At 69.0% G+C, this 55,455-nt stretch carries 55 protein-coding genes and 2 pseudogenes (1 of these 57 only partly in view); 30 read left to right on the forward strand and 27 right to left on the reverse strand.

Features of this window, described 5'->3' with window-relative positions; translation table 11 throughout:
- The first annotated feature begins 1,038 nt into the window (after positions 1-1,038).
- Genes AB0J87_RS60415 through AB0J87_RS60425 form a run of 3 tightly spaced genes read left to right on the forward strand, consistent with a single transcriptional unit; the run spans position 1,039 to position 2,832 of the window.
- A complete protein-coding gene (locus tag AB0J87_RS60415; protein ID WP_363984513.1) occupies positions 1,039-2,241 on the forward strand; it encodes a hypothetical protein in 1,203 nt (400 codons plus the stop codon).
- Positions 2,242-2,270: 29 nt separating this feature from the next.
- Positions 2,271-2,600, forward strand: a complete 330-nt coding sequence (locus tag AB0J87_RS60420; protein WP_363984515.1) for a hypothetical protein — start codon at positions 2,271-2,273, stop codon at positions 2,598-2,600.
- Complete coding sequence (locus tag AB0J87_RS60425; RefSeq protein ID WP_363984649.1) at positions 2,509-2,832, forward strand: hypothetical protein; 324 nt, start codon at positions 2,509-2,511, stop codon at positions 2,830-2,832. Before AB0J87_RS60420 ends, AB0J87_RS60425 begins: the two co-directional genes overlap by 92 nt.
- A gap of 95 nt (positions 2,833-2,927) precedes the next feature.
- On the opposite strand, the gene AB0J87_RS60430 is transcribed toward AB0J87_RS60425, so the two are convergent.
- Together AB0J87_RS60430 and AB0J87_RS60435 are read right to left on the reverse strand one after the other, a co-directional pair.
- Entirely contained in the window at positions 2,928-3,110 is a 183-nt protein-coding gene (locus AB0J87_RS60430; RefSeq protein ID WP_363984517.1) for a hypothetical protein, read from the reverse strand.
- Positions 3,111-4,238: 1,128 nt separating this feature from the next.
- Positions 4,239-5,528: an FUSC family protein gene (locus AB0J87_RS60435; RefSeq protein WP_363984519.1), complete on the reverse strand. Its 1,290-nt coding sequence runs from the start codon at positions 5,526-5,528 to the stop codon at positions 4,239-4,241.
- Between the two features lie 127 nt (positions 5,529-5,655).
- Between AB0J87_RS60435 and AB0J87_RS60440 the strand changes: the two genes are divergently transcribed.
- Positions 5,656-6,264, forward strand: coding sequence for a transposase (locus AB0J87_RS60440; protein ID WP_363984651.1), 609 nt, complete (start codon positions 5,656-5,658; stop codon positions 6,262-6,264).
- On the opposite strand, the gene AB0J87_RS60445 is transcribed toward AB0J87_RS60440, so the two are convergent.
- The 3 genes from AB0J87_RS60445 to AB0J87_RS60455 all read right to left on the reverse strand — a co-directional run bounded on the left by AB0J87_RS60445 (position 6,182) and on the right by AB0J87_RS60455 (position 9,457).
- Positions 6,182-6,907, reverse strand: coding sequence for a hypothetical protein (locus AB0J87_RS60445; protein ID WP_363984521.1), 726 nt, complete (start codon positions 6,905-6,907; stop codon positions 6,182-6,184). The genes AB0J87_RS60440 and AB0J87_RS60445 overlap by 83 nt on opposite strands.
- 197 nt (positions 6,908-7,104) lie before the next feature.
- A complete protein-coding gene (locus AB0J87_RS60450) occupies positions 7,105-8,478 on the reverse strand; it encodes an erythromycin esterase family protein (protein ID WP_363984523.1) in 1,374 nt (457 codons plus the stop codon).
- 172 nt (positions 8,479-8,650) lie between these two features.
- On the reverse strand, positions 8,651-9,457 hold the full coding sequence (locus tag AB0J87_RS60455) for an SDR family oxidoreductase (protein WP_363984525.1): 807 nt from the start codon (positions 9,455-9,457) through the stop codon (positions 8,651-8,653).
- Positions 9,458-9,619: 162 nt separating this feature from the next.
- On the opposite strand from AB0J87_RS60455, the gene AB0J87_RS60460 reads away from it, so the two are divergent.
- From AB0J87_RS60460 to AB0J87_RS60475, 4 genes are all read left to right on the forward strand, one after another.
- Positions 9,620-10,171, forward strand: coding sequence for a substrate-binding domain-containing protein (locus AB0J87_RS60460; protein WP_363984526.1), 552 nt, complete (start codon positions 9,620-9,622; stop codon positions 10,169-10,171).
- Positions 10,172-10,289: 118 nt separating this feature from the next.
- Positions 10,290-10,439, forward strand: coding sequence for a hypothetical protein (locus tag AB0J87_RS60465; protein ID WP_363984528.1), 150 nt, complete (start codon positions 10,290-10,292; stop codon positions 10,437-10,439).
- On the forward strand, positions 10,433-10,738 hold the full coding sequence (locus AB0J87_RS60470) for a CBS domain-containing protein (protein WP_363984530.1): 306 nt from the start codon (positions 10,433-10,435) through the stop codon (positions 10,736-10,738). Before AB0J87_RS60465 ends, AB0J87_RS60470 begins: the two co-directional genes overlap by 7 nt.
- A 1,146-nt stretch (positions 10,739-11,884) precedes the next feature.
- Positions 11,885-12,364 carry an STAS domain-containing protein gene (locus tag AB0J87_RS60475; protein ID WP_363984532.1) on the forward strand — a complete coding sequence of 160 codons (480 nt, stop codon included), beginning with the start codon at positions 11,885-11,887 and terminating at the stop codon, positions 12,362-12,364.
- 137 nt (positions 12,365-12,501) lie between these two features.
- Here the strand turns inward: AB0J87_RS60475 and AB0J87_RS60480 are convergent, their stop codons facing one another.
- Positions 12,502-13,179, reverse strand: a complete 678-nt coding sequence (locus AB0J87_RS60480; RefSeq protein ID WP_363984534.1) for a hypothetical protein — start codon at positions 13,177-13,179, stop codon at positions 12,502-12,504.
- A 280-nt stretch (positions 13,180-13,459) separates the two neighbouring features.
- Between AB0J87_RS60480 and AB0J87_RS60485 the strand changes: the two genes are divergently transcribed.
- Both AB0J87_RS60485 and AB0J87_RS60490 read left to right on the forward strand, forming a co-directional pair.
- Positions 13,460-13,609 (forward strand): GPGG-motif small membrane protein, encoded by a 150-nt coding sequence (locus tag AB0J87_RS60485; RefSeq protein WP_181307280.1) that lies wholly within the window; start codon positions 13,460-13,462, stop codon positions 13,607-13,609.
- Between the two features lie 304 nt (positions 13,610-13,913).
- Positions 13,914-14,387, forward strand: coding sequence for a hemerythrin domain-containing protein (locus tag AB0J87_RS60490; RefSeq protein ID WP_363984536.1), 474 nt, complete (start codon positions 13,914-13,916; stop codon positions 14,385-14,387).
- 68 nt (positions 14,388-14,455) lie between these two features.
- Here the strand turns inward: AB0J87_RS60490 and AB0J87_RS60495 are convergent, their stop codons facing one another.
- The 4 genes and pseudogenes from AB0J87_RS60495 to AB0J87_RS60510 form a co-directional block, all read right to left on the reverse strand.
- The gene (locus tag AB0J87_RS60495) at positions 14,456-15,133 is read right to left on the reverse strand and encodes a response regulator transcription factor (protein ID WP_363984653.1); all 678 of its coding nucleotides are present in this window, start codon (positions 15,131-15,133) and stop codon (positions 14,456-14,458) included.
- Positions 15,130-15,507, reverse strand: a complete 378-nt coding sequence (locus tag AB0J87_RS60500) for an ATP-binding protein (protein WP_363984655.1) — start codon at positions 15,505-15,507, stop codon at positions 15,130-15,132. The genes AB0J87_RS60495 and AB0J87_RS60500 overlap by 4 nt, the downstream gene beginning before the upstream one ends.
- A gap of 19 nt (positions 15,508-15,526) precedes the next feature.
- Positions 15,527-15,703: pseudogene (locus AB0J87_RS60505) on the reverse strand (histidine kinase dimerization/phosphoacceptor domain-containing protein); the annotation flags it as partial.
- Positions 15,704-15,706: 3 nt separating this feature from the next.
- A complete protein-coding gene (locus AB0J87_RS60510; protein ID WP_363984538.1) occupies positions 15,707-16,144 on the reverse strand; it encodes a hypothetical protein in 438 nt (145 codons plus the stop codon).
- A gap of 150 nt (positions 16,145-16,294) precedes the next feature.
- Between AB0J87_RS60510 and AB0J87_RS60515 the strand changes: the two genes are divergently transcribed.
- Positions 16,295-17,413, forward strand: a complete 1,119-nt coding sequence (locus AB0J87_RS60515; protein ID WP_363984540.1) for a serine hydrolase domain-containing protein — start codon at positions 16,295-16,297, stop codon at positions 17,411-17,413.
- A 233-nt stretch (positions 17,414-17,646) separates the two neighbouring features.
- On the opposite strand, the gene AB0J87_RS60520 is transcribed toward AB0J87_RS60515, so the two are convergent.
- The 4 genes from AB0J87_RS60520 to AB0J87_RS60535 all read right to left on the reverse strand — a co-directional run bounded on the left by AB0J87_RS60520 (position 17,647) and on the right by AB0J87_RS60535 (position 23,651).
- Positions 17,647-20,457: an AAA family ATPase gene (locus tag AB0J87_RS60520; protein WP_363984542.1), complete on the reverse strand. Its 2,811-nt coding sequence runs from the start codon at positions 20,455-20,457 to the stop codon at positions 17,647-17,649.
- Between the two features lie 405 nt (positions 20,458-20,862).
- Entirely contained in the window at positions 20,863-22,317 is a 1,455-nt protein-coding gene (locus tag AB0J87_RS60525) for an FAD-dependent monooxygenase (protein ID WP_363984544.1), read from the reverse strand.
- Between the two features lie 4 nt (positions 22,318-22,321).
- Positions 22,322-22,687 (reverse strand): hypothetical protein, encoded by a 366-nt coding sequence (locus AB0J87_RS60530; protein WP_363984546.1) that lies wholly within the window; start codon positions 22,685-22,687, stop codon positions 22,322-22,324.
- A gap of 88 nt (positions 22,688-22,775) precedes the next feature.
- Complete coding sequence (locus AB0J87_RS60535) at positions 22,776-23,651, reverse strand: TIGR03621 family F420-dependent LLM class oxidoreductase (RefSeq protein WP_363984548.1); 876 nt, start codon at positions 23,649-23,651, stop codon at positions 22,776-22,778.
- 268 nt (positions 23,652-23,919) lie between these two features.
- Here AB0J87_RS60535 and AB0J87_RS60540 point away from each other — a divergent pair.
- The 5 genes and pseudogenes from AB0J87_RS60540 to AB0J87_RS60560 all read left to right on the forward strand — a co-directional run.
- A pseudogene (locus tag AB0J87_RS60540) lies at positions 23,920-24,186 on the forward strand (hypothetical protein); the annotation flags it as partial.
- Between the two features lie 160 nt (positions 24,187-24,346).
- The gene (locus tag AB0J87_RS60545; RefSeq protein ID WP_363984661.1) at positions 24,347-24,994 is read left to right on the forward strand and encodes a hypothetical protein; all 648 of its coding nucleotides are present in this window, start codon (positions 24,347-24,349) and stop codon (positions 24,992-24,994) included.
- 180 nt (positions 24,995-25,174) lie between these two features.
- Positions 25,175-26,143, forward strand: coding sequence for an endonuclease/exonuclease/phosphatase family protein (locus tag AB0J87_RS60550; protein ID WP_363984550.1), 969 nt, complete (start codon positions 25,175-25,177; stop codon positions 26,141-26,143).
- Between the two features lie 917 nt (positions 26,144-27,060).
- The gene (locus AB0J87_RS60555) at positions 27,061-27,573 is read left to right on the forward strand and encodes a MarR family winged helix-turn-helix transcriptional regulator (RefSeq protein WP_363984552.1); all 513 of its coding nucleotides are present in this window, start codon (positions 27,061-27,063) and stop codon (positions 27,571-27,573) included.
- Between the two features lie 53 nt (positions 27,574-27,626).
- Positions 27,627-28,787: an MFS transporter gene (locus AB0J87_RS60560; protein ID WP_363984554.1), complete on the forward strand. Its 1,161-nt coding sequence runs from the start codon at positions 27,627-27,629 to the stop codon at positions 28,785-28,787.
- Positions 28,788-28,903: 116 nt separating this feature from the next.
- Here the strand turns inward: AB0J87_RS60560 and AB0J87_RS60565 are convergent, their stop codons facing one another.
- From AB0J87_RS60565 to AB0J87_RS60580, 4 genes are all read right to left on the reverse strand, one after another.
- Complete coding sequence (locus AB0J87_RS60565) at positions 28,904-29,299, reverse strand: hypothetical protein (protein ID WP_363984556.1); 396 nt, start codon at positions 29,297-29,299, stop codon at positions 28,904-28,906.
- 91 nt (positions 29,300-29,390) lie between these two features.
- The gene (locus tag AB0J87_RS60570) at positions 29,391-30,053 is read right to left on the reverse strand and encodes a site-specific integrase (RefSeq protein WP_363984558.1); all 663 of its coding nucleotides are present in this window, start codon (positions 30,051-30,053) and stop codon (positions 29,391-29,393) included.
- Positions 29,972-30,193 (reverse strand): hypothetical protein, encoded by a 222-nt coding sequence (locus tag AB0J87_RS60575; protein WP_363984560.1) that lies wholly within the window; start codon positions 30,191-30,193, stop codon positions 29,972-29,974. The genes AB0J87_RS60570 and AB0J87_RS60575 overlap by 82 nt, the downstream gene beginning before the upstream one ends.
- A gap of 19 nt (positions 30,194-30,212) precedes the next feature.
- Complete coding sequence (locus tag AB0J87_RS60580) at positions 30,213-30,809, reverse strand: TetR/AcrR family transcriptional regulator C-terminal domain-containing protein (protein ID WP_363984562.1); 597 nt, start codon at positions 30,807-30,809, stop codon at positions 30,213-30,215.
- A gap of 128 nt (positions 30,810-30,937) precedes the next feature.
- Here AB0J87_RS60580 and AB0J87_RS60585 point away from each other — a divergent pair, with 128 nt between their 5' ends.
- The 4 genes from AB0J87_RS60585 (at position 30,938) to AB0J87_RS60600 (ending at position 34,509) form a co-directional block, all read left to right on the forward strand.
- Complete coding sequence (locus AB0J87_RS60585; protein WP_363984564.1) at positions 30,938-31,135, forward strand: ferredoxin; 198 nt, start codon at positions 30,938-30,940, stop codon at positions 31,133-31,135.
- Positions 31,132-32,334, forward strand: coding sequence for an FAD-dependent oxidoreductase (locus AB0J87_RS60590; RefSeq protein ID WP_363984566.1), 1,203 nt, complete (start codon positions 31,132-31,134; stop codon positions 32,332-32,334). The genes AB0J87_RS60585 and AB0J87_RS60590 overlap by 4 nt, the downstream gene beginning before the upstream one ends.
- Positions 32,335-32,549: 215 nt before the next feature.
- On the forward strand, positions 32,550-33,617 hold the full coding sequence (locus AB0J87_RS60595) for a cytochrome P450 (RefSeq protein ID WP_363984568.1): 1,068 nt from the start codon (positions 32,550-32,552) through the stop codon (positions 33,615-33,617).
- Positions 33,618-33,771: 154 nt separating this feature from the next.
- The gene (locus tag AB0J87_RS60600; RefSeq protein WP_363984569.1) at positions 33,772-34,509 is read left to right on the forward strand and encodes an SDR family oxidoreductase; all 738 of its coding nucleotides are present in this window, start codon (positions 33,772-33,774) and stop codon (positions 34,507-34,509) included.
- Between the two features lie 381 nt (positions 34,510-34,890).
- Here AB0J87_RS60600 and AB0J87_RS60605 read toward each other — a convergent pair whose 3' ends face one another.
- Positions 34,891-35,190: a DUF4193 domain-containing protein gene (locus AB0J87_RS60605; RefSeq protein ID WP_363984571.1), complete on the reverse strand. Its 300-nt coding sequence runs from the start codon at positions 35,188-35,190 to the stop codon at positions 34,891-34,893.
- 1,083 nt (positions 35,191-36,273) lie between these two features.
- On the opposite strand from AB0J87_RS60605, the gene AB0J87_RS60610 reads away from it, so the two are divergent.
- Positions 36,274-36,828, forward strand: coding sequence for a hypothetical protein (locus tag AB0J87_RS60610; RefSeq protein WP_363984573.1), 555 nt, complete (start codon positions 36,274-36,276; stop codon positions 36,826-36,828).
- Positions 36,829-37,332: 504 nt separating this feature from the next.
- Here AB0J87_RS60610 and AB0J87_RS60615 read toward each other — a convergent pair.
- Genes AB0J87_RS60615 through AB0J87_RS60625 form a run of 3 tightly spaced genes read right to left on the reverse strand, consistent with a single transcriptional unit; the run spans position 37,333 to position 39,138 of the window.
- Entirely contained in the window at positions 37,333-37,917 is a 585-nt protein-coding gene (locus AB0J87_RS60615) for a hypothetical protein (RefSeq protein ID WP_363984575.1), read from the reverse strand.
- Entirely contained in the window at positions 37,907-38,482 is a 576-nt protein-coding gene (locus AB0J87_RS60620) for an NAD(P)H-dependent oxidoreductase (protein ID WP_363984577.1), read from the reverse strand. Before AB0J87_RS60620 ends, AB0J87_RS60615 begins: the two co-directional genes overlap by 11 nt.
- The gene (locus AB0J87_RS60625; RefSeq protein ID WP_363984579.1) at positions 38,479-39,138 is read right to left on the reverse strand and encodes a dihydrofolate reductase family protein; all 660 of its coding nucleotides are present in this window, start codon (positions 39,136-39,138) and stop codon (positions 38,479-38,481) included. The genes AB0J87_RS60620 and AB0J87_RS60625 overlap by 4 nt, the downstream gene beginning before the upstream one ends.
- Before the next feature lie 116 nt (positions 39,139-39,254).
- Between AB0J87_RS60625 and AB0J87_RS60630 the strand changes: the two genes are divergently transcribed.
- Positions 39,255-40,124, forward strand: coding sequence for a LysR family transcriptional regulator (locus AB0J87_RS60630; RefSeq protein WP_363984581.1), 870 nt, complete (start codon positions 39,255-39,257; stop codon positions 40,122-40,124).
- 24 nt (positions 40,125-40,148) lie between these two features.
- Here AB0J87_RS60630 and AB0J87_RS60635 read toward each other — a convergent pair whose 3' ends face one another.
- Positions 40,149-40,304 (reverse strand): hypothetical protein, encoded by a 156-nt coding sequence (locus tag AB0J87_RS60635; protein ID WP_363984583.1) that lies wholly within the window; start codon positions 40,302-40,304, stop codon positions 40,149-40,151.
- Between the two features lie 446 nt (positions 40,305-40,750).
- Here AB0J87_RS60635 and AB0J87_RS60640 point away from each other — a divergent pair, with 446 nt between their 5' ends.
- The 4 genes from AB0J87_RS60640 to AB0J87_RS60655 all read left to right on the forward strand — a co-directional run bounded on the left by AB0J87_RS60640 (position 40,751) and on the right by AB0J87_RS60655 (position 48,497).
- A complete protein-coding gene (locus AB0J87_RS60640; RefSeq protein WP_363984585.1) occupies positions 40,751-41,041 on the forward strand; it encodes a hypothetical protein in 291 nt (96 codons plus the stop codon).
- Positions 41,042-41,188: 147 nt separating this feature from the next.
- A complete protein-coding gene (locus tag AB0J87_RS60645; protein WP_363984586.1) occupies positions 41,189-41,617 on the forward strand; it encodes a LamG domain-containing protein in 429 nt (142 codons plus the stop codon).
- Positions 41,618-41,812: 195 nt separating this feature from the next.
- A complete protein-coding gene (locus AB0J87_RS60650) occupies positions 41,813-47,932 on the forward strand; it encodes an RHS repeat-associated core domain-containing protein (RefSeq protein WP_363984588.1) in 6,120 nt (2,039 codons plus the stop codon).
- Positions 47,933-48,167: 235 nt separating this feature from the next.
- Complete coding sequence (locus AB0J87_RS60655; protein WP_363984590.1) at positions 48,168-48,497, forward strand: hypothetical protein; 330 nt, start codon at positions 48,168-48,170, stop codon at positions 48,495-48,497.
- Between the two features lie 584 nt (positions 48,498-49,081).
- Here the strand turns inward: AB0J87_RS60655 and AB0J87_RS60660 are convergent.
- The gene (locus AB0J87_RS60660) at positions 49,082-50,302 is read right to left on the reverse strand and encodes an ATP-dependent Clp protease proteolytic subunit (protein ID WP_363984592.1); all 1,221 of its coding nucleotides are present in this window, start codon (positions 50,300-50,302) and stop codon (positions 49,082-49,084) included.
- A 287-nt stretch (positions 50,303-50,589) separates the two neighbouring features.
- Here AB0J87_RS60660 and AB0J87_RS60665 point away from each other — a divergent pair, with 287 nt between their 5' ends.
- Positions 50,590-51,666, forward strand: a complete 1,077-nt coding sequence (locus AB0J87_RS60665; protein ID WP_363984594.1) for an RNA polymerase subunit sigma-70 — start codon at positions 50,590-50,592, stop codon at positions 51,664-51,666.
- A 256-nt stretch (positions 51,667-51,922) separates the two neighbouring features.
- On the opposite strand, the gene AB0J87_RS60670 is transcribed toward AB0J87_RS60665, so the two are convergent.
- Entirely contained in the window at positions 51,923-52,486 is a 564-nt protein-coding gene (locus AB0J87_RS60670) for a dihydrofolate reductase family protein (protein WP_363984596.1), read from the reverse strand.
- A 610-nt stretch (positions 52,487-53,096) separates the two neighbouring features.
- Complete coding sequence (locus tag AB0J87_RS60675; RefSeq protein WP_363984598.1) at positions 53,097-53,240, reverse strand: hypothetical protein; 144 nt, start codon at positions 53,238-53,240, stop codon at positions 53,097-53,099.
- A 654-nt stretch (positions 53,241-53,894) separates the two neighbouring features.
- Between AB0J87_RS60675 and AB0J87_RS60680 the strand changes: the two genes are divergently transcribed.
- The 3 genes from AB0J87_RS60680 to AB0J87_RS60690 are packed head-to-tail and all read left to right on the forward strand — an operon-like array spanning position 53,895 to position 55,124.
- Entirely contained in the window at positions 53,895-54,119 is a 225-nt protein-coding gene (locus tag AB0J87_RS60680) for a hypothetical protein (RefSeq protein ID WP_363984600.1), read from the forward strand.
- Between the two features lie 30 nt (positions 54,120-54,149).
- A complete protein-coding gene (locus AB0J87_RS60685) occupies positions 54,150-54,299 on the forward strand; it encodes a hypothetical protein (RefSeq protein ID WP_363984602.1) in 150 nt (49 codons plus the stop codon).
- Between the two features lie 48 nt (positions 54,300-54,347).
- On the forward strand, positions 54,348-55,124 hold the full coding sequence (locus AB0J87_RS60690) for a DUF2267 domain-containing protein (RefSeq protein WP_363984603.1): 777 nt from the start codon (positions 54,348-54,350) through the stop codon (positions 55,122-55,124).
- A gap of 147 nt (positions 55,125-55,271) precedes the next feature.
- Here AB0J87_RS60690 and AB0J87_RS60695 read toward each other — a convergent pair whose 3' ends face one another.
- Positions 55,272-55,455, reverse strand: partial view of an integrase core domain-containing protein gene (locus tag AB0J87_RS60695; RefSeq protein ID WP_363984605.1) — the final stretch only. Its footprint extends 320 nt past the window's final position; only the last 184 of its 504 coding nucleotides appear in the window; the start codon falls outside the window, past its right edge — the gene reads right to left on this strand; the stop codon is at positions 55,272-55,274.

The raw sequence follows: 55,455 nt of genomic DNA on the forward strand, positions 1-55,455 counted from the left end.
CAGCCCCAGCGCAATCGGCGACATCGCCCGCGCCGCCCTTGTCCTCACCCACTTCGAGCACAACTACCTACCAGCAATTCGCTGAGATCACTTCAGTGTCGCAGTGGAAGAAGTCACATGCCAAGATCCCCTCGGCCTGAGCACGCAGGAACTCACTCCAGGTTGGTCCCGCGCGCCGCGGCGCCGGGTCGATGCCTGCCTTCTTCAAGATCAGCCACCCCGTGGAGGCCCCCACCCGGCAGCCCAGAGAGGCGAGCCCCCCAGCGATCCGCCGGTAACCCCACCGCGGATTCTCCCGAGCCAAACGAAGTACCAAGGCCCGGACGGAGGCGCGGATGGGAGATCGACCCTGCCTACCGCGCTTGAAGGTCCAGCGCCGCCGCACCAGATCCGCATGCCGGCGCAACAGCGTGCCCGGCGTCACGAACAACCGCCGACGACCCGCTGAAGATAGCAGACGCGCCAGCGCACTGATCACCGCCCGATCGGCCCACGACGGCCGAGGTCTTGCCACCTGCCGACGCAACACCGCGAGCTGATGACGAAGGACCAGAATCTCCGCATCCTTCGACCTCTGCGAGCGACCCAGCAGCACCACCTACCCCGCGAGCCGAACCAACCAGCTGCAACGCCATGAACAGCGATCATGCCCGCCAGCGCGGAAACGCCAAACCCCAGATCAGCCCGCTGGCTGAGTTTCGGGCACCCACAGGTCCACGCCGCGCTCGTTCTCGTCCATTTCGAACACCGGCAGTTCAGCTGAAACTCAGCGATAAGACGTCATCGGCCAAGGCGCTGGTACACCGCGCCCCACGGGTCAGAATGAATGATCGTCTGGCCAATCTCGGGACGCTGGCGCTCGATGGGCGTCTTCCGTGACGAATTCTCCACGCATATGGTGACGGCCAGCCTACGCGTATACCTATCGTAATGGACGTGCCAGTGGGGCCCCCTAGGGCCCCCTATGATTCGTCCAGGGGCCCCTATGCATTCCCTAGGCCATGTGCGCGGCTGACCGGCGATGGTACGAAAGCGTTCGTGACCAAGCGAAAAATATTATCCCTGACATCCAGCGGAATTCTCGGCGCGGTCGCGCTCACCGCGGGCCTGGCGACCGCGGCCCCGGCGGGCGCGACACTTGCGCCGGTCTGGGACCACCTGTCCTTTCCCTACGGATACACCGAATCCGAGAAGCAACTCAAGGAACTCAACGATGTCGCCGCGCTGAGCGGCACCCAAGCTTGGGCTGTGGGGCAGGTGCGGATGGAGGGCCGGCCGTACCCGCCGCCGGGTGTGGTCTGCCCCGATCTGTTTCGCTGGAACGGTCAGAAATGGGTGAACGACCGGCCGGATATCACCTGCCGGGGCGCGCTGACCTCGGTGTCGGCCGCCGCGGAGAACGACGTGTGGGCCACCGGTTCGACCATTGCCTACCACTGGGACGGTACGGCCTGGACGCTCATTCCGTACCCGACCGAACAGAACAACCCTTTCTACCTTGATGATGTCGCCGCGGTGGGCGGCACTGCCTTCGCGGTCGGCAGGTCCGACCAGTCGAGCGGTGAGGTTTCCACGGCGGGCGTGATCCGCTGGGACGGCACCGCCTGGCAGAAGATGAGCCTCCCGCCGCTCGCGGGCAACACCGACCTGAGCGCGGTGCATGCTCTGGCGCCGGACGACGTCTGGGCGGTCGGCACCACCAACCGCTACGGACCGAGCGCCGATGCGCACACCCTGGTGCTGCACTGGGACGGCCACACCTGGTCCCGGCTGCCGGATCCGCCGAAGGAAGCGCTGGTCGAGACCACCCTGGACGCGGTGGCCGCGCGGCCCGGCGAGGTGTGGGCGGCCGGTCAGCGGACCACCTACGAGGCCAACGGCTTTTCGGTCAAGAAGCGCGAGGCGTTCGCCATGCGCTGGAACGGTAGCGAGTGGACGGTGACGCCGACCCCGGCGACCACCGGCTGGTACGGATCCTCCATCACCTCGCTGGCCTGGAACGGCACCGAGGTGTGGGCCGGAGGCAGCGGGCAGGACGACGCCACCGCGCGCAGCGTCGGTGTGCTGCTGCGCTGGAACGGCACTGCCTGGCAGCAGGCGCCGAAACCGCCCCTCCTTGACGACTACCGGATCAAGCAACTCGGAGCTGTGCCGGGCGGCGGCCTGTGGGCCACCGGCTACGGCACCAGGGAGACCGACGAGCACGCCAAGGGCCAGTTCCTGGCCCGGATCACCGGCTGAACCTTCCTCCCTGCGATGGCGTGGGTGATGTGCGCGAGCTGACCGCTGCTCGCACCGCCGCCGCGCTCGGGGCGCAGGTCGTTGTGCTGGCCAAATGCGAAGCCTCACGCGCCGACTACGAGCGGAGGGCCCCGGCCGGGGTTCGGGTGCTGGTCAACTGCCGTGACGTGCTGCTGGAGCAGTTGAAGGACGCCGACCTGCTGGTGGGCGCGGTCCTGGTCTCCATCTACGACACCTCGCCCATGATCACTGACGCGGATTGGGGTGATGCGGCCCGGCGCGGTCATCGTCGACGCCACCTGCGGCTACGGGCCCGGCTATCTGCCGGCTGCGGGGCCGGTCCAGCAGCCTGGCGATGAGCCCCGCTTGGTGGGAGGCATCCTCCACATCAAGGTCGACACGTGGCCGGCGCTGGTGCCGGCGACGGCCGCCTACACCAGCAACGCCGCCACATACCTGGTGAGGCTCGCCCGCGTTGTGCTCCTGGGAGAAGAGGACCCGGTCGTCCAGGCCGCGCAGATCTCCCGAGCCGGCCAGCTGACGCACCCGGTGCCCCTCCAGCACGCCCGCTTCTATATAGCGCAGCCATGACCGCCAGCACCGCCCCCGCCGTTACGGCCGGTCAGGCGCTGACCGAGAGGGGTTACGAGGAACGGGCCGCCACCTACGCAGCGGAGATTGCATCACTAGCGCCGCCGCCGGAAGGCCGGCGCCGCGCCGGACAGCGACTCCTCGGCCGACATTCCCCACGACGTGCCCGCCGCGTTCACCGCCGGAGCGCTCCTCGGCGTGGCCACCGACTGGCTCGAGCGCGGCTGCCCGCGCATCCCGGCCGAGATGGCCGCCCTGACCTGGCCCCTCCTTGTCACCGGCCCGTCCTTCTGAACGCATGCCCGGGAGGAGGGTGAGCAGGTACGCGGAGTGGACCCTGGCAGGAGCGGCGCAGGTGGCGAGGTCGACGACGGCCAGGCCCAGGCGGGTGCGGAAGATGGCGTGTCCAGGCTCTGTCTTACCGACGAGGTACCGTTCGATCATCAGGGCGGTCTCCCGGTCGGCGTGCGGGTTGTCCACGAGGTGGCGCAGCACCTCCAGGCACGCGGAAACTTGGGCTTCCCACGACTACGTGATCATGCTGCCGTCCAGCACGGTCTGGGCGGCGTCCGCGTCCCTGTCGAGGTAGGGGTTCACGATCTTTACCTGGCGGCCGTCCAGCAGGTGCGGGCCGATCCCCTTGTCCTGTTCGACGTGGGCGGAGCGCTTCCTGCCACCGGCCGAGGCGCACGAGGGCGCGGGTGCCTTCGGACAGGTAGACGCGATACGCCCAGATGCGCAGCTCCTGCTGCTCCTGCGGGCTGTCGATCAGGTCCTGGGTCGGCAGCGACCGGCCCTCGATGATGGCAAGAGTGTTGGTCTGCAGGGCGTGGTAGAGGGTGCTGAGTGAGGCCCACGCCGTCTCGGCGTCGCCTCCCCGGATGCGCAGCCGTGCCAGGTTCACGACGGGTTCGAGCATGCGCGTGGCTTGCCGGACGGTGAGCTGGCCAGCGTTGCGGTAGGGGGCGATCTGCCGCCGGCACAGTTCCCGCGCCAGTTCGGGCAGGCCGCAGTCGCTGGCAATCAGGGCGGCCCGATTGAGCGCTCGGGCAGCGCCGAGAAGCGGGTCGGCGGCGTCCTCGATGTCGCGAGCGAGAGTACGGACCTCGGCCACCCGCTCGGCGAGGGGCGGGTACGTGGGGCGCGGCCGGTCAACCAGCGGGCGAGCTGGGCCATATCGGCCGCCGTCATGGCCTCCCGGCGAAGAAGAGCGCTTCGGGATGATGCGCTCTCTGCGGGCCGGGACACCGAGTGGGCTGGCTGATCTGCGTGGTGAGCCACTCGGGCCATAACGGCTGTCTGGCGCGCCGGCCGGGATGAGCCGCGTTGCCGTCCGCCTGATGATCGACATATTCGTCGAGCGCGACCTGCCCCGCCGTGAACGGCGCAGCGCCCGCCGCGCAGTATCAGGTGCGTTCTGGAGGCCGCTGCGCGGGGGAGGTGGTTGACCTGTCGCCGTCTGAGCTGTCGTGGCACCGGTCTTGGTGAGATTCGCGGGGGGAGGGGGTGTGGCCGTCAGCGAGGATGGCCAGGATGCGGTCGGCGTCGGTGAGCAGGCTGCCGCTGAGGGCCCAGCCAGTGGGGTGGTTCACGTGGCCGTGCCGGATCTGGCTGGTCATCTGCTCGTGGATGCGGGCGGCCTGGGCGCGGGCGCGGCCCAGCAGAATGCGCGTGCGGACCGGGTCGCCGCCGCGTGCGCTCGTGCTGGTCAAGGTGTCGGCCAGCAGGTCGAGCAGGTCGGCGTAGTCGCGGGCGTAGTCGTGACTGACGTCCTGGATCGTGGTGACCGGCGCACGAGAGGTGCTGTGGTGGTCGAGGGGGAACAGGGCGTGCACGATGGCGCGGACATGCGTGGCGAGCCTGGCCAGCATTTGCAGGGTCTGCTGTGCAGTCTGGTCGTGGCCGGTATCCGGTCGGTCGGCGCGCGGTCGGCGACGCAGGCGGTGGCGCAGGTTGTAGCGGTGGCTTTCTGCGCTGTCGGCCACGGCGGAGGTGGCGGTGGCCAGGTACTCATCCAGCCGGTGGGCCTGGCGCTTCCAGTCTGGCAGCGCCGAGAGGTCCCAGCCGTCGCGCAGCCCGTTGGCTATCGCGGTGAGCAGACCGGACACCTCGCGGGCCAGGCGCCGCACGGCGACGTTGGGGCGGTCGCGATACAGCGGCGGCCACAGCACCGTGTTGACGATCGCCCCGCACAGCGCCCCGGCGGCGGTGGCCACCACGTAGGCGGCCAGGTAGCGGTCTTGGGAGGCGGCGCCGAAGGAAAGCATGAGCACCGCGGTGGTGGCCACATCGCTGCCGTAGCGGCCCATCCGGTGCCAGCGCGCGGCCACCAGCGCCGGCGGCACGACCAGAATCAGGCTGAGCACGCCCAGGCCGAGCAGGTGCCCGATGCTGCCGGCCAGGATCACCCCCGCGGCGACCGCAGCGACCCGGCGCAGCCCGTTGGTCAATGTCTGGTACACGGTGGCATGCACCATGATCACCGCGGTGGCCGGGGCGATCCAGGTAGCCTCGGTCGGCAGCAACCGGCTGGCCAGCAGCCAGGCCAACACCGCCGCCAAGGTCGCCTTGGCGATCTGCCGCACGTGCAGCCGCTGATGCGATCCTGGCCTGGCCAGCCCTTGAGCCTGAGCGCGGACATAGGACGTCTCCCGCCTGGCCGCGGCGGACAGACGGTGCACCCAGGCGCGGTTCATCGAATCTCCTTGATCCTGGAGACCCTGTCCTTCAGGGTGGGGAAGCGTGGTACCCCTGTGACAGGACCGAACACACGAACGATACCTAACCGACCTTCCCAGCAACTGGTGGGACGTGGCGCAGCTGATGAAGCGGGCCCACAAGTACCGCTTCAACCCGACCCCTGATCAGGACGAACAGCTCGTTCGGACATTTGGGTGCGCAGGTCTGGTCTACAGCAAGGCGTTGGAAGAGCGCACCCGCGCCTACGCCCTGGAGGGTCGCCGGGTCTTCTATGCGGAGTCGTCGGCGGCGCTGACGGCGTGGAAGCGCAGCGGCGCCTACGACTCCCTGCCGGAGGTGTCGTCCGTGCCGCGGCTGCAGGTGCTGCAGCACCTGCGGGCGGCGTTCGCCAGCTTCTTCGCCAAGCGGGCCGGATATCCGGCGTTCAGGAGCAGGAAAGAAAGCGCAGGCGTCGGCGGAGTACACCCGCCAGGTCACCCAGCCGCCCGCCCACCTGACGACGGCCGAGGCGGACCTGCGGCACAAGCTGCCACCTCCGCAGTGACGACCACGAGAGCCGCATCCGCCGCCGGGAGGCGCATCCTCTGGCTCGCCGCAGGCGCGGCCGCCGGCCTAGGATCGCTCGACACGGTTGCGATCGCAAGGGCGTCTACCCGTGGTGCGGCGGGTATGGCGGCTGCACGTAATGCACCTGCTGCACCGGCAGGTGCCGCGTCACCCGCCACCCGATGAATGTCACCGGAATCGCGACGAACAGCCACATCCCGAACGTGATCAATACAAGCCACCAGTGGATGAACACCCACAGGAGGATGTGGATGACCGCCGCAATCGGGTTGAACTCTTTCACCGTCGTGTACTGCATCGGCCCGTACTGAGGGCCCGGCATCGGCGCCGGCATGTACGGCTGTGGCTGGTAGGGCTGCTGATACTGCGGCCCAGACTGGCCGTACTGCCGTCCGTACGGGTCCTGCGGCTGCTGGGGGAAGCCCATGATGCTCCTGATCGTGGACGGCTCGTTTGGGACGTTCCAAGCATCTCGCTGGTGGATGTGGATCACGTGTCCACATCCGAACATCTCCTCGGCGGCGGTGACCGTTACGAGCAAAGGGAGCGTTGTTGACGACGATGGCCGCCTGTCCAAGATCGACGCCAAGGGGCGGTCGTCGACGAAAGTGTCCAGCCGGGCGGCGTGGTCGGGGATGAAGTCGCCGAGCCGGGCAGAGTCGCCGTCATCGGAGACGGACGGCGCGTCCAGGGACAGAGTGCTGTAGGCACTGGAGGCGTGCTCGCTCCCCTCGTCGATGGTGCTGCCGACCGATTGGCGAGCCCGTCGGTATGGAGCAGCAACATAGTGCCGAGCGCTGAGGCCCACGACGTCGCCAGCGGGTGGTAGGGCCGACCCTGGCGGGCAGGAGAGGGTCCTCCTGGAGGAGCAGCCATGGCGCATGACGACCGAGATCCTTCCACCCCGCCCGTCCCCGAGCCTGGCGCGGGCGTGGCCGGACGTGGAAACGGCAGGCGGAGTGTTTCCGCCTGCCGGATCTCAATGCCCCGTCAGAGGCGCCGATGTCAGGGCAGCAGCGCGGCGGCCTTGACCGTGTGCAGGTGGATCACGATGTCGAAGGACTCGCCGAGAGCGACCTTGGTGGCCTGTTCGGGTGACCAGAAGCCGCCGCCGATGAGACGGGTGGGGCGGCTTTCGGCCAGCCAGGTCCGTGCGAGCTGGGGCGCGGTGCGGGTGTCGAGGATGAAGTCGCGGTAGCGGACCTGGTCCAAGACGTACTCGTTGTAGTCGCTGCCGGCGGCGTCCACCGAGCCCTTGCACGTGAGGGGCCGCTCAGCCGGGCGTGAACCGGCCGGGCACTCGCCCTTGTCGATCAGGAAGTTGTAGCCGCCCTGGTCGAAGGAGGTGCCGGCGGTGACGAAGCGGCGGCCCAGACGCTCGCGCAGGACGCCGCCCATCGGGGCGGGGACGAACATCGTGTCGATCGGGGTGTAGCTGATGTGCGCGTTCAGCCCCGACATCTGGATCTTGTGGCCGGTCGTCTTGTTCCACCAGATGACGTTGTCGGCCATGGCCTTGTCCCGGTAGACCTGCGCCTGGCGGCGGCCCTCGGCGGTGGCCTGGTCGAAGGCGAAGTCGGTGAAGGTCTGCGACAGAGCCCGGGCGTGCTGCAGCGCCCACCGGTAGTCTTCGGCGCCCGCTCCGGGCGCCTGCTTGGCAAGCAGTTGCAGGGCCTTGGTGGCGCGCTGGGCGTGGTCCTGGCGGGTGGCCAGCGGCTGGGACAGGGCCAGGCCCATGTACTCACCGGCGTTGGGGGTGGTGGGCCGCAGTCCGTCGTACAGCTGGGTGAACTGCTCCAGCAGGTCGGGGTGGTGCTGCTTGACGTAGGCGAGGACCTTGTCGAACAGCACGTCGCCGGGGTAGAGCAGGTCGGCGCCCATGAACTGGACCTTCGCCTTGTGGGTGGCGTTGTAGGAGCGCATCCAGGTGATCAGGCCGAGGAACTCGCGGTTGTCGAACAGGTCGTAGGGGCCCTTGACCTCGTCGTGCATGATCGTGCGCGGGTCGCCCTTGCCGTACAGGACGAAGTCGTTCAGCCGCACGCCGGTGCTCCAGCTCAGCTCCCGGGCGAAGGTCGTGAAGCCCTTCTCGGTCACCAGGTAACGCAGCAGCCGCTGGTTGAGGGTGTAGAACTCGGCGGTGCTGTGGGTGGCCTCGCCCACGCCGACCACCTGCGCGCCCGCCACCATCGCGCCGAACGCCTTCAGGTCACGCTGGTCTGCCTGGGAGGTGGCGGAAGCCAGCGGCTTGGCCACCTCGTCGAGCGCGGCGACGACCTTCGCCTCACCGGTGTCGGCGGCGGCGGAGGTGGAGGTGGTGGCCACGGTGGCGGCGGCCAGGCCGACGGTCAGGGCCGTGGCCCAGGTCCTGCTGTTCATGATGGTATTTCCATTGTCTGAGAGGTTGTTGACGGATGTAACCCTCGGGGCGGGCGCCGACAGCCGCCTGACAGGACGCTGACGGTGCTCGGCGAGCCTGTCAGCGCAAGCCGGTCACGGCCGGACCCACGGGGCCTGGACGGCGGAGGTCGTCGCCGCCGTACGGCCGTGGTCAGACGCGCGGACCGAGGAAGCAGCCGCCTGAGGCGTCGATGACCTGTCCGGTCACCCAACCGCCCGCCTCGGAGGCCAGGAAGGCGACCACCTCGGCGATGTCGGCGGGCTGACCCACCGGGGGGATCGCGTTGCCGCTGCCCACCATCTGCTGGACCTGCGGGTTGTCGATCATCCACGGGTTCATGTCGGTCACGGTCGGGCCGGGCGCGACGGCGTTCACGGTGATGCCTCGCGCGCCGAGGGTCTGCGCGAGAGAACGGCTCAGCACCTCGACGGCGGCCTTGCTCATCGCGTACGGCTGCTCGGGCATCGCGATCCTGGTCGCGGCGGTGGTCAGGTTGATGATCCGCCCGCCGTCGTTCAGCAGGGGCAGGGTCCGCTGGATGATGAACAGCGGGGCTTTGGTGTTGATCGCGATCAGCCGGTCGAACGCCTCCGGGGTGATCGTCTCGATCGTCTCGGCGGTGATGGCGGCGTTGTTGACCAGGATGTCCAGCCGCACCTGACCGGTCCCGTCGCCAAGACCGGCCTCCAGGGCGGCGAACAGGGTGTCGACGTCGCCGGGCACCCCCAGCTCAGCCCGGACAACGAAGGCCTGGCCGCCGTCCTTCTCGATCAGCTGCGCGGTCTCGCGGGCGGCCGTCTCGTTGTTGCCGTAGTGCACGGCCACCAGCGCCCCATCGGCCGCCAGCCGCCGCGCGATGGCCCGTCCGATGCACGCGAGGCACCGGTGACCAGGGCTGTCCTGCCCATCAGGCTCGTCATTGTGTTGCTCCAGGAAGGTCTGGTTCTGACGGCTCAAGGATGGAGGCGGGTGATCAGCCGCATCAATGACGCAGAACGCGGTGCAGCGTCAACATGACGCTAAAGGTAAGGAGATCATGGAGCTTCGGGACATCGAGATCTTCCTGGTGCTGGCCGCAGAGCTGCACTTCGGACGTACGGCGGATCGGCCCTGCACCCGATGTACGACGGCATGCGTGACGGCCTCGAACGCGCCATGCGCGCCGCACAAGGAAAGACGCACGTCCTGCGGGTGGGCATGGTCAACGCCAACCACGAAGATCTGCGTCCGCTGTTCGACGCTTTCGAGGCCCGCCACCCGACGAGCGACGTGAAATTTCGTTACGTCAACTTCGGTGACCCCTTCGGCCCGCTGCGGGCGGGAGCGGTCGATGTGCAGATCGTCTGGCTCCCCGTCCGGGAGACGGACCTCACCGTGGGCCCGGTCGTCTACATCGAACCCGTCGTCCTCGCGATGGGGACCGGCCACCGGCTCGCGGGGCGGCGGTCGGTCTGTTACGAAGATCTGGCAGACGAGGTCGTCATGGGCGGCGCCAAGCCGGACTACTGGCGCGACGTGCTCGTTCCCCGGCACACCCCGAGTGGCCGGTCGATCCCGATCGGACCCACCGCCACGAGCTCAGCGGAGATGATCTCTCTGCTGAACAACGGTGAGGCGGTCTCTCCCGTACACGCGCACGCGGTGGGCGCTGATCTGGCGCACGGCCACTGAGACCGACGCCATCCGGTCCTTGGCGCGGGCCGCCTAGGAACTCGGCGCGCTCGATGCACCTCAACCCTCGATCCTGCCGCCGTAGGGGCGTTCCAGGCGGCGGGGCAGCGAAATCTGGATGAGCGAACTGGCAGAGCGCAGCCTGCCCTTGAGCGGGTACCGCTCGAATATTGAGTTGCGCGCACTGAAATCCTCGATCACCGTTTACGGTTCGGACGGCCCGACTTTGCAACACATCATGTCCGTGCTGACCGCGACATCGTGGTGAAGGTGCTCGCCGCCGGAAAGGACCCCAAGACCTGCCGAGCTGGCGAACTCGCCCAAGGCGAAGCGGTCACCGTCGGCGCCGACCACGGCGCCCGCGAGATCCTCCGCACCATGGCCAGCCACAAGGTACGCCGCCTGCCCGTCATCGACGGACACAAGCTCGTCGGCATCGTCGCCCTCGCCGAGGTGGCCAAAACCGTCCCGGACGCCACCGCAGGCGACCTGCTCGAATCCCTCACCTCCGACTGGCGGCGGTGTCGGCGCTACCCTTGCAGACCGTCCTGCGAGGGTATGAGCTGATCCTGCGGATCTCCCAGCCCGGCGCCGCTCACCTGGTCAGGCGGCTTGCGGAACAGTGCTGGATCACGAATGATCGAACGACTCTCCAAGGAGCAGCGTGAACACCTGGTGACGATCGCGGTAGCGCTGTTCGGCACCGAGGCGCGCCAGTTCCCGGCGACTCGCCGACACGCAGCCGCTCTGAGCGACTTGCGTACCGGTTCTCAATCCGTCGGGTCCTCTTGATCAACATCCGGTCCTGTTCAGAACCTACAAGCCGCAGGGTATCGTGCCTGTCCCCGCACAGGACCGTGCTCGGGGTGGTACATCATCGTCTTCCTGCGGAAACCCATGGGACGACTCGTTCGGCGGCGGCCTTCATGCCGTTTACTTCTCCGACCAGGGGTATGGGCCGTGAGCCGGACCGAGTGGATCAACGCCTGGAGGCCTTCAACATGCGAGCCGTTGTCGTCAACTGCATCTTGGAACCGGCTCCGGCGCCGACGAACACCGGCGCGCCGGCCGACCTGGTCGCTGACGAACTGCACGGCCGGGGAGTCACGGTCGAGACGTACCGAGCGGTCGACCAGAACATCCCGCCGGGAGTGCAAACCGATATGGGGGGAAGGTGACGGATGGCCGCGGATTCACCGGAGCCTGCCTCCGTGCCCAAATCCTCATCGTCGTTCCCCACCTGGGTGGGCACCCGTCTTCGCTGACCCAGCGGGTGATCGAGCGGATGGAGGCGATGTTGTCGGAAACAGGCGACGGCGGGCTTCCAGTCGCCCTACAACCGCGTGGCCGGAGTGGTGGTCACCGGCAATGAGGACGGCGCCCATCATGTGATCAGCGAGATCGCCGTGCGCTGCGGGACATCGGCTACACGGTGCCCGGCCAGGCGTGGACCTGCTGGCACCTCGGACCCGGGGCGGGACCTGACTATCCGGAGTGCGAGCAGGGGCGCGATTGGTCGCACAAGACCGGCCGCGCAATGCCCTCGAACCTGTACGCCGTCGCGCAGGCCCTTGCCGCCAAGCCCATACCGACCTCGCCGGAGTAGCGCACATGTACCGTAACGCTTCGCGGCACCGAGACCTCACAGGTGAGCTCGGGCTGAACCGGCCCGGTTACCTGAAAACTCAAATCCCCCTATGCATATTCGGCCAGATGGTGGCTGACCACCAGGCCTTGGCCTATCGGCGGGGCGCCATCGTCCGTATTTTCCGCGCTGAAAGGTCCAAACCATTGTTACGCATGCATCACCAGCACCACGCCGGTGTGACTGTGATCGTGCTGGCCGGAGAGATCGACCTGGCCACCGCTCCTCAATTGCACGACTTCATCAATGAAGTCCGTCAGACGCCTGCCGACCATCTGGTCTTCGATATGGCTGAGGTCACTTTCGTGGACAGCAGCGCCCTGCGTGTGTTGCTGGACGCCTTCTCCTTGGCTCAGCAGCACGGCGGTTCCGTCCACCTGACTGCACTGCGTGGCTCGCCCGCCCGGCTCATAGAGATCACCAAGGTCGGGGAACACTTGCGACTGCATACCAGTACCGAAATCGCTCTGGCGGCCATTTGTATTATGCCGGACCTGCCCGCGCCTACTCGCGACGCCTCCGGTGTCCCGGGACCTTGCTCTTCATGACGCGAGGCGGGTTCTATAGGAGACCGCAGCGCTCAGAATTCCGGCATTCAGGTTCGCTTTCACGTGCCTGGCCGCCATCGCCAGTGGCGGTGCCGTACAGGGGCGGCGTACGTGGCCGGGGTTATGCGCGGAAGGCATCACCCGGTATGCGAACAGATGATGTCCTCGCGGAGGTGCAGCCGGCCCAGTAGAACGCCCTCGCGCAATGCCCACGGGCAGATCCGTAGGTACGTCGGGCCAGGGCGGCAATTGTGGCGTCGGCGACGATCGCGCCGGCCATGATCTGGCTGGCGCGGGGCGCCGATCAGAAAGCCGGGCACGTTGCGCAGGTGTCTTGCCGGCCAGGAGTGTGATGACTGTGCGAAGGTCGTCCCGGCGCAGCGTACGCGAGGTGTGAGGTCCGCTCTTGCCCTTCGGCGCGCCGCACAGCCGGGCGAGTTGGTAGAAGGTCCCGGACGTGGCCACAACGGCACCCGGGTGGGCGCGGTGGCGAGAGAGACCTCGGTCCGGCCAGCGCTGACTCGACATGCTCGCGCAGCCGCTGGAAATGCTTCCTCTTGACGTGACAGGCATTGGCGCCTCAGGCGTCCGGCTCCGAGAGGCAGGGACAGTGCCACGTCGGGATCCTCACGAGTCCCGTACGCGATCTCCATGGATCCGCCACCGATGTCAGCCAGCGACCACGCCGGGAAACACCTGCCCCTCGGCCTCCACCAGCGCCACCGGCACGCCCATGATGCCGGCCGCCGGCCGGCCGACCACGGGGCGCCGACGACAACCCGCCCCGGCGCCCCGTGGTCGGCCGGCCTGACCACGGCGGAGTCTCGATCGGCTCGCTCACCGGCCGCGCCTGCCCGGCCTCAGACCGCCGTAGCTGTGCGGGAGTTCGTGGTGGCCACGTCCTTCCATGTCGTGGCGGTGGCGAAGTCGACCATCGTGAGCATGCGAAGAGGCCGAACGACCCGGAGAGAGCCAGGTCCGTGACGCTCACCCGGCCACCCGGACCGCGCCGCCCGACGCAGCACGCCCAGAGTGTCATGGACGTGGCGGATGTCTGCTCGTTTCCGGCCCGAGGCTCAGGGCAGGGGCCCCGTCATGGCTACCCTCCTGTGGATCATCGCCGTCATCCTCGTCATCGCCGGCATCTACGTGCTCCTGGCCCGCCGCGACATCCTGTGGGGCATCGTCCTGATCGTCGTCGGGCTACTGGTCGGCCCCGGCGGTGTGAGCATCTTCAACGTCTGACCTTCGGCCACAGGTCCTGGCCGCCACCGGCTCCGGGTGTGCTCGAGGAATCGGTGCCGGCTGCTCGAGAAGGCTCCTGCAGGCCCTGAGCCTTCCGGGAGCCGTGCTGTGCCGAGTGCCGACCCGGGGCTCTAGTCCTCTCCCGCGGCCCCATCACACGTTGTGAGGGCCGCCGGGGTGGGGGGTGACCAGCGTGCAGGTGCTGTTCGCTGATGGGCCTGCGCCACGGGAGGGTACCGGCGCCCCGCCGACGCTCACCCCGCCCGAACCATCCCGTCTGAACCATTCCCCAAGGAGGCCGTCCATGGACGCCATCGTGATGCTCAAAGACGACCACAAAACCGTGGAGAAGCTGTTCAAGCAGTTCGAGAAGACCGACTCTGAGGCCCATCAGGACAAGCAGCGAATCGTGGCCGAGGTCATCGAGGAACTGACCGTCCACACCTACATCGAGGAGACGATCTTCTACCCGGCCGCCCGCTCAGGCGCCCCCGACACCACCGATCACGTCCTGGAGAGCGTCGAGGAGCACCACGTCGTCGTCTGGATGCTGTCAGAGCTCAAGGACCTCGACCCCGCCGACGAGCGCTACGACGCCAAGATGACCGTCTTGATGGAGAACGTCCGCCACCACATCAAGGAAGAAGAGCAGGACTGGTTCCCCGAGGTCCGCCAGGCCATGGGCCGCACCCGGCTGCGGGAGTTGGGCGAGCAGATGGCCAAGGCCAAGAGCGACGCTCCCCGTGATCCCCTCGCCATCCCCAGCGCCTCGCAGTAACGACGCGTTCGATCATCGCCCAGGCCGGCTCCGGTTCGCCTCGACCAGGTCCACGTCATCCGCCTGGCCTAGGGATCGGCCGGGTTCTGGCCTGTAGGCCGTACCAGGCAGGTCTCGTACGCCAGGATCACGAGCTGGGTGCGGTTCCGCAGCCCGAGCTTGTTGATCATGTGGGTGATATGGGTCTTGACGGTGTGCGGGCTGATGAAGAGCCGCCGCGCGATCTGGCTGTTGGACTGCCCTGCGGCGACCAGCCTGATGACTTCGTGCTCGCGTGGGGTCAGCGACGCCAGCCGGGTGCGGAGGTCTTGACCGGGCCGTGGCCGGTGGGCGAACTGCTCGATCACCCGGCGGGTGACGCCCGGAGAGAGCAACGCCCCGCCGGCCGCGACCGACCGGACGGCGCTGCGCAGCTCATCGCCGCCGATCTCTTTGGTGAGGAAACCACTGGCGCCGAGGCGTAGTGCCTCGAAGACGTGTCCGTCGGTGTCGAACGTGGTCACGACGATCACGCGGCAGTTCGGTACGTGTGCCAGGAGGCGTTCGGTGGCGGCCAGGCCGTCGAGGCCGGGCATACGGATGTCCATCAGCGCCACGTCGGGCCGATGCGTACGAGCTTGGTGTACGGCTTCGTCGCCGGTGGCGGCCTCCGCGGTCACCGTGATGTCGCGTGCTCGGCCGAGCAGGGTGCGGAACCCGGCCCGTACGAGGGCCTGGTCGTCGGCGATCAGGCCGGTGATGGTCATGCGGCCGGTCCAGGAGGTGTGGGGATGACGGCCCGCACGGCGAATCCGCGCTCGGCGGGACCGGCGGTCAGAGCTCCGCCCAGGGTCGCGACGCGTTCCCGCATGCCGTCGATGCCGTGTCCGGTGTCCGTCGCGCCCTCGCGTGTGACGGTACGGCCGTCGTCGGAGACGATGACCTGGACCTCGCCCGGCGTGTGCCGGATGACGACCTCGGCGTGGCGGGCGTCCGCGTGCTTTACGGTATTCGTCAGCGCTTCCTGGACCACGCCATCCAGGCGAGCGGCGCCGGCACAGGCGCGCCCTCCTGCCGGACGGCCACCTCCAGCCCGCAGGGCGTAGCCGTTCCACCAGGGCGGACAACTCGCCGCCTGCACCCTCGCCGTCGTCGCGAAGCGCGCCGATCAGCGCGCGCAACTTCGTCATGGCCTGCCCGCGCACCCGCTGCGCGGTCAGTACCGCCTCCCTGACCATGTCCGGGTCGTCGAAGGCGTCCTCGGCCACCGTGAACTGCACCCCGAGTACGGCCAGCGTGTGCGCGACGACATCGTGCACATCACGCGCCAGCGCCATCCGCTAGGCGGCCCGCAGCCGGGCTTGCGTCTCCTCCTTCAACCGCCGCTCGGACCGGTAGGCGGCGGACGCGGCCAGGACCAGGCCCAGCCAAAGGGCCTCGCCGCCGAGCGCCCGACCTGCCACGGCCGACCCCGCCACCAGATACAGCGTCCCGAGACCGACGGCCCACGCGAGGTGCCCGCGCTGCGCCGCGCGTCCGTACGCCAGGCTGGCGGGCCATACCCACGCACCGGCGGTCAGGCCCGCCGCGGCCAGCCCGAACATCAGGGTCGCGGAGGCGGCCAGCGCGCCCACCGGCCACCGTTGCCCGGCCGCCGGCAAGAGGGGCAGGCACACCGCCAGGCAGATGATCCCCGCGCTCGATGCCCGGTCCCCGAGCAACAGGCTGCCCGCGACGACGCCGAGCCCGGTCGCCACGGCCGACTTGTCGACGTTCACGCGCATGACGGTAGCCATCGCCGGGTACGCCGGCCCAGCCGCGGGGGCGGAAATACGCGAAAGGATGACACCGTACGCCGGAGGACCACGAACGCATCACGACTGTGCTCCGATGCGAACCCCGCCGCGGGCCACCTGGTTTCGACGGCCATGAGAAGCATCATCGCACTGGTCCTGGCGGCGACGCTCAACGCCGCTCCCGCCCAGGAGATCCGCGACGCCGTACAAGCCGTGGTGGACGCCGGCGCGCCCGCCGCCGTACTGGCGATCCGTACGGAAAAGGGGGTTGAGGACGTCGCCGCCGGGGTCGCCGACACGCGCACCGGCCGGCCCGCGAAGGCGGGCGACCGCTACCGCATCGCCAGCATCACCAAGACCTTCACCGCCCGGCCTGTGGTCGTGCTCCAGCTCGTCGCCGAACACAAGATCGGCCTCGACGAGCCCATCGGCCGCTATCTGGAGGGCGTCCCCAGCGGCTCCCGCGTCACTGTCAGGGACCTGCTCCGCCACACCAGCGGCCTGCCCGACTTCTACGACGCGCTCGGCCTGAAGACGTCCGCCGACTGGCAGCGGCGCCGCCTCGAACGCCTCACCGACGACCGCAGGCTGTCCCTCGCTTTCCGTCTCCCGGCCACCGAGCCCGGCAGCCGGGAGGCGACATACTCGAACATCAACTACGTCCTGCTGGGCAAGCTCGTCGAGCGCGTCACCGGCGACACCTACGCCGGGCAGGTCGCCCGCCGCGTCGTCAGGCCGCTCCGACTGCGTGACACGTACTACGCCGACGGCCAGGCCGCCATCCGGGACCGTCACCTGCACGGGTACCTGCCCGCCGACCTGCCGGGCAAGCCGGACGCCGACTTCGCCCACCTGGTGGACTTCACCACCCAGACCATCAACCAGAGCGGCCCGGCCGGATCGATGATCTCCACGGTGGACGAGCTGACCCAGGTCTACCGCGCGCTGTTCAACGGGAAGCTGCTGCCGCCCGCGCTCATGAAAGAGATGACCGCCACGGTGCCCGTCCGTGACAACCCCATGCCGTGGGTGCAGGGCTTCGGGCTCGGTGTGCACCGGTACGACCTCGGCTGCGGCCCGGTCTACGGCCACATCGGCGGCGTGCGCGGCTACACCGGCATCGTCGTCAGCACTCTCGACGGCCGCCGCCAGGCCGCCGCCAGGCCGCCGTCGCCGTCACCCTCAACCCGAATCCGGCCGCGGTGCTCTCTGCTGCCATGGGGGGGCTATGCCTGGCCCACTTGCAGGTGAGCTTCCACACGTAGTCGGGCAGGTCCACGACGAACCCGTCACATCGCCGTCGTCCGACTCCCCCGCCCCACCAAGCGCAACATCGGCACAGCCTGTACCTGACTTTCGTCCACAACGCGGCCAGCCACACCAGAAGCCCCATCCCGAAGACGACGCCAGCTGACCTCGCCTTCACCATCGAGACGGAGAGCAGACCGAACGACACCCTCCAACTTGGCGTACGACAGGCGCGCTCAATCGAGAAGCCGTCCGTTCTCTCCGAGATCGAGCGTGGCCAGCTCGGCCCGGGACGCCACCCCGAGCTTCGGATACGCCTTGTACAGGTGATAGCCGATGGTCCGCGGGCTGAGGAAGAGTTGTGCGGCGATGTCCCTGTTGCTCATGCCCCTGGCCGCCATCCGGATGATCTGCAGTTCCTGGGGCGTGAGCCGATCCAGCGCTCCGGCGGGAACATGTCCCTCCATGATCTGGCGTTCCCCCGCGGCGCGCAGCTCCGCACGAGCGCGGTCGGCCCACGGACGCGAGCCGAGCCGTTCGAAGATCTCCATGGCGGACCGCAACTGACGGCAGGCGTCCGCGCGCCGGCGCAGCCGTCGTAGCCACTCGCCGTACAGCAGTTCCGTACGGGCCCGCTCGAACAACCGGCCGCCCCGCAGGTGCAGCCGAAGCGCCTGTTCGAAATACCGCTCGGCCTCCTCGTCCGGGGCCAGCAGCGCCCGGCAGCGCAGTGCCACCGCGCCGGCCCAGGGCATGGGGGTCTGGGCGGCCCATATCTGCACCCGTTCGGAGGCCGCCGCCGCGAAGTCGTTCCGGCCGGCCCGCACCGCCGCCTCGACCAGGTCCGGCATACGGTGCATGACCATCACGGTACGGGCTGCGGGCCCGAAGGCGCCGAACTCCTCGGCCCGGTGCAGAGCCGCCTCCGGCCGTCCCAAGGCGAGGTCAAGCAGGTTGAGCGAGACGCATCGCATGCCTCCCGTGGCGGCGTCGCGAACGCCGGCGATCTCCTCCGCCAGCGCCTGGCAGCGCTCTTCGTCGCCTTCGATCGCGGCCAGGTAGGTCATGACTCCGATCAGCAGAGCCGCGTAGTGCCCCTGGTCGGTGTCACGCGCGATGCGCAGTCCTTCCTTGGCGCTGGCCAGGGCGTCACGGTGCAGCCCGAGGAACATCTGGGAGCGGGCCACGAGGACGAGCGCCAGCGGCAGGAGCCCGATCGCGCCCTGGGCGCGACATTCGCGCTCGATGGCCGCGGCCCTTTCGTAGGCGACCATGTCGTCGCCGATCACCAGGTCCCAGATGGCGAGCCGGGCGCGTTCCTGGAGCTCCATGGGCTCGGAGCGGTCGCGCAAGCCTTCGATCAGGTCGCGTAGCCACGCCAGGCCCGTCGGTGGCTCCTCGGCGGCCAGGCCACCCATTCCTGCGAGCGCTCGCGTCAACGGCCACAGCCGGCCCGCGGTGGGGACGCGCAATTGGGATACGCGTGCCGCCGTCTGAGTGAGAGCGGTGTAGTCGCTGCCGATCCAGGCCGGGGTGAGTGCTTCGAAGTACAGCATGATGGCCACGTCCTCGGCCTGCTCGATGACGGTCTCAGCCGCCTGGGCGAGGAGCGTGTGGGCGATCTGCGCGTGACCGTGCGCCATCGCGACCATCGCGCGAGTCCGGGCGAGGAACGCCAGCGCCATCGGGTCGGTCACCTCTGATGCCGCCCTGTCGGCGAGGTCCGCCGCACGTGCGTACAGCCCGGCCTCCGCGGCCGCCGCCGCGGCGGCGGTGAGACGACGGCCTCGGTCGCGCGGGTCGGGGCTGAGCTGGGCCGCGCGCTCGCAGGCCGCCGCCACCGCCGCGTGCCCTCCTCTGGTACGGGCGTGCTCCGCGCTGCGTTCCAGGGCCGCGGCGGTCTCCTCGTCGGGCCCGGTCGCCGCGGTGGACAGGTGCCAGGCCCAGCGGTCCACGTCGCCAGGACGTCCGGCCAAGGTCTGCGCCAGGGCACGGTGGACCGCCAGCCGCCGCATCAGGGAAGCGACGTGGTAGGCGGCGGCACGTACGAGCGGATGCCGGAAGCGGATGCGGCCGTCGCCGAGGTGGATCAGGCCCGCGGCCTCGGCGGCGTCGATGTCCGCCAGGTCGGCGCCGAGTTTGCGTGCCGCTCCCAGTACGACGTCGAGGTCACCGGTGTCGTCCGCGGCGGCCACCAGCAGCACGGTCTGAACTCCTTTCGGCAGCCGCGTGATGTGGTCACGGAAGGCCCGATGAACGCGGCCGGGCGCGGGACCGGATCCGATGCCGATGGCCCGGATGGGTGACTCGCCGGCGCATTGCGCCCGGGTGAGGAGCGTCGGCAGCTCCAGCAGGGCCAGCGGGTTGCCCTGCGCCTCTTCGAGCAAACGCGCACATGCCTGCGGGGCCAGGTCGCCGGCGTGCTTGGTCAGCAGTTCGGCGGCGCACTCGGTGTCGAGTCCCGACAGGTGCAAGTCCGGCACGCCGACTGCGGGAAAGGCGTGCTCGTCCTCGCGGGCGGCGAAGATGATCACGACGCCTTCCGCCTCCAGGCGACGGGCGGCGAACAGCAACGCCTCCGCCGACGCGTGATCGAGCCACTGCGCGTCATCCACCAGGCACAGCAGCGGACGCTGCTCCGCGAGATCGGCCAGCAGGGTGAGCACCGCCAGCCCGGCCAGGAACCGATCCCCGCCCGACGCGCGCCCCATGCCGAGCGCGCCCCGCAGCGCTCCCGCCTGCCCGTCGGGCAGCCGGCCGATGCCGTCGAGCGCGCCATGCAGGAGGAGGTGCAAGCCGGCGAAGGGCAGCTCCATCTCCGGCTCGAAACCCGCTCCGCGCAGCACGCGGATCTCGTCATCGGCCGCCTCGGCGGCGTAGTCGAGCAGCGCCGACTTGCCGATCCCGGCCTCGCCGCGCACCACCAGCGCCCCGCTCCTGCCGGAGCGGGCGTCCATGAGCAGCCGATCGATGGCCGCCTGCTCCTCGACCCGCCCTATGAGCATGACCGATCCCATCCGCTCGACGCTGCCCTGGAGAGTTCTCACGCTATAGATCCAAGTCTGGTCGCGAATCTGTCAAACGACCGGCCGGAAGCGAGACGGGTCGGCCGACGGATTCGCCGCGGCGTCCCCTGGAGAGGCTGGGCTCTCACCGATGCGACGGCGACCGACGGCACCGGCGCATGGGCTGCGGCACACCGTGGGCACGATCGAGGCAGGCAAGGCCGCCGACCTCGTGGTTTCGGGACCGCCGGGCCACAGCTCGACCAGGTCGGCGGAGATCGCGGCCCTCACCGCCCGCAGTGCGGGGTTGGCCGGGGCGTGGTCGAAGGCCACGTGTCCCGGCGACGCCCCGACGCGGGTGCTGACCTGCCACCTGCGCGACAAGCAGGCCCTGCCAGGCCGGCCGGCTCCGCCGGTACGCGCGAGCGTCCGCCCCACCGGCGCCTTCTATGTGCCGACACCGGCCGGACCGCACCACTCGGTCAGGGTACGGGCCAGGTCGCCGGTGCTGGGCTTGTCACTCGCCCAGGCGAGGTAGCCGTCGGGCCGGACGAGCATGCTCCTCGCGCCGGCCCCGCCTGGGACGACGTGATCGGCTCGGTCGCTCCAGCCGACCGGCGGGTTGAGCGGGGTGCTGAGCACGAACCTGCCGCCGCGCAGGGCCTCGTACAGCCTGCCGGGTGTTTCGCCCTCGATCGCGAAGTCGGGGACGCGCTTACCCGCTCCTGCGAAGGCGGCGCCCGGCGCCGGGTAGCCGATGGCGATGCCGGACAGCATGTTGCGGGCCACGGACCGGCGGATCGGCCCGACCCGCATGAGCGCCCCGCTGACCTGGTTGCGCACCGCGCGCAGGACCAGCGAGCGCAGGAGCGCCAGCCGGGTCAGCAGTCCACTGGTACGCAGCACGGTCCTGCCCACTGGATGCCGCTCACGCTCGTAGCTGTCCAGCAGGCCCGGCCGCGCCCAGCCGCGTACCGCCGCCACCAGCTTCCAGCTCAGGTTGGCGGCGTCCTGCAGGCCGGTGTTCATGCCCTGGCCGCCGGCGGGCGCGTGCACGTGCGCGGCGTCGCCGACGAGGAACACCCGGCCGGCCCGGTAGTGGACGGCCTGCCGCTCCTCGCTGTGGAAACGCGACATCCAGCGCGGGTCGTGCATGCCGAAGTCGGTGCCGTACGCCTTGCGGGTCAGCCACTTCAACTCCTCGAAGTCCACCGGCACCTCGTCGGACAGGTCGCCGTTCGTGTGGTTTCGGCCGATGACGCGATACCAGCCGTCCCCGAACGGGGCGATGAACACGAACCCCTGCCGCACGCCGTTGACCGACAGCAACTCGGTGGGCCTCTCGGCCAGCTTGACATCGGCGAGCATCATCGACTGCGCGACGGCGTGGCCGGGAAAGGAAATCCCGGCGGCCTCGCGCACGACGCTGTACCTGCCGTCGGCTCCCACCACATAGGAGGCTCGCAAGATCCGCGCGTCCCCGTCCAGGGTCCGCACCCGCACGTCCACCCCGCCGCCGTCCTGCTCCAGGCCCGCGACCTCATGCCCGGACAGCAGTTCGGCGCCGTTGTCCAGGGCTCGCTTCGCCAGGAGCCGCTCGATCTCGTACTGCGGCGTGATGAGCATGTATGGGTGGCGGCCCGGCAGTTCGGTCATCCCGATCTTGACGTGGTCCCAGATCAGCAGGCCCGGGACCGTGGTGCCGGTGGCCAGAGCCTGGTCGGCCAGACCGCGCATGTCGAGCATCTCCAGGGTTCGCGCGTGCACGGCGAAGGCCCGCGACAACGGCGACTGCTCCGTACGCCGCTCGACCAGCATCACGCGGATCCCGGCACCGGCCAGGTCGCCGGCGAGCAACAACCCAGTCGGCCCGGCACCAGCGACGATCACGTCCGCGTTCATGGTGTCAGCACTCCGAAGGGGATGTTATCGACCGGAGCACCGCTCCAGTGGTGTAGACCTTCTTCTTTCCCTTGGTCTTCGGATTGACGGTGAAGCACACGTCGGTGGCCTGCTTGAAGTCGAGCTTGATATGGCGTTTCTGCTTGCAGTGATTGTTGAAGTAGACGGTGACGGAGACGATTCCCGGATCCCAGGAGAGGTTGAGCTTCTTGCCCTTGGGCGAGGCGCATTTGAACGACTTACGTTTCACGGCCTCGCCGCCGGCGGCCGCCGTGACGCCGGACGGTTGAGCGGTGGCCGTCGTCACATCGGCTGCCATGATGACGAGGGCGGCCGCCGCCGGAACCAGAATGAACTTTGCCACAGACACGTTCTCTCCTCACTTTTCTGGTCGCGAATTACGCTAATGGGGCAGCCGTGCAGCTATATCAGTAATTTGACCGGTCGGCTTACACCGGTTATCGGAGCAGTTCCATGACCTGCCCCATCGCGTCCATGCCGCCCTCCAGGACGGTGATGTAGCCGAACCCGAGCCGCTCGCGGTTCTTGCGCAGCTTGTCGGCGATCTGCTGGGTCGTGCCGACCAGCAGGCTCGGCGCTTCGGCCCGTTCCTCGATGCTGAGGTGGGGCGCGAAGGGGGCCGCCTTCTCCAGCGCCGGCCTGCTGTCGTTCGTGATGACGACGGTGGGAACGGTGCTGTTGAACTCCACCTCTCCGGCCCGGTCGCCCAGCGCGGCCCGGACGAAGTCCACCCGTTCGGCCATGGAATCGGCGGAGGCGAACGCCGGCAGGCCGCCGTCCTCGTGCCTGGAGGTGTCGGCCCCGCTGAAGCCGATGATGTCGGCTTCGCGCGCCGCGTACCGCAGCAGCCGGTCTCCTCGCCCGGCGATCATGAGGGGCGGTCCCGGTCGTTGGGCCGGGCGCGGCAGCACCTCGGGGTCGGCGAACAGTCTGCGTAGCTCTGACACCATGCGCCGGAGGCCGTCCACGCGCTCGCCGCCGCTTCCGTACGGGAGCCCGGCCGCCTCGAATTCGTGCCTGGCGTGGCCGGCGCCCAGCCCCAACTCCAATCGCCCATCGATGAACAGGTCGGTGCTGGCGATATCGCGGGCAGCCAGGGCGGGCCGGTAGAAGTTGGCGTTGAGCATGTGCGTGCCGAGGCGTACCCGCTCGGTGGCCTCGGCGGCCAGCACGATGGCGGGGAACGGGGCGGGCATCCCCAGATGGTCGGCGACCGCGATGGTGTCGTAGCCCAGCGATTCGGCCTTCCTGCACTTTTCCGCCCATTCGCGGCGGGTCGAGGGGACGTGCAGGGCGACTCCGAAACGGAACATCACCGCACCTCCTTGGAGATCGTCGCCGGGCCGGTGGGCGGCCGCCCGGCCCGGCTCATCAGGGCTGCGTACATGGGTATGCCTTTCGCTAAAAGTCCCCACTTGCCGACTTACATATCCTCGGGTGAGGATATATCTTGTGCGGCGAGGAGGAAAGACGCAACGGACAGGTCGCCGGCCGGGGGCCACGACCACCAGGGACGACATCGTGGCGCCCGCGACCGTGCCCTTCAGCGGTGTCGGTTACGACGGGACGAGCGTGCGCCAGGTGGCCACGCCGAGGGAGCGACTGGTCCGCTTCGTACTCGACCTGCTCGGCGACCTGGAGCAGCCGGGTCCGCTGCTGGGACTGATCCGTTCCGCCGCGACCGACGAGCACGCCGCCAGGCGGATCCGGGAGTTCCTGGCCCGCGACATGCTCGGCAGGCTCACGCGGGAGCTCGGCGTGGATCATCCCGAGCTGCGGGCGGCGCTCACGGCCGGCCAGTTGGTCGGGCTGGCGATCGCCCGCCACGCCGTCCAGGGGGACGCGCTGGCCTCCGCCACGCCGGACGAACTGGCCCGGTGGGTCGCGCCGGTGCTGCAGCGCTGTCTCACCGGCCGGGCTCCTCAACCTTTGAGGGGGGTCACATGTACGCGATCCACACCACGGCGGCGCCGGAATCGTTCGATTCGCAAACTAGGAGGGAAATTCCATGGTCGATCTTCCGAGTGGTCCGCTGGCCGAGGTGGACCTCGAATTCCAGAAGATGGCGCTGGAGACGGGCGGGCTCACGTTCGGCCTGCCGGGGACCACTGTGCGGGAGAAACTGCTGCAGGTCACCGCACACGACGTCTGCCGCGGCCATCTCGGGCTGGGCTTCACGATGCACATCACGGCCCTGAACATGCACGGCGTCCCCTACGCCGACATGCTCGCCCTGGTCAGGTTCGTCGCCCCCTACGCCGGGTATCCGGCGGCGGCCGACGCTCTGGGCCGGGTCGCGCAGGTCGCCGCCGAACTGGGCCTGGACACCACCCCCGAGCCGAGCCGGGTGGCCGAAGGTTCACCCGGCGTCGCCTGGCCGGTGAGTGATCCGTGGATGGCCGAGTTCCTGGCCTCGCGTACCGGGCGGGCCTGGTCGGAGGAGCGGCTGAGCGCGCGCGAGCGCGCGTTCGTCGCGCTCACCGCACACATCGCCAGGAGTTCCTTCGGTGAGTCGTTCCACCGGCACGTCGCGCTGGCGCGGCGGGTCGCCGGCCCCGCCGACGTTCGCGACGCCGTACGGTTCACCGCCGAAATGAGCGTCACCGACGCGGCCGCCGCGCTGGAGGCGCTGGAGCAGGTACCGGCGGCGGCGTGACAGCCGATCAAATCAGCATTTCCAGCTTCAGACATGGCTGGTCACTTGACTGATTCGGCGAGAAGACATGTGCCTGTACGTTGATTTCACGTGGCGGCGGCAATTGTCGCCCGCACCGGTGCGCTTTGCGAAAGGCGCCCTTTTCAATGGCAGATACCAGCCAGATCGGAGTAACGTCATATGCGAATGCTCGCCCGGTTATTCGTTGCCGTGGTGGCCTTCAGTGCGATGCTGCTGCCTGGAGGTGCGGCACGCGCCGCTGATCCGGTGGTCGAGACCTTCAACGTATGGCAGTGGAATGTCGCCGGCTGGACGATGAATCAGGGGTCCGCGACCAACGGCATGGTGGCGGCCGCGGCCGCGTCCATCGTGAACCAGAACGCGGATTTCGCGGCCCTCAACGAAATCTGTTGGGATCAATACAAAGCGCTACAGGCAAGGCTGGACCAGGCCGGTTGGCCCGAAGGCACCAGCTACTCCCGTTTCGCAACCATCCGGAACGCGGAACCCGACACGAGTGCGGCCTGCGATGGCGAGCGGTTCGGCATCGCTCTCTTCAGCCGGCGACAGCTGGGCATCGCCAGCCAGTACGCCCTGCCGGTCGATGACGAAGGCGGGGTTCACAAGCTCCTCTGTGCGCCGTTGGCCGCCCGGCCGCATCTGCGGTTCTGCAGCACGCACATCACCAGTTCCAACAAGGAGATCGGCGGGAGCAGGATAAATGTGCAGCAGTTGGCGGCGGTGCTGGGTCATCTCCAGGACTTTTACGCCGATGGGGACACCGTCCTCATCGGCGGCGACTTCAATGCCCGGCCGCATTACGGCCGGCTCGACAACTGGTACTCCCCCAGCCTCGACGTGCCGAACAACAGCGGCAACACCGGCGAGCACAGGGAGCTTGACGACATGGAACCGAGCTGCCCGGGCGTTGGCGAGACCACCGTCGGTGTGATCAACGCCAAGGGCGAGGCGATCGATCCCGAACCTCCATGCGGCCAGCGCCCCAAGATAGATCTGCTCTTCGTCCGGGAGAGCGCGATCGTCGGCCCGTACACCGGTGATTCGCTGGAGATCAGCACCGCTTGTGGCGGACCGTGCTCCGACCATCGCATAACAACCGGCACGGTCTCGGTCCGGATCCAGGTCTGACCGCGACGCTGAACATTGTCGCAAAGCAGTAAGTCAATGTCCGGTGCCAGGTGCACCGGTAGGCGTTGAGGAGGGGCAGCACCTGAGATGCGCGAGCTGGCACGCCCGATCACGGCCGGTTGTGCCTTCCTGGCGTCTCGGTGCTGCCCCTGATCGCCACGGTGGTCACCTTCGCGGTGACGGTGAGCATGGGCTGCGCTACCTTGACGCTGGTGACCGTACTCGCCGACGAGGGAATCGCCGCGGTACGCCGTCGATCGCGACCGCAACGCCCTCATCGCCTGCTGGAGCCCCCGGGCGGGGGACACTGCGGTCAACTCCCCGAAGCGTGCCGGCAGTGCTATACCCATCTGGTCAACGCCGCCGACAGCCACGAGCCCGACTCTGAACGCTGGCGCCGGCAAGGCCCGGGCGCTTGGACCGGTAGGTCCGCCGGCGCGTCACCAGGGCACGGTGCCGGCGCAGCAACGTCGCGGGAGTGACGAAGACATCCCACGACGGGCGAGGAAGCAACCGCGACAAGGCCGCGAGCACGACCCGATCCCCCGGATGAAGATCGGGCCGGTTCACTTGACGGCGCAATACGGCAACCTGGTGGCGAAGCACCACGATCTCCGCGACCCAGCAGGACCAGGAGCTGAAAGACACGCCCGAGGATGAGGTAGAGGGAGGACCACAACACCGTCAGCAGGATGCCCGAGGCCTCATCACGCTCGAGCCACGAACCCCCACGTCAACCTCGGGCTGAGTTTCCGCACCCCCACACCGTAGCGGGGAGGCGGGTCTGCTGTTCGGGGTGTGGCTGCACACCGCGGCCCGCGCCGAGCATCGCGGCGCCGGCGGCGACGCAGAGGGCGCTTGTCCTGGGTCGACTGTTGCGAGACGTTTGGATTTGTCCGTCAGGTAATGAATGACTCATGCATGCCGACAATGTATTGAGCGCCTGGATCATGGAGTCCCATGACGACCTGCGGGCCGCCGCAGACCGGACGGGGGTCGGCTTCCGGGAGCTGAGCGCGCTCAGTCTGCTGGCCGGGCATGAGAACTGCTCCCTCGAATGGCTACGGCCACGAGTCGGGCTGACCCAGTCGGGAACCGTGCGGCTGATGGACCGGCTGGAGGTCCTCGGCCTGGCCGTACGCGGTCCCGCCACCGCCAGGACCTCTCGGCTGTCCATCACTCCCCGCGGGTTGGAGGTCCTGCGCGCCTGGTACCAGGAACGCGCCGCCGCCTTCGCACACGCCACCAGCGGCCTGCGCGAGGACCAGCGGGAGCAACTCGCCGCCCTGCTGGACACCGCCCTGCGCAACCGCCATCGCACTCGCCCGCAGGCCGACACCGCCTGCCGTACCTGCGACTGGCCCGCCTGCGGCACAAACTGCCCCGTGGACCACTCCGCAGGAGCGGGCGCAGAGGCGAGAGAGCAGTGAGCGCCGCATCGGTCACCGCTCAAAAGTCCGCGGCAGCCCGGGTCCCAGCTCGAATGCGAGCGGTGGCCGGGGCCTGGGTCGCCGCCTCCACAGCCGACAGCTTGCTGATCTATGTCGTGCTGTGGGCTGCGGGACCACAGGGATGGAGCGGCGTGCAGACCGCCTTCGCCGTGCTCGCCCTGCGGCTGCCTGCCCTGCTGGGCGGGGTCGTCGGAGGCCGGGCCATCGACCGATACGGTCCACGGCTGCCGTTCCTGGCCGATCTGGTGACCAGGGCTGCGCTGCTGGGAATTCTGGCGGCCTACGGCTGGTCAGGCGACCTTCCGCTCCTCCCCTTGCTGGTACTGGGTGCGGCGTGCGGCGCCCTGTCCCCGATCAGCTACTCCTGCGTGCGGGTCTGTGTGCCGTTGCTGGTCCCCCAAGGCGCGCGCACCCGGGCGAACGCCTTGATGGCGGTCGGCGACCAGCTTCCTCTGGTGCTCGGCGCACTGCTGACCGCGTCCCTGCTGGGGTTCCTCGGTCTGGGCCCCAGCCTGGCGGGCGCCGCGGCCCTCCTTCTTGCCGCAGCCGCCTTCGCCCCCGTCCTTCCGATGCGGCAGGCGCGGGCGACCGTACCGGAGGCGGACCTGCAGAAGGCGGACCTACGGGAGGCGTCGCCGTGGCGGTCGAGCCGAATCCGCACCCTCGTCGCCCTGTCCGTGGTGTACTACGCGGCCTACGGGCCATTCGAGTCGGTATTGCCGGAATTTGTCCGTGACCGGCTGGACGGCAACCCCGTGACCTACAGCATGCTGTGGGTGTTGTTCGGGACCGGCGCTCTGGCGGCCCTGCCGCTGGCACCACGGCTCGCGCGGCGGCGGCCCGGATTGGTCAACGGGCTCGGCGCCACCCTGTGGGGGGCGGTTACCCTGCCGCTCGCCCTGCTGCATGACATTCCAGCCGCCGCCGCACTGTTCGCTGTGTCCGGCCTGGTGTGGGGCCCGTATACGGCGGTTGAGGCGACCGCGCTCCAGCGCTGGGCTCATCCCAACTGGCACGGTCGGCTCTTCGGCACCCAGCGAGCCCTGTTGATGGCCGCTTCCCCGCTGGGCGCGGCCGCTGGCGCCATCCTGCTCGACCATTCGCCTCCGGCGGCGATCCTGGCCGGCAGCGCTGCCGCTTGCGCCGTCGCCGGCCTCGTGGCCCTTGCCCACCCGGCCATGCGCCGCGCATAGCGGCCGAGCCAGTTGGGCCAGCCGTCGTGGCGTTGAGGAACGGTGTAGCCAGGCGCGGCATCCGCTGGGGATGAGGCGGCGGACTGGTGGTCGGCATTGTCCATGGCGTGTCGTTGTCAGATGTCGTGTTCGATCACTGCGCGCGGTGGTGGGATGTGTTCGGCGGCGAGGCCTCTGCGATCGAGACCGGTGTGAGGGCATGAGGGGCCGTGCGCGGTGAAGGCCGCTCCCGTTTCCGCGCTCATGATCGGGAAGAACTTCCTGGCCTCTGGGGATTGCCCCGAGGTGGCCCAGGCGTACGCCGGTCCGTCGCGCAGCGCGCGGAGGATCAGGCGGCGGCCGCGCCCGCGGCGCTGCCACTCCGGGTCGATGGAGATCTTGTTGATGCTGCCGCAGCGGCACTCGTCGCAGACCTGCCAGACCAGGCGGGCGATGTCGTGGTCGTCGGGATCGTAGACGTAGATTTCGCGCAGCCCGGCTGGACGTGTGGGCGGGTGGTAGACGAAGCGCAACGGGGCGTGCGGCGTAGTGATACGGGCTCACCACCAGCGAAGACGGGACACCCGCTGGACTCGAATCGGGCTTCGGTCACGAGGCATGCGATCATCCTGCGGACGGTATGAGGTCGGGGTCAGTGTCGCCGGCGAGCGCGACGGCGACGGCTTCGGTGCTGGGCTGGACGTGGATGCCCAGGGTGCGCAGGTTCCGGTGGCCGGACAACGTCATGAGCATGGAGGAGGACCAGCCGTCCTCGCCCAGGTGGGTCAGCCGGGAGTGGCGCAGCTGGTGCAGGGTGTAGCCGGCCGCGGTCGGGTCGATGTGCTTGGTGGCCTGTTTGAACAGGTACTCGGCGCGTTCGTAGGACAGCCGGGCGCGGCCGGTGACCGGGCACAGATCGGCTCCGGCGGGTGTACGGGCCGGACCGGGCCGCCGGTCGGTCAGGAAGACCGGGCCGCGGGCACGAGCGGCGAGCAGGCGGGGCAGCAGCCGGGCGGTGCCGGACTGCCACAGGATCCAGTCGATGCTGCCGCCCTTGCGGCGTACGCGGCCGCGCTTGGCCTCCAGCACGAGGTCGCCGACGTCGAGGCCGAGGACCTCGGCAGAGCGGGCCGCGCTCTCGTACAGCAGCCGGAAGAGGGTCTTGTCCCGGAGCGGCAGGTCGCGGCGCTGCCACAGGGCCTCGATCAGGTGCCGGTGATGGCCTTGGTGGTGTCGGCGTTCTCCCGGCGTCGTTCGATCAGCACGGCCAGATCGTTCATGCTCCACCGCGCGGCGGCCCAGGTGGTGAAGGAGCGCAGGGCGGAGCGGTGGCGGTTCCAGGTGCGGGCGGCCGTGTCCTGCCACGCCGCGGTGAAGACCGCTGCCGTCTGCTCGGCCGCCAGATCGCTCAGCAGGGCGTTGCTCATCCTCCTCCCGAGCATGCGTTCAGAAGGACGGGCCGGTGACAAGGAGGGGCCAGGTCAGGGCGGCCATCTCGGCCGGGGTGCGCGGGCAACCGCGCTCGAGCCAGTCGGTGGCCACGCCGAGGAGCGCGCCGGCGATGAACGCGGCGGGCACGTCGTGCGGGATGTCGGCCGAGGAGACGCTGTCCGGCGCGGCGCCGGCTTTCCGGCGTACGGCGACGTGGACGGTGGTGGTGATGCGGCTGCGGACGTGGCCGATGACGCGGGGGCTGCCCTGGTTGCCCAGCAGGCTGCGGAAGAGGCCGGCGTGCTCGCCGAGGATCTCGAAGAAGGCAACGAGGGAGCAGGCGGGGTCGGCCTCGGCGGGGTCGAAGGTGGGGAGTGACTCGATGAGGTTGTCAATCGTCGAGGTGCAGGCCGCCTCGGCCAGTTCGTGCACGTTCCGGTAGTGGTCGTAGAAGGTTGTGCGGTTCACCCCGGCCTGTTCGGTCACGTCCGCGACGCTGATCTGCTCCAGATCCCGTTCCTCGGTGAGTCGGATCAGCGCGTTGTGCAGGGCCGCGTGAGTGCGGCGAACGCGGCGGTCGACGGCCGGGGTGCCGTGGTGCGTCGTGGCCATGGCCGCCACTCTACATTAGCCGACACAAGTTGTTTTACCGACAGGTGTCGGCTAACTTGTGCCCGGGGTTTCCCCTTCGATTCACAGACAGAACCTGACATGAGGCTCGGTCCACAGAGAGAACCCACATGAAGATCACCATCGACGAACCCAAGTGCCTGGCCTCCGGGCAGTGCCTCCTGATCGCACCCGAGGTCTTCGACCAGCGCGACGAGGACGGCATGGTCGCCCTGCTCACCGAGACACCTGAGCCCGGCCTGCACCAGGCCGTCCGCGAGTCGGCCCTGGCCTGTCCGGCCGCCGCCATCCACCTGGCGGAGTCGTGAACCGGATCGCGCTGGTCGGTGCGTCGGCCGGAGGGCTGACCACAGCGGAAGCGCTGCGCAGGGGCGGCTTTCAAGGGGTGATCACGCTCGTGGGAGACGAGCGGCACCTGCCCTACGACCGGCCGCCGTTGTCGAAGCAGATCCTCACGGGGGCGTGGGAGCCGGACCGGCTCGCCCTGCGCGGGCAGGCCGACATCGACGCCCTGGACCTGGACCTGCGGCTGGGAGTCCGCGCGGCCGGGCTGGACAGCGCAGCCCAGGCGCTGCTGCTGGCCGACGGCACCCAGCTGCCGTACGACTCGCTGGTCGTGGCGACCGGCGTGCGGGCCCGCCGGCTGTCCGGCACCGAAGGCGTGGCCGGGGTGCACACACTGCGCACCCTGGCCGATGCGCTGGCGCTGAAGGCGCGACTGCGCGCAGGGCGGCGGCTGGTGGTCGTCGGCGCCGGGTTCCTCGGTGCCGAAGTGGCCGCCGTCGCGCGGGGGCTCGGGGTGGAGGTGACGCTGCTGGAGGCCGATCCGGTTCCGCTGGCGCAGGCCGTCGGCGAGCCGGCCGGGCGGTTCCTGTCGCGGCTTCATCGTGACCAGGGCGTGCGGGTGCGCACGGGCATCAGGGTGGCCGGCGTGCTCCAGTCCGGTGGTGAGGTCGCCGGTGTCGCCCTGGCCGACGGGAGCGTACTGCCGGCCGACGACGTGCTGGTGGCCGTCGGGTCGGTGCCCAACACCGAATGGCTGGCCGACAGCGCTCTCACCGTCGGCGACGGGCTGGTGTGCGACCGCTACGGCGCGGCCGCGCCCGGCGTGTACGGCGTCGGGGACGTGGCGTGCTGGCACAACCCGCTGTTCGGCACGACGATGCGCGTCGAGCACCGCACCAACGCCGCTGAGCAGGCCCTCGCCGTCGCCCACAACCTGCTCACCCCGCAGGCCCAGCGGCCATGCGCGCCCGTGCCGTACTTCTGGTCCGACCAGTACGGCACCAGGGTCCAGGCCCACGGATACCTGCGCGGCCACGACGAAGCGCTCGTCCTGGACAGCGGTGTGACGCAGCGCCGGCTCCTGGTGCTCTACCGCCGCGCGGACCGGCTCACCGGCGTGCTCGCCGTGGGCAAGCCGCCCAAGGTGCTGCGCGCCTGGCGGGCGCTGATCGCCTCCGGCGTCGCCTGGGACACGGCCGTCTCCGGCACGGCCGCCGCGTGACACCCCCTCCCCCGCTTTCCCCTCTTCTTCTCGTGCAAGGAGCGATCCATGACCACGGCGTCCGACGCGACCGACCCCATCGACCGCACCGACCGCACCGCTCTGCCGCCCTACCCCGGCGTGCGATCCGGGCGCTGTCCCTTCGACCACCGGCCGCCTACGCCGACTGGCGCGACGGCGAGGGCCTGCGGCGGGCGCTGTGGCGCGGCCGGCCGATGTGGATCGCAACCCGGTTCGACGACATCCGGGCCGCTCTGAGCGACCCGCGGCTCAGCGCGGACGACCGCACGCCCGGCTTTCCCATCCCGAACGCCTCCGGCCCGGACGTGGCCCAGGCCTTCATCCGGATGGACGACCCGGAACACATCCGCCTGCGCCGGATGCTCACCGGCGAGTTCACCGTCAAGCAGATGGAGCGGCTGCGCTCGCCGATCCAGGAGCAGGTCGACCATTTCCTGGAGCAGATGATCAGCCAGGGACCGCCGGCGGATCTGGTGAGCGCTTACGCCTTCCCGATCCCGTCCATGGTGATCTCCCTGCTACTCGGCGTGCCATACGAGGACCACGCCTTCTTCCAGGAGCACAGCGCCACCATCGTCACGGCCGACATCACGCAAGAGCAACAGCAGGCCGCCGCCGCGGCGCTGGCCGGCTACCTGCACGAGCTGCTGGCACGCAAGGAACGCGAGCCCGCCGACGACCTGATCAGCCGGCAGCTCCAGCGGGTCACCGCGGGCGAGCTCAGCCGCGAGAGCGTGGTGTCCAACGGCATCACGCTGCTGGTCGCCGGGCACGAGACCACGGCCAACATGATCGCCCTCGGCACCCTGGCCCTGCTGGAGAACCCGGAGCAGCTCGACCGCCTCCGCGCCGCCGACGACCCGGCCGTGGTGGCGAACACGGCCGAGGAACTGCTGCGCTATCTGACCATCGTCCAGGACGGGGTGCTGCGCGTCGCCACCGAGAACGTCACCATCGGCGGGCAGCTGGTCCAGGCCGGTGAATCCGTGCTCATGAGCCTGCCCGCCGGCAACCGCGACCCGGCCTTCTCCGCCGACCCCGACACCTTCGACCCCGACCGCAACACCCGCGGCCACCTCGCCTTCGGCTACGGCACCCACCAGTGCCTCGGCCAGCCCCTGTCCCGCGTGGAACTGCAGATCGCCCTGCCCGCCCTGCTGCGCCGGCTGCCCGGCCTGCGGCTGGCGGTGCCGCTGGAGCAGATCACCTTCCGCAACAACACCATCACCTTCGGCCCTCACCGGCTGCCGGTCGCCTGGTGACCAGCACGGCAGCCGGCAGGCAAGCGGCCTGAAGAGGCGAGGCCGGGGACGACGCCGGGTGCACACCGCCGGCGAGCAGCCGGCCCCACGGCAACAGAGCGCAACAAACCCACCACCGTAGCGATCGCTACATGAAAAGTGAGGAGTGTCCCTCATGGGCAAGCTGAACGGCAAGACCGCGGTCATCACCGGAGGAAGCAGCGGGATCGGCCTGGCGACCGCCAAGACGTTCGTCGCCGAAGGCGCGTATGTGTACATCACCGGCCGCCGTGCGGAGGAGCTCGACAAGGCCCAGGCCGAGATCGGCCGCAACGTCACGAGCGTGCAGGGCGACATCTCCCGCCTGGAGGACCTCGACCGCCTGTGGCAGCAGGTCAAGGACGAAAGGGGCTCCGTCGACGTCATCGTCGCCAACGCCGCCCATGGCGAGCAGGCCACCCTGGCCCAAGCCACCCCCGAGCACTTCGACAGGGTCTTCGCCGTCACCGCCCGGGGCACGTTCTTCACCGTGCAGAAGGCGCTCGGGCTGCTCAATGACCACGGCTCGGTCATCCTGATCTCTTCGGGCGGGCACATGGACAGCACGCCCGACTACACCGCCTACTACGCCGCCAAGGCCGCCGTGCGCTCCTTCTCCCGCACCTGGGCGAGCGAGCTCAAAGACCGCGGTATCCGGGTCAACACGATCAGCCCCGGAGCCATCGACACCCCCGCGTTCGACGCAGCCGACGACCCCCAAGCCCTGCGCACTGCCCTGACCGCCACGGTCCCCATGGGCCGCATGGGCCGGCCCGAGGAGATCGCCGCCGCCGCGCTGTTCCTCGCCGCCGACGACAACCGCTTCACCACCGGAGCCGACCTCGTCGTCGACGGCGGCCAGACTCAGCTCTGACACCCGGCCGCAGCATCATGTGAGCCGCCTCCCAGGGACAGGACAGTGGACACCTCGCCGCTGGCGATCGAGCCGATGCAGACGACGGTCCAGAGCTCGCGGAGCAATCACGTGGCCATGTACGCAGAGCGGCAACGCTTGTATGCGAGTTTCGACACCGTCTGACCGCTGCACCGGCCGCGAGCGTTGGTGAGCTTGACGCAACACACCACAGGGCTACCGGCACAGGCGCGCCTGCGGCGCGCCACCCATGCGATCCATCGCCGAGCTCGCCCGCCTGCTGGGCCCCGCTCCGCGCTGGATGTGGAATCGTTCTTCACCGCCACCGAGTCAAGAACAGCGGCTGCGGGCGACGCGCACGTGGGTTCATCGTCGTCTCGGTCAGGCGGCGCACTCCAGGCAGATCTGCTGACCGTTCTTCCCGGCGGCGCGCTGGCTACGGTGGCGCACCAGGAAGCAGCGCGAGCAGGTGAACTCGTCGGCCTGAGGCGGGATCACCCGCACAGACAGCTCTTCGTCCGACAGATCCGCGCCAGGCAGTTCGATCGACTCGGCCAGTTCGGTCTCATCGACATCGATGCTGCCGGAGGAGGCGTTGGCGCGGTGGGTCTGGAGTTCTTGGAGGCTGTCCTCCCCGGAGTCGTCGTCCGTCTTGCGTGGGCTGTCGTAGTCGGTCGCCATGGTGCTCATCTGCCTCATCTCAAGGTCTTCGCGGGGCCGCCGCTCTTGTGCCCGATCCGCCGGGAGATTCCCATCCACGTCCCGCACGAATCCACAACGAACCTTCCGGTTCCGGACGGTTGGGAAGCTCGTGGCGGAGGAACTCCGCTGCGGGAAAACCACCGCGACATCATGGCGTCGATCGTGACCCGTCAGACGGTGCCGGGTGCTGACAAGCTGCTAGGGGCGCGGTGCGGCCGGTGGCGGCCAGGTGCGTCAGCGCCGAGTGACGCAACCGGTGCAGCGTTCAGCCGTCGCCGTGCGGGTCGAGCTCGGCGGAGGCGGTCTTGAACAGATGCTCGGCGCGGGTTGGACAGGCGGCCGCGGCCGGTGATGGGCCAGATGTCAGTGGCCGCGGGCGCGCGGCCCCCGGAGGCAGGAGCGCGCCGGTGGGCCAGGAACACCGGCCCGCGTGTGCGGCCTTGGGGAAGGCGGGGCTGCAGGCGGGCGGTGGCGGTGGCCCCGTGCACGTACACGATGGTGCCGCCCTTGCCGGGACCCGGGCGCGGCGGAACTTGGGGTCGAGGTCTCCTCCGGATCCTGCCTTCAGCCCTGGCCGGAGCACCACCATTCGACAATTCGCCCGCAAGGACGACACCGCGCTGAACCTCTATCTCGGCGGCCGCCTGTGCGCCCGTATCAGGGAGTTGACCTGTTACTTCGCTGTGTGCCGGATCCGCCGCGAGGCCCTCAAGCCGGGCTCCTTCCTCTGGATGAAGGGCGCCCCACGTTCCCGGAGAGCCAACCTTCACTGCGCCCGCGACCACCTCGCTATGACGTGCGCACGCCTGCGGCGCCAACCCCGGCCGTCGTGCGTGGTGTCGGTCGCCGGGTTCCGCGATCGCGGTGGGGCAGGGCGCGCGCCAAGTCGTATCCAAGTTGTCCCCATGTTCTGGGAGAGCAGCTTCAGGTGCTTTCCAAGTCCGTTTCCTTACTGTCAAGCAGGCACTGAGGACACCGCTTCCGCAAGAGACCGGACCTTGGAACGGTTTCTCAACAGGGCCGGACATGTCGTAAGGACACTCGTGAGGAAAGGACGATCAGATGAACTTCAATACGGCAGCGCGTGCCGGCGCGGCCGCAGCGGTGATGACCGCGGCATTGTTCTGCGTACCGACCGCGGCCGTGGCCGACGAGCCGTCGACCACGGTCGAGTCGATCACGGTCGAGCTGACGGCCACTGGCTCCGTGCCCTACTACGAATCCTGTACCGACACGGACATCTATGGAGTGGCGGCCGGTGAGGGCAGCATTTACCGGAACGCCGGCAACTACCAGGTGTGCACATACGTCAGCAGCGGTGTGTCGCTCAACCCGTGGGCGAAGGGCCTTGGCACCGCGTACAACGCCACCGCGGCAACGCACATCCGTTCGCAGTCCTATGGGGAGGGGACTCCCCGAGTCCTGAAGTCGAAATGCACGTACTGGATGCCCGCCGGTCCGAACCGTTCGGCGCTGATCTCCATGATCGTGCAGACGTACCAGGTCAAGCTGGTCTACAAGTACGCCGACGGACACATCGAGGTCGCCGACACCACTCAGGGGACGTATTCCGGCAACAAGAGCGTCTCATGGAACCCCGGCTGCTGGACGAGATGACGCCGGAGTCAGCAGGTGGAACCCTCGATGTAAGGCCGGCGAACGGGGCCGGCGCAGTGAGGTCATGTCTGTCAGAAGGGGACGGTTGATGGCTACAGCCGCATCAGAGGGTGGCCTCGCCCCGCTGACGGGCTTCAGCGACGCGCAACGCCGGGCGGCGATCGAGCGCCGGCGGCTGCTTCGGCCCCACCTCGAAGAAGGTGTCCCCCTTTCCCAGCTCGCCGCCTCCTTGTGGCGGTGGCCGTGGTGGTGATGCCGGACACGGAGCAGTACGGGTCCGGGTGGAGGCTTCGATGGGGAGCCAGTCGGCCAGGCCAACCGGGCACTGTTGCGTTCGCGGGACATCGACCAGATCGCCAAGAGCGGCGCGCGCAGGAGAAGGCCCTGGGCGAGCGGTTGCCGGCAACCAAGCGGGTGCCGGTCTGCCCGCACTGCAGCCTCGTCCTACGGCTTCACAGCCGACCACGGAGCACGGGAGAAGGCTCATCCCGGCCGTGGTCCTGGTTACTGCGCGTCCCGGGGCACGTCCTCGGGGTTGTCCCAGCCGGAGACGAACCACTGGGTTTCGCCGGTGGCGAGGTCGTACGACCGGCGTTTGATCGTGCCGATGTTGCCACCGTAGACGTGGATCCCGACAGTGGGTTCGCTGCCGACGGCAGCGACGGCATGGACATCGTCGTCGGTGGTGCAACAGACGGTCACCTGCCCCGGCGCCCACCGCGTTTCGCCGGCCGGCGTCAGCGGCGTGCCCGCGGTGGACGCCGTCGGCTTGAGGTAGCGGAACTCGTGTTCGACTCCCGCGTAGATGCCGGCGACCCCCCACGTCTCGTGCGAATGTACGCCGGTCCGCTGGCCCACGTCCCAGACCACCGACGCCATCAACCAGCTGTCGTCGGGAGCGATGTAGAGCGGATACGTCACGTGACGCGCGGACGATGCTCGCGTGGCCTCTACCGGCAGCCGGTAACCGCCGGCCAGGAGAGCCGACAGCAGCTCGGCGACCCGCGCCGTGATCTCGTGCTCGTCGTCGGTGCTGCTCACCACGAGTCCTACGTCGTCGATGAACGTCCGCAGGCGATCAGGCTTCACAGCGCTCTCCTGTCCGCAGTGGCTTCAGCGCCGCGCTCCAGGCGAGGACCTGGTCCAGCAGGGTGGTGAGAGTGTCCTCGTGGCGTCCGGCCGGGCGGAAGACCGTGAAGTCCTCGAAATCGGTGAACAGCGACAGCTCCACCTGCGCGCTGACGTGGGCGACCTGAAGGCAGCTCATCACCAGCCGCAGGTGCTCGATGGCACGGGCGCCGCCGGCGCTTCCGTAGCCGACGAACCCGACCGCCTTGTTGGTCCACTCCGCGTACAGAAAGTCGATCGCGTTCTTCAGCGGGCCGGGTGCCGAGTGGTTGTACTCGGGTGTCACGAACACGTAGGCGTCGAACGAGGCGATCTTGGCTGCCCACGTGTGGGTGTGCGGCCGGGTGTACCGGCCCGTGATCGCCGGCATCGGCTCGTCCAGGGGTGGAAGCGGGAAGTCGGCCAGGTCCACCACCTCGAACCTGGCGTCGCCGCGCTTGACCGCAAGATCATGGACCCAGCCGGCGACCGCCTCACCGTTGCGTCCGGGGCGGGTGCTGCCCATGATGATCGCTACGTCGATCATGATGAAGCACCCGGCAAGACCCGGTACTTGAGGTGGGTGACGCCGGGCGCCTCGACGGCCCGGATCTGCTCAAGCCGTACGTTCGCGCCCCCGAGGTTGTCGAGGAGGCGAGAACCGCCACCGAGCAACACCGGAACGACGTGCAGTTCGAGCTCGTCCAGCAGTCCCGCCGCCAGGTACTGCTGAACGACCTGGCCGCCGCCCCACAGCATGACGTCCTTGCCGCCGGCGGCCTTCTTCGCATGATCGAGCGCGGACTCGATTCCGTCGGTGACGAAGTGGTACGTGGTCTCTCCCTCCATCTCCACCGGCTCACGCGAGTGATGGGTGAGGACGAACACGGGGTAGTGGAAGGCCGGGTTCTCACCCCACCAGCCCTTCCACTGCCCGTCGCCCCAGGCGCCACCGCCGATGGGGCCGAACATGTTCCTGCCCATCACGCCGGCGCCAAGGTTGGCGATCGCCTCCTCGAAGACCGGTGTGCTCTCGTTCACCTCGCCGCCCTGACCGCCGTGGGCTCGGCGGAAGGCGGCCAGCGGAACCACCCAGTCGTGGAGCCGGTCGCCACCCTCGCCGAGCGGGTTCTCCTCGCTCTGGTTCGGGCCGGCGACGAAACCGTCCAGTGAGATCGAGATGTGACACCTGAGCTTGCTCATCGTTCCTCCGGTATCGGCTCGGCGCCGCTGTCCGGCGCCTCACCAGAGAGCATGGCCGGATCGGCAGATGACGTCTAATGCCAATACTTCGAACTTCATATGGATATTCTGAATATGTGCTGAACCTGGTCCATCTCAAGGTGCTGGCCGCCGTGGCGCGACACGGGTCCGTGACCGAAGCGGCGAGAGAGCTGCACTACTCGCAGCCGTCGGTGAGTCATTACCTGTCCCGCCTCGAAGCGGCCACGGGTGTCAAGCTCGTCCAGCGGGTGGGTCGTGGGATCCGACTGACCCCGGAGGGACAACTGCTGGCCAGCCGCGCCACCGAGATCGTGGGACGGGTCGACGCGGCGACCAACGAGCTCGCGGCGCAGGTCGGTTTGCGGACGGGACGGGTTCGGCTGGCCGCCAACGCGTCGCCGCTGAGCACGATCGTGCCGAAGGCGGCCGCCTCCTTGGACCAGGCGCATCCGGGGCTTGAGCTGATCCTGATCGACCGCCATCCGGTCGAAGCGCTCCAGATGTTGCGGCAGGGCGAGATCGACGTCGCCCTCATCTTCCGGTACGCCGGCGCTCCGGCCGAGGAGGAGGACGAGGGATTCCGCCTGGTCCACATCGGCGACGACCCGGTCTACCTCGTGAGCCGGCGACCCGACGACGACATCGCGAACCATCGCCACTCCGCATGGATCGGCGGCTGCGAACGGTGCCAGAACGAGCTGATCAACCTGTGCCGGCGAAAAGGCTTCACTCCACGCATCGCATCACTCAGCGACGACATGGTCGTCGTGCAAGCCCTTGTCGCCGTCGGCAAAGGCGTCACCACCCTGCCCGGACTCGCGCTACAAGCCCACCGCCGGCCCGACGTCCACGCCACCGAGATCACCGGCTTCACCCGCCGGCTCTACGCCGTCACCTACGGCGATCCACCCGACCCACCCGCCACCCTCGCGCTGATCCAGGCCCTCCAGGACGCCGCCCGGTAGAGAGCCGGTCCGGCGAGCGGGCTGCTACGAGATGATCTGCCAGGGACGCATGATCTCGTTGTCCTCGTGTTCCAGCGTGTGGCAGTGCCGGATGTAGGTGGCGGGGAACGAGGTGCCCGTGCCGGGGATGCCGTCGATGGGCGGTGGTACGTCGAAGCGCAGGGCGATCCGGGTGACCATGCCGGGAGGGGTGACGATGGCGTCCTCCAGCCTTCCTCCTCCGCCGCCGGGAGTGTCACCGGGCCGTTGAGGTAGCGGGTGAGCACGGGTTTGGTCGCGGGCACGCGTCCCCGGGCGATCCATGCCTTGCAGGCCTTCAGGTAAGCGGGGCCGCGTCCATGGCGATGACCTGCGGCGACGCGCTCCACGGAAGCAGACAAAATCTAGGCACTGTCGTGTTACCGGTCAGTAGGGGGCGGGAGTCCGGCTGGCGCGCAGGGTCGACACCGAATAACAGAGCACGTGCTCCATAAAGCGTGTATCGTTGACGACGTCCCGCTGAGGCGGGAGCCAGGAGTTCCTGGTGCGCGCACACCCCTGTCGGACCCGCTCCTGCCCGTGATGATCACGGCGTTCCACGTCGCCGTCCCATGTCGGGGACGGCGCACAAGCGGAAGGACGTGTAGTTGACCAGCAAACTGGCGGCCGTTTCGGGGATCGTGCTGATCGCAGGCGGCCTGCTCACCGGCCTCGGTGCCCCAGCCAGCGCGACCGGTCCCTGCGGCGGCGGCTACAACAGAGTCGGCGTGTACGCCATCCCGGAGAGCGGCACCAGGGTCGGCACCCTGGAGGTCTACTACAACTCCAGTTCGGGCAAGAACTGCGCACTCACCTACGGCTACGGCTCCACGGCGGGAACCGCCACCGACAAGCAAGTGGGCATCAGGCCTCGGCTCCCGGCAAGTGCATCGATGTAGAAGGAAGTGTCAAGAACGCAAAACGCTGGATGGGCGGTGTGCACTGCGGCTGACGATGCCCCTGGGGCGGGACTGCTGATGATCACAAGCGGTCCCACTCATACGTCTTTCGGTCCTGGGGAACCGCCGCGGGCACAGCCGCAGATTGTGTGTTCGCCGACGAGGTCGCCGACCTGGTCAACAGCGCCGCCGTGGCCCAGCCGGACGGCCGGGTTCCAGCTCGGCTTCGACAAGGAACAGCAGCGGTGGACCCTCGGCATGAGGGCCGCCGACACCGACACCGCCGCCCTCGTACGCACCCGCTCCGACGCCATCCCCAACCCGCTGGAGTGGACGCACGTCGCCGGCGTCTACGACGCGCTGGCCGGCGAGCTGCGCATCTACATCAACGGCCAGCTCTCGACCACCACCATCACGTCCCACGCGAGCGCGTGGAACGCCACCGGCCCGCTGCAGCTGGGCCGGACCAAGACTGCGGGCGCCTTCACCGGCTACTGGCCAGGAGCCGTGGACGACGTCCGCACGTATGACGGCGTGCTGAGCGCCGAGCAGATCGCTCAGCTGGCCGCCCACTAAATATCCACCCACCCCAGTAAGTCCAATCTGCACCCCGACTGGGAGAGGTTCATGGACCTGCCGAGTGAGTTAGACCTGCCCGAATCCCGCTGGAATCGACCTCACGAACCCGACGAACCCGACAATCCCGACCCTTACTGGAACCGTTTCGTCAAACCCAAGCCCGAGTCGCCCTGGCCTCGCAGACTCGCGGCGGTGCTCACCATCGCCCTCGTCGTCCCCCTCACGTACGCCATGCCCGCGCAGGCCGCGTCCCGGCCGGCCCCCTCGGTGGAGAACGAGAAGCCGATCAAGGGCAAGAGCGTCCCGGTCCTGCCCCCGATGGCCAATCCCGTCGAGAAACAGGCGTGGAAGGCGCCGCCAGGCGTCGCCTGGCCCAAACCCCAGGCGGCGGAGCTGGGCGGCACCGGGGCGAGCACCCTGGCGGCGACCGGCTTCCCCGTGAAGCTGGCCCCGCAGAAGGACGCCAAAGCCGCCGCCGCGGCCGACGCGGTCAAGGTCGAGCTTCTCGAAACGGACCGGTTCGGCCTCGCGCTGCGCGTCTCCCCGGGCCAGGGCGTAGCGGCGGCCAAGGCGTCGGGGAAGACCCGCCTGCAGATCGACTACTCCGGCTTCCGCTACGCCTACGGCGGCGACTACGGTGCCCGGCTCCGCGTGGTCAAGCTGGAGGGGTGCGCGCTCGACGCCAAGGCGAGCAATTGTGCCCTGCCCGAGCCCGTCAAGAGCGACAACGACGTCAAGGCGGGCACGCTGACCGCCGACTTCGAGACGAACGGCCTGTACGCCCTGACCGCCGCCGCCTCCGGGCCCTCCGGCGACCACTCCGCCACCTCGCTGGGTGCCTCGGCGGACTGGAGCGTCGGCACCCAGACCGGCGACTTCACCTGGGGCTACGACATGCGCACCCCGCCCGCGCTGGGCGGCGAGGAGCCGGAGATCTCGCTGGCCTACTCCTCCCAGAGCGTGGACGGGCGCACCGCCTCCACCAACAACCAGGCGTCCTGGGCGGGTGAGGGCTTCGAGCTGAACCCCGGCGGCTTCATCGAGCGCCGCTACAAGTCCTGCATGGTCGACGGCAAGAAGACGGGCGACCTGTGCTGGGACCAGGACAACGCAATCCTCTCGCTCGGCAGCTCGGCCATCGAGTTGATCAAGGACGCCACGAGCAGGCAGTGGCGGCCCAAGCGCGACGACGGCACCCGCATCGAGTACCTCACCGGCGCCACCAACGGCGACAACAACGGCGAGTACTGGCGCGTCACCACCGCTGACGGCAGCCAGTACACCTTCGGCCTGAACCGCCTGCCCGGCTGGGTCACCGGCAAGGCGGAGACGAAGTCGGTCCAGACGGTGCCGGTGTTCGGCAACAACAGCGGCGAGCCCTGCTACAACAGCACCCCGGCCAACGCCTGGTGCCAGCAGGCGTACCGGTGGAACCTGGACTACGCGGTGGACACCCACGGCAACGCCACCACGTACTGGTACGCGCAGGAGAAGAACTACTACGGCCGTAACATGAAGCCCGAGCTGGGCACCGTGTACGACCGCGCGGGCTACCTCACCCGCATCGACTACGGCTACCTGCAGAACGAGCTGTTCACCAAGGCTCCCGCCTCCCGCGTCGTCTTCGACGTGGCCGAGCGCTGCCTGCCCAGCGGCACCATCACCTGCGCCGCCGACCAGCTCAAGAAGGAGACCGCCAGCAGCTGGCCGGACGTCCCGTTCGACCAGATCTGCGACTCCGGCGTGAAGTGCACCGACCGCCTGGCCCCGACGTTCTTCAGCCGCAAGCGCCTGACCAAGGTCACCACGCAGATCCTGTCCGGGAGCGCGTACAGCGACGTCGACTCCTGGGCGCTGAAACACCAGTTCCCCGCCACGGGTGACGGCCTCAGCCCGTCGCTCTGGCTGGCCTCGGTCCAGCAGACCGGTCATGTGGGCGGCACGATCACGGCGCCCAGGACCACGTTCGTCGGCGTCCAGCTCGCCAACCGAGTGGACACGAACGAGGGCCGCGCCCCGCTGGTCAAGTGGCGCGTCCAGTCGGTCAACAACGGGACCGGCGGCGAGTTGCGGATCAACTACGCCCCCGCAGAATGCAAGGCCGGCGAACTCCCGGCGGCCGACAAGAACACCAAGCTGTGCTTCCCGCAGCGCTGGGCACCGTTGAACGAGGCCGAGGTCAACGACTGGTTCCACAAGTACGTGGTGTCGCAGATGATCGAGGTGGACCGCATCTCGGGCTCGCCCAACGTGGTCACCAGCTACGAATACCTGGGCGGCGCCGCCTGGCACTACGCCGACAACATCCTCGTCAAGCCCGAGCACCGCACGTGGTCGGACTTCCGCGGGTTCGGCCGGGTACGGGTGCGCGAGGGCGACGGGCAGGACACCAAGCGCACGCTCACGGAGTTCCGGTACTTCCGGGGCATGGACGGTGACAAGCAGGCCGACGGCTCCAAGCGCAGCGCGCAGGTCGAGGACTCCGAGGGCGTCAAGCTGGACGACCTCGACCAGTACTCCGGCTTCGAGCGCGAGGAGATCCTTTACGACGGGGACGGCGGGGCCGTCCTGAGCGCGAGTGTCGAGCAGCCGTGGTCGGTGAAGACCGCGGAGTCCACACAGGGCGGCGTCACCAAGGCCGCGCACGTGGTCGAGGCCAAGTCCACGGTCACCCGTAAAGCGTTGCCCGGCGGTACCTGGCGGCGTGTCGGCGAGGAGCGTACGTACGACACCAAGGGCCTGCTCACCCAGGTGGAGGAGAAGGGCGACCTGGCCACCACCGACGACGACCAGTGCACCCGCTACACCTACGCCCGCAACGACACCAGCTGGATGCTCGACTACCCCAGCCGCGTCCAGAAGGTCGCCGCGAGCTGCGGCACCGCCGTCTCCACACTGGCCGACGACGAGGTGATCTCGGATGAGAAGGTCCAGTACGACGGCAAGGCGTACGGCCAGGCCCCGAGCAAGGGCGACGTGACCTCGGTCCAGCAGGTCGTTTCCGGTGACGGCACGACGATCACCGACAGGACCCACACGTATGACGTCTACGGCCGCGAGACCAGCGAGATCGACTCGCTCGGCAACAAGTCCGTGACCAGCTACACCCCGGCCACGGGTGCCCTCGCGACCGAGATCGCCGAGACCAACCAGCTCAGCCACGTCAACCGCACGATCCTCGAACCGGCCTGGGCCGAGCCCGTCGCCGAGATCGACACGAACAACCGCCGTACCGACCTGGAACACGACGCGCTCGGCCGCCTGACCAAGGTCTGGCAGCCCGACCGCAGCAAAGAGGGCAACCAGACGCCCAGCACCGAGTACGCCTACGTCATGCGGGACGACGGCCCCAGTTACGTCACCACCAAGACGCTGCGCGCCGATGGTGGCTACACCGCCAGTCACGAGCTGTACGACGGTCTGATGCGCGAGCGCCAGACCCAGGAACCCGCGCCCAGGGACGACCAGACGCAGGACCCCGCACTGCGTGACGGGCGCACGATCACCGACACCTTCTACAACTCCCAGGGCGAGGAGTACAAGTCGAACTCCGGCTACTTCGCCACCGGCACACCCTCCACCGACCTGCTCGCGGTCGCCGACACCGACGTGCCCAACCAGGTCGTGTCGACCTTCGACGGCGCGGGTGAGGTCAACGCCCAGATCCTCATGGCGAAGGGTGCGGAGAAGTACCGGGTCACGGTCAAGCAGGAGGGTGACAGGGTCCACATGACGCCGCCGGCGGGCGGCACGGCGACCACCCGCATCGGCGACGCCGAGGACCGGCTCATCGAGTTGCGCCAGTACAAGGGCGCGACCCCGGCAGGCGAGTACGAGTCCACCAAGTACACCTACGACGCCGCCGGCCGGTTGTCCACGGTGACCGACTCGGCAGGCAACGTGTGGCGCCACCACTACGACATGCGCGGCCGCGAGATCAAGACCGAGGACCCCGACCAGGGCGTCACCACGATGACGTACAATGACGCCGACGAGGTCGTCAGCACGACCGACTCCCGCGGCAAGACCCTGTGGTACGTCTACGACGAGCTGGGCCGCCAGAAGGAGTTGCGCGAGAACTCCGCGACCGGGCCGCTGCTGGCCGAGTGGAAGTACGACGCCCTGGCCAAGGGCCACATGAACGCCAGCATCCGGTATGTGGGCGGGCAGGCGTACAAGGGCGAGATCGACGCCATCGACGTCGACTACCGCCCGCTCCGCGAGACGGTCACCATCCCCGAGCGGGAGGGCAAGCTGGCGGGCACGTACCAGCTCAACACCCGCTACACGGCCGACGACAAGGTCCAGTCGGTCAGTTTCCCCGGCGTTGCGGGACTGGCAGAGGAGCAGGTCGTCTACACCTACGACGAGCTCGGCCAGCCGACCAAGGTCACCGGCCTGTCGGCGTACGTGGGCGCGGCCCGCTACTCCAAGATGGGCGAGACCCTGCAGTACGAGCTGGGCGAGGCGGGTAAGAAGACCTGGCTCACCTACACCCATGACGAGGCCACCCGCAGGCTGACCAGCATGCGGCTGGACCGGGAGGGCACGGCCAAGACCGACTTCGACGTCAACTACACCTACGACGCGGTCGGCAACATCACCAAGATCGCCGACAAGGCGACCGGCCAGGACACGCAATGCTTCAAGTACGACCACCTGCGCCGCCTGACCTCGGCCTGGACGGCCAACGACGACTGCGCCAGCGGCAGCCCGCAGTCCGACAAGATCGGCGGCGTGGCCCCGTACGCGGTCAGCTACGCCTACGACTCCACCGGCAACCGGACCAAGGAGACCAAGCACGCCTGGGGCGGCGCTGGTGAGACCGTCCGCGACTACACCTACCCGCAGGCGGGCGGCAAGCAGCCGCACGCGCTGCAAAGCGTCGGGTCGGACCTGTTCGAGTACGACGCCGCGGGCAACACCACCAGGCGCAAGGTCGGAAACTCGGACCAGAGCCTGGTCTGGGACGCCGAGGGCAACCTGGAGTCGGTGACGGAGGCGGGCAAGACGACGTCGTTCGTCTACGACGCGGAGGGCGACCGGCTCATCCGCAAGACATCGACCGACGCCACGCTCTACATCGACGACATGGAACTGCGCTTCGACTACGCCAAGGACGTCGTCGAGCAGACCCGCTACTACACCATCAACGACGAGCCCATCGCGGTACGCACGCCGGACAACCAGGTGTACTTCCTGGCCGGTGACCACCAGGGCACCGCGCAGGCCGCGGTGAACGCCGGCAACGGCGATCTGGCGGTACGGAGGACTACGCCGTTCGGCGAGGACCGGGGCTCGCCGCCGCCATGGTGGCCGGGCCAGCGCGGGTTCGTCGGCGGCACGAAGGACGGGACGACCGGGCTCGTCCACCTCGGCGCCCGCGAGTACGACCCCAAACTCGGCCGGTTCATGTCGGTGGATCCGATCATCGACGATGTGGATCCGCAGACCCTCAACGCCTACGCCTACGCCAACAACAGCCCCGTCACCATGACCGACCCCGACGGGCAGTGGTTCTGGATCGCGCTCGCCATCGGCGCCAGGTTCGGGGCCCGCTACCTCGCCAAGAAGGCGGCCCAGCGCGCCGCGAGGCGTGCGTACCTCCGAAAGGTCAGGGAGAGGGCCATCAAGAAGGCCAAGGAGAAGGCCGAGGAGGAGGCCAGGAAGCGGGCTTTGGAGGCCGCCAGGAAGCGAGCCAGGGAGGAAGCCAGAAGGCGGGCCGAGGCGAAGGCGTTGAAGCGTGCCCAGGAGGCCGCCAGGATCCGGGCTCGGGAGGCCGCCAGGCGGGCTCGGGAGGCCGCGGCGAAGCGACGGGCCGCGGCCGCGGCCCGCAGAGAGGGGCAGAGGGCGGCTCGCGAGGTGAGGGCCGAGCGACGAAAGCGGGCGGCGATGGCCCGCCGCCACCGTCGGGCCGGCTACGTACCCAGAGGAATCCAGCAGGCGCGCTCGCGTCCGGCGCGGCGTCCGACCAGCCACAGGTCGACGCAGCGGCAGGCGCCGCCCAGGGCGAACCGTCAGCCGGCGCGGCCACGGCCCAGCCAGGTCTACCGGAACGACGGCAGCGTCCAGCCGACCCAGTCCTACACCGTCTACGGCAACGGCCGGATGTATCCGCAGGGCAGGCCGCCGTCGAACCTCCCGCGCGGCGGTACCGGCCAGGGTGAGAAGCAGATCTTCAAGCCGGAGCAGATCGAGATGGAGGTCAACACCAAGAGAGGGGCGACCACGCACCTGGGCTTCCGCGGTGGACAGCTCGGCGACGACATCGCTGACTTCTTCGACGGCTGGTTCGGTGGCGGTTTCGGCTGATCCTGCCGTCGTCAGCTGATCGATGACCGGCGCGGGGCCTTCGCGGCCCCGCGCCGTTGGTGTTCCCGGATCCCCGGGCGCGGGCATGGCGGGGTTAGCCCTACCAGATCGATAGGTGCGCCCGGCAATGCGGCGGACCGGCGTGAAAGAAAGCATCGATCGTGGTTCCCGTCGGCCCCCGAGCCCGATCAGGCCGGGGATCCCGCCTTGGAGGTTATCGACATACCGTTCCACAATGCGCCGGGTGACGCACTGGCACCGGCCCTTGGTGCTGATGGTCGCCACGATGCTGGTGGTGGCGCTCGCCTCGCTCATCGGCCTGGTGGTCGAGCAGCGTGTGCTGCTCGGCGTGCCGATATGGATGAAGCCGCTCAACCCCATCCACCCGGTGATCTTCATCGATCTTCTCGGGTTCTTCGAGGTTGGGCCGGTCCTGGGCGATGCGCGTGACGTCGAGCGTCATCGACCTGCCGTCGCGGACGATGCCGAGCTTGACGGGGCCGGGGCCGGGCCCGCGCCGAGGGCATGGAGCTGGTCGGGGAGAACGGGCTGCTGGGCCGGCTGACCAAGCTGGTCCTGGAATCCGCCCTGGAAGGCGAGATCACCGACCATCTCGGGCACGACAAGCACGAGCGCTCCGGCAGAGCGAACCGCTGTGGACGTGTCGCAACAAGCAGCTGACGTCGAAATCGGGCAGGTTAGGTCCGAGATGAGCCTGGCGGGTGCCCGTCTATTGGCCAGGTGGTGTCCGGCATGGAGGCGGCGCGAGGCGGCGCGAGGCGGCGCCTCATCGCAACGGCCCACCGCTGATCGATCGCCTCTCCACGCGCTCGAACACCTTCGCGCCGGACTCTCACCATGCTCGGCATGCTGGGGTCCACATGCCTGACGTGCCTGACAGACCTCCAAGCGGCTGACCAGACAGTTCGCTCGACAACCCCAGACAACGATTGTTGTGCGGGCCGTAGCGGGCCGCCAGCTGCTGGTGTCGAGCTTTGCCCAGTAGGCACAGTGGCACTGGACCCGAGCTTGGTCCAGGAGATGATTGCGATCGTAGTACCGGCGTGACTCAAGGGTTCGGCCCGCTGTCCCTGCCGGTCAACCTCGGCCTCTCCGGGCACTGAAGCGCCGTCGTCCAGGTCGCCGGGGTCAGCCGGTGCCCCACCTGCCCGGGCCTCCGCCGCCGAACCACGTCTGGATCTCGTAGCGGTGCTCGCGCGCCCACCGCCTCCCCGCGTCGGCGAGTCCCCGCGAGCCGCAGTTGAGGTAGTCGGTCGCGATCTCCGCCGTGCCGTACCGGTCGAGGAGGGCTTCGAGCTGGTCGAGCGACTCCGGCCGGCCCACCTTGATCGCGGACCTCAGGACCGCCCGTGGCTCGCCGACGCGCACCGCCCTGGCCAGCGCGAAGGCGTAGACGTCCGGGTCGTGGCCGCGCAGCAGGGCGCAGAGCCCGGCGGCGGAGCCGGAGTCCGTCCAGGTGCGGTCGGGCATGGGCACACCGGGGTACGCGGGCGGACCGATGTGTTCCCAACTGTGCGAGGGGTGGACCAGGCCCGCCAGGTCGAGAAGCTGGGACTCGGCCGTTCGCACCTCGGCCATCAGCGGCGGGGTCAGCCCGAACCGGTTGCGCAGCCCGGCATCCGCGCCCCGGGCGAGCAGCGCTTCGACGGCGCTCCGGTCGCCCGTGTAGTACGCCTGGTGCAGCAGAGTGCCGCCATCGGCGTCCCGGTCCCGATCGGGCGGCTTCTGGCCGAGAGGCTTGCGCTGGTGGACGACCTCGTCCACGAAACCGTACGCGAGGGCCTCCTCTGGGCCGAACGAGCGTTCCGCCCTCATGTCGGCGAGGACCCGCTCGACACCGCGCCCGGTCCGCTCGGCGGTCACCAGCGCCACCTCGCGCAGGGCCGAGCGCATCCCCCGGTCGTCCGGGAACCTCTCGGCCGCGTCCGGCGGCGGCCGCCTCATGACGCGGGCGTCCGGCGGTCGCCGCAGCACGAGGCGGGCTTGGGGGAACGCGTGGCGCTTGCCCCTGGCGCCTGCGGCGAGGACGAGCAGCCCCATGTCCGAGATGAGTCCCGTCGCATACGTCGCGACATCACACCCGACAGAGGCGATGACGTCGACGAGGTCGAGGCCGGCCTGGACCGGACCGCCCACGGACTCGATCAGCAGCACGATGTCGGTCAGCGAGTCGTCCCGCGCCAGCGAGAGCACTTCCGCGGCGATCCGCTCGGTGCCGCCGGGCTCCAGCGCCCGGCCGAGCAGGATCGTCCGCTGCCGCGACGACTGCTCGCGCGGGCGTTCCTGCTCGGTCCGGTCCGCGGACCTCTGTGGACCGGGGTCGCCCGGAGCGGGCCAGGGTTCGGTCATCGCCGTTTCCACCGTGCGTTGAGATCGGCTGCCAGGAGCTTCGGCCTCAGTTGTACCGCTGTGCCGAGGGCCTGTCTCGCCGTTCGCCGAACCGTACGCGGTGACGGCGGTCTACTTCAGGGGGAACGCCCTGACAAGGGTGTGCCCGACCCGGAGCACGTTCCCTGGATCGACCCCGACCCATCCGGCCTGGCGAACGGCCCGGTGTCAGCGGCTTCACCGATCAGAAATCCTCCGCCACGTCGTCAGTTCTGTTAGCCCTCGCACCGGTGGAAGGATTGATGACCATGACCGACCCCAGACCGCTGGGCGCCGACGAGGCCACGTTCCTCGCGGCGGTCCGCTCAGGCGACACGGCTCGGTTCGCACTCATCACGGAGCGTCACCGGCGTGAGCTGCAGGTGCACTGCTACCGGATGCTCGCGAACTACGAGGATGCCCAGGACCTGACGCAGGAGACGTTCCTGCGAGCGTGGAACAAGCGGGAGTCGTTCAAGGGCCACGCGGCCCTGCGGACCTGGCTGTACCGAATCGCGACGAACGCCTGCCTCGACTTCCTGGACAAGCGCAACGACCGCACCCCCGTACCGTCCGGGCTGCCGGACCCCGGCTCCGAGGTGCTGTACCTGCAGCCCTACCCCGACCGGATGCTGCCCGAGGACCCGCAGGAATCGGTGGTGGCGCGGGAAACGATCGAGCTGGCGTTCATCGTCGCCGTCCAGCACCTGCCGCCGCGGCAGCGGGCGGTGTTCATCCTGCGCGACGTCCTCGGCTGGCCGGCGTCGAAAGCCGCCGACGCCCTCGAGCTGACCGTCGCATCGGTGACCAGCGCACTGCAGCGGGCCCGTGGGACGATGCGGGAGCAGCTGCCCGACCGCCGCCTCGACTGGCGGAGCCCCGCCACCCACGAGCTGTCGAATGACGAGCGCGGCGTGGTGAAGTCGTATATCGACGCTCACGAGCGCAACGACCTCGACGGGCTGATGTCCCTGCTGCGCGACGACCTGCGCTTCGCGATGCTGCCCGAGCCGGGAACCTCGGTCATCACGGCCAAGGACGCGGTGGACGGCTGGGTCTCCGGTGGGCTCTTCCAGCGCGGCCACGACGACTGGCGCTGTATCACCACGACGGTCAACCGCATGCCTGCCGCCGTGCTGTACCTCCGCACCCCCGACGACCCGGAGTACCGGATATTTACCATCGCGGTCCTGCACATCGTCGACGGGAAGATCGCCGAGCTCACCGGATTCGACGCCACCGACAAACCATGGCTGGGCCTGCCCCCGACACTGTCATCAGACAAAAGCCCCATCGTCGACGAGTCCAGCGCACGGGCCGCCGTCACCGAAGTCACCGCGGAATGAGCACCCCGACCAGCTGAACACCAACGCGACAACGCGAACACCACCGCCCCGCCGGCGTTGCCGGCGGGGCATCTTTATCCCCGAAGAACATCGTCACGATCAACGACGCCGTCGCCCTCATCTCCAGCAAGTCGGTCAACAGCTCACTCGGAACGCGAGGAAGGGCCCGGGAAGGTTCCCTCATAGCCGAGGGTCACGGTGAGCACGCCAGGAAGGATTCCGACCTGGCCTCACGAGCCGAGCATCTGGCCCGCGCTCATCGCCTCGTCTCGTATCGGGTCAGCACCACGCCGCCGGGAAACGTCCGCGTCTCCACCAGGTTCAGGTTCACCCAGCTGTCCAGGGCCGTGAAGAACGGCGTGCCGCCGCCCAGCAAGGCCGGTGCGGTGACCAGCACGTACTCGTCGATCAGCCCGGCCCGCATGGCCGCTGCGGCAAGTGTGGCGCCGCAGATGTCCATGGGGCCGCCGTCTTCGGCCTTGAGCCGGGTGATCTCGGTGACCGCGTCGCCGGTGACCAGGCGGGTGTTCCAGTCGACCGTGCTGGTCGTCGAGGAGAACACCACCTTCGGCATGTCCCGCCAGCGGCGGGCGTACTCGATCTCCGCCGGTGTGGCGCCGGGCTGCTGGTCGGCGGTCGGCCAGTGGGAGCTCATCATCTCCCACAGTTTTCGTCCGTACAGCGCCAGGCCGGTCGCCCCCACCCGGTCGGACCACCACTGGAACAGCTCGTCGCTCGGTACGCTCCAGCCGAGGTCGTCGCCGGGCGCGGCGATGTAGCCGTCCAGGCTCAGGTTCATGCCGAAGATCAGTTTCCGCATCGTGCCAGCCTCTCGTGAGTCGATCTCACACGTACAGACGGGCACGGCGCGGAAACCTAATCGGTGCGCGATCTGCGTCCGCAGGTAGTCCTCGCGTTCCGGACTCGGCACGGCGTACTCGGGCTGGGCTCGAGCACTACCCACCGGATCTCGACTTCACCCTCGTACGGGCAGCGGCGCACCCATGGCCAGCTCTCCCCGACCGCTGCTGCCGTCTGCCCGGACGGGAAACCCTTCCACGGCCACCTGCAACAGAGGCTGTCTACTTTCGCAGAGGCGTTGCGGTAGCGCTCGACGCGCTCGCTGCGCGAGCAGGAGTGTGAGCGATCTGGGTCCCCGAACGCCTGGTCACACAGCTATAGCGCCGGCCAGGCCCCCCTCACCGCGCTGGAGATCGCCAACCAGTTCCCGACGCTTGGGCATCTCGCTCGGCGACCAGCGGCCGCACGTGCCCGGCAAGATCCGCGAGTACCTACCTCTCCCAGCGCCGACGCAGTTCCCGGGTCGCTCTGCGATGATCGGCAGGCCGCGCCGCAGCGCGCTGGGTCGTCTCGGCGATTACACCGTCGAGACCCTGAGCCCAGGCTGCGCAACATGCTGGGAGAGGCGGTCAACGTTGCCGTGACATCACCGCAGCAGCGGCCACGCGGCAGCCCTCGACGCCGAGCGCATCGAGCTGCTCGGCGGCGCGACGCAAGCCGATCTTGTCTGGCGCGCCCAGGCCGAACCGGTTGTCAAAAGCGTGCGATGCCACAGGCATCACCGTAGAGACTCGCGCACGCTTACGTCAGGCGGTGGTCTGGTTGCCCCGGTTTGCGGTCTCATGTGAAGACGCCTCGCCGTCCTCGGCGAGGAGCCCGCAAGCTGGCGCGGCGTGAGACCTGCCGGTCGTTCAGATCGCGGCGGCGCTCGCCGCCAGCTTCGCAACGGCGCGAAGCTGACCTTCCTGTTGACTCTCGGACAGGTCATTAGTCATGCTCTTCTGCGTCGGATCTGCGCGAGCCCTTGATCCGGATCGTGTGTGGCCGGGTATTACGTCTAGGAAAACGAGGGCGGCGGAGTGGGCAAACAGAACCTTGATCTGAACGTTCGGCTGGGACGAATGAGTCCAAGGGGTGTGGTCACGTTTAGTGGTCGTAGGAGGTCAGCGATCGCTTGATTGGCTGGCCGGTCTCGTCGTTGTGCCAGATGGCCGCGGTCAACGCGAGCACCCGCGCCGTACGCGCACGATGACGCCAGCATGAGTACGGCCGCCGTGGCGTTCCAGGTCAAGTGGCCTTTAAGGTCTGGTTGATCGACTCGGTGGTCTGGCGCAGGGGCCGGAACAGACGTGCTCCGGCCCGTTCGGGTTCGCCCTTGCGGGCCGGGCGCAGCAAGGTCAGATCACGTACCGCTACACCTTGCTCGAATGCGCGACCGTAGTAGTTCTTATCTCCATGATCGTCTGGCCCGGATGATCGGCCACCACGTCGCGCGCATCGTCGAGCATCCCGAGCAGGGTCTCGCGCTCGTCGGCCTTGGCCCCGGTGAGCGCAAAGACTCGGCGGCAGCCGCGTCATGGAGCCGGCGCGGACGCCGCTCGGCCGGATCGCGGTGTTCGCCGACGCCGACGGGAACCTCGTCGGCGTACTGAGTCGCTGACAGCCCGGACAGGAGGGAACATATGACCGACCCCGACCCGATCCGGCACCGCGACGCCGGCCTCTGGTCGCTGGTCCACGCCGAACGGGCGGCCCTGGCGGCCAACCCCGGCGCCCGGCGCCCGGCGGCCGAGCTGTCGGGAGCGCGGGTGACGGTCTCCATTACGGGGTAGTTGACCAGCAAGAACGCGTACTGTGACAGAGCCGGCGCGGGGGTTGGCATGGATTACGAGCAGTTCTTCAAGATCGTGGAGCAGCAGATCGGCGGGGGAAGCCAGGCCGTGGAACGGGCTGTGCAGGCCACGCTCCGAACCCTCGCCGAGCGGCTCTCGAAGGGGCAGAGCCGGGATCTCCAAAGAGAGCTGCCTCCCGAGTTGATGCCCTGGCTCTACACCGACACGGACGCCGATACCTTCGACGTCGACGAGTTCCTGCGGCGCGTCGCCGAACGCGAGGGTGTGGACCTCGACACAGCAGACCGGCACGCCCGTGCGGTCTTCTGGGCGATCGGGCAGGCCGCGAGCCCCGACGAGATCGCCGACATGGTGGCCGAACTCCCGGACGACTTCGAGCCCCTGGTCGCGGAGGCCCAACGGCGGTTCGTCGAGATCGTGCCGGTCGAGGAGTTTCTGGCCAAGGTCGCGAAACGGACCGGGCTCGACCCCGAGGGCGCGCGCCGGGCCACCGAGGCGGTGCTGGAAACGCTCGCCGAGCGCATCGCTCCGGGCGAGGTCGACGACCTGATCAGCCAGATCCACGTCCACCTGCACCCGCCGCTGAAGCGCGGCAAGGCCGCGGGCCCCGGCCGGGCGGCGCGCATGTCCGTGGACGAGTTCGTGCAGCGGATCGCCGAACGGGAGGGCGCCTCGCCGGCGATGGCTCGCGAGCACGCCCAGGCCGTCTTCGGTGTGCTGCGCGAGTCGATCTCCAGTGAGGAGTACTTCGACGTGACCGCGCAGTTGCCCAACGAATACTGGCAACTGCTGCCCCGCCCATAGGGATCTCCTCCGGCGCGGGTCTCAGGGGCCGGAACCCTGGGATAGAGCTGCTTGTCACCAGTGCGGTGGCCGGTTGCCTGTCGCCGGTGCCGCGAGCGGACTGCTGGACGCGGGTGCCGGCGTGTGGGTGCCAAGAACTCGGCCGCCCTATGCGGCCTGCGCGTATTCGTGGATCAGGCCGCCGAGGCGGTCACGCCGGATGACCTCGATATGGTCCTCGGCCGGGTCGGGAAGGGCTCGCAGCGGGGCGGCCTGGCCCAGGGAGCGATGTGGGCGATGCTCATTGAAGTAGGTCTCGTAGGCAGCCAGCACGCGCCGTAAATGGCGGGCG

The sequence above is a fragment of the Nonomuraea sp. NPDC049625 genome (assembly GCF_040675285.1).
Taxonomy (GTDB): domain Bacteria; phylum Actinomycetota; class Actinomycetes; order Streptosporangiales; family Streptosporangiaceae; genus Nonomuraea; species Nonomuraea angiospora_A.

Excerpts from the sequence above, each read along its gene's own strand:
- AB0J87_RS60425 (WP_363984649.1), top strand. The coding sequence starts at position 2,509 with ATGCGGCCCGGCGCGGTCATCGTCGACGCCACCTGCGGCTACGGGCCC.
- AB0J87_RS60435 (WP_363984519.1), bottom strand. The coding sequence starts at position 5,528 with ATGAACCGCGCCTGGGTGCACCGTCTGTCCGCCGCGGCCAGGCGGGAG.
- AB0J87_RS60440 (WP_363984651.1), top strand. The coding sequence starts at position 5,656 with ATGAAGCGGGCCCACAAGTACCGCTTCAACCCGACCCCTGATCAGGAC.
- AB0J87_RS60450 (WP_363984523.1), bottom strand. The coding sequence starts at position 8,478 with ATGAACAGCAGGACCTGGGCCACGGCCCTGACCGTCGGCCTGGCCGCC.
- AB0J87_RS60460 (WP_363984526.1), top strand. The coding sequence starts at position 9,620 with ATGTACGACGGCATGCGTGACGGCCTCGAACGCGCCATGCGCGCCGCA.
- AB0J87_RS60465 (WP_363984528.1), top strand. The coding sequence starts at position 10,290 with ATGAGCGAACTGGCAGAGCGCAGCCTGCCCTTGAGCGGGTACCGCTCG.
- AB0J87_RS60475 (WP_363984532.1), top strand. The coding sequence starts at position 11,885 with ATGGTGGCTGACCACCAGGCCTTGGCCTATCGGCGGGGCGCCATCGTC.
- AB0J87_RS60485 (WP_181307280.1), top strand. The coding sequence starts at position 13,460 with ATGGCTACCCTCCTGTGGATCATCGCCGTCATCCTCGTCATCGCCGGC.
- AB0J87_RS60490 (WP_363984536.1), top strand. The coding sequence starts at position 13,914 with ATGGACGCCATCGTGATGCTCAAAGACGACCACAAAACCGTGGAGAAG.
- AB0J87_RS60495 (WP_363984653.1), bottom strand. The coding sequence starts at position 15,133 with ATGACCATCACCGGCCTGATCGCCGACGACCAGGCCCTCGTACGGGCC.
- AB0J87_RS60515 (WP_363984540.1), top strand. The coding sequence starts at position 16,295 with ATGAGAAGCATCATCGCACTGGTCCTGGCGGCGACGCTCAACGCCGCT.
- AB0J87_RS60525 (WP_363984544.1), bottom strand. The coding sequence starts at position 22,317 with ATGAACGCGGACGTGATCGTCGCTGGTGCCGGGCCGACTGGGTTGTTG.
- AB0J87_RS60535 (WP_363984548.1), bottom strand. The coding sequence starts at position 23,651 with ATGTTCCGTTTCGGAGTCGCCCTGCACGTCCCCTCGACCCGCCGCGAA.
- AB0J87_RS60545 (WP_363984661.1), top strand. The coding sequence starts at position 24,347 with ATGGTCGATCTTCCGAGTGGTCCGCTGGCCGAGGTGGACCTCGAATTC.
- AB0J87_RS60550 (WP_363984550.1), top strand. The coding sequence starts at position 25,175 with ATGCGAATGCTCGCCCGGTTATTCGTTGCCGTGGTGGCCTTCAGTGCG.
- AB0J87_RS60555 (WP_363984552.1), top strand. The coding sequence starts at position 27,061 with ATGCATGCCGACAATGTATTGAGCGCCTGGATCATGGAGTCCCATGAC.
- AB0J87_RS60560 (WP_363984554.1), top strand. The coding sequence starts at position 27,627 with ATGCGAGCGGTGGCCGGGGCCTGGGTCGCCGCCTCCACAGCCGACAGC.
- AB0J87_RS60575 (WP_363984560.1), bottom strand. The coding sequence starts at position 30,193 with ATGAGCAACGCCCTGCTGAGCGATCTGGCGGCCGAGCAGACGGCAGCG.
- AB0J87_RS60580 (WP_363984562.1), bottom strand. The coding sequence starts at position 30,809 with ATGGCCACGACGCACCACGGCACCCCGGCCGTCGACCGCCGCGTTCGC.
- AB0J87_RS60585 (WP_363984564.1), top strand. The coding sequence starts at position 30,938 with ATGAAGATCACCATCGACGAACCCAAGTGCCTGGCCTCCGGGCAGTGC.
- AB0J87_RS60595 (WP_363984568.1), top strand. The coding sequence starts at position 32,550 with ATGTGGATCGCAACCCGGTTCGACGACATCCGGGCCGCTCTGAGCGAC.
- AB0J87_RS60600 (WP_363984569.1), top strand. The coding sequence starts at position 33,772 with ATGGGCAAGCTGAACGGCAAGACCGCGGTCATCACCGGAGGAAGCAGC.
- AB0J87_RS60605 (WP_363984571.1), bottom strand. The coding sequence starts at position 35,190 with ATGGCGACCGACTACGACAGCCCACGCAAGACGGACGACGACTCCGGG.
- AB0J87_RS60610 (WP_363984573.1), top strand. The coding sequence starts at position 36,274 with ATGAACTTCAATACGGCAGCGCGTGCCGGCGCGGCCGCAGCGGTGATG.
- AB0J87_RS60620 (WP_363984577.1), bottom strand. The coding sequence starts at position 38,482 with ATGATCGACGTAGCGATCATCATGGGCAGCACCCGCCCCGGACGCAAC.
- AB0J87_RS60625 (WP_363984579.1), bottom strand. The coding sequence starts at position 39,138 with ATGAGCAAGCTCAGGTGTCACATCTCGATCTCACTGGACGGTTTCGTC.
- AB0J87_RS60635 (WP_363984583.1), bottom strand. The coding sequence starts at position 40,304 with ATGGTCACCCGGATCGCCCTGCGCTTCGACGTACCACCGCCCATCGAC.
- AB0J87_RS60655 (WP_363984590.1), top strand. The coding sequence starts at position 48,168 with ATGCGCCGGGTGACGCACTGGCACCGGCCCTTGGTGCTGATGGTCGCC.
- AB0J87_RS60660 (WP_363984592.1), bottom strand. The coding sequence starts at position 50,302 with ATGACCGAACCCTGGCCCGCTCCGGGCGACCCCGGTCCACAGAGGTCC.
- AB0J87_RS60665 (WP_363984594.1), top strand. The coding sequence starts at position 50,590 with ATGACCGACCCCAGACCGCTGGGCGCCGACGAGGCCACGTTCCTCGCG.
- AB0J87_RS60670 (WP_363984596.1), bottom strand. The coding sequence starts at position 52,486 with ATGCGGAAACTGATCTTCGGCATGAACCTGAGCCTGGACGGCTACATC.
- AB0J87_RS60680 (WP_363984600.1), top strand. The coding sequence starts at position 53,895 with ATGCGCGACCGTAGTAGTTCTTATCTCCATGATCGTCTGGCCCGGATG.
- AB0J87_RS60685 (WP_363984602.1), top strand. The coding sequence starts at position 54,150 with ATGACCGACCCCGACCCGATCCGGCACCGCGACGCCGGCCTCTGGTCG.
- AB0J87_RS60690 (WP_363984603.1), top strand. The coding sequence starts at position 54,348 with ATGGATTACGAGCAGTTCTTCAAGATCGTGGAGCAGCAGATCGGCGGG.